Source organism: Pseudomonas sp. QC2 (genome assembly GCF_002859085.1).
Lineage (GTDB): Bacteria > Pseudomonadota > Gammaproteobacteria > Pseudomonadales > Pseudomonadaceae > Aquipseudomonas > Aquipseudomonas petroselini.
The window spans coordinates 1-54,204 of sequence record NZ_PKKS01000005.1 but is presented as its reverse complement, the minus strand read 5'-3'; the positions used below and the strand labels follow the sequence as shown (position 1 = coordinate 54,204).

Sequence of the window (54,204 nt, the reverse complement as noted above, 5' to 3'; positions counted from 1 at the left end):
TGCTCGGGCCGCGCAACGGGCGCTACCGCGAGGGACGCCTGGTGGCGTTCGCGCCGTCGAGTATTCCGTTCCTGGCGCTGGGCTCGTGGATCCTGATCGTCGGCTGGTTCGGCTTTAACGTGATGAGCGCGCAAACCCTCAATGGCGTGAGTGGACTGGTGGCGGTCAATTCGTTGATGGCGATGGTCGGCGGCACGGTCGCGGCGTTGATCATTGGCCGCAACGACCCGGGCTTCCTGCACAATGGCCCGCTGGCCGGGCTGGTAGCGATCTGCGCCGGTTCCGACCTGATGCATCCGGTCGGCGCGCTGGTCACGGGCGCCGTCGCCGGTGGCCTGTTTGTGTGGTGTTTCATCGCCGCCCAGGATCGCTGGAAGATCGACGACGTATTGGGTGTGTGGCCGCTGCACGGTTTGTGCGGTGTGTGGGGCGGCATCGCTTGCGGCATCTTTGGCCAGACTGCGCTGGGTGGCCTGGGCGGCGTCAGCCTGGTCAGCCAGTTGATCGGCACCGCCCTCGGTGTGATCGTGGCGCTGGTCGGCGGCTTGCTGGTGTACGGCGTGATCAAGCGCGTCACCGGGCTGCGCCTGAGCCAGGAAGAGGAGTATTACGGCGCGGACCTGTCGATCCACAAGATCGGCGCGGTCAGTCAGGATTGATCGGCGCCTCGTCTTCGTTGTTCGGCTGCGCATAAAAACCGTGCAGCAGGCGGTAGCGGTTCTGCCGCACCTCATCGACCCGCGCCTGCACCTGTTGGTCCGGCAGGCCCAGCAGGACCAAGGCGTGGGAGGCGAGCATCAGGCTCGACTCCAATAGCTCGGGCACCACTTCGCTGGCGCCTGCAGCTTTCAGTTCGGCGAGCTGGCTGTCGTCGCGGGTGCGCACCAGGATCGGCACGTCCGGGTTGATCCGACGTGCTTCCTTCAGCACCACCAAGGCGACGTCACTGTTGTCCACGGCGATCACCACCAGCCGCGCGCGCTCCAGGCCCACGGCACTGAGCAGGGCGCCACGCCGGCAATCCCCATAGTGCACGCTGCTGTCTTCAGTGGCGGTTTCCTGTACCCGTTCCGGGTCGTCATCCAGGGCGATAAACGCCTGTTGCTCCTTGCGCAGGAAACGCCCGATGGACTGGCCGACGCGGCCATAACCGCAGATCACCGCGTGCCCGTGCAACTGAGCATTAAGTGCAGTGATTGCCTCCAGTTGCACTTGCTGGTTGGGCTTGCGGTGCAAGCGCAGGGCAATGCTCGGTGCCGCGCGCAGCAGCAGCGGGGTCAGCAGCATCGAGCAGAACGTGGCGGCGAGCAGCAAGCCGTTGAACTCATCGGGGATTAATCGGCTTTGCTGCATCTGCGCCATCAAGGCAAAACAGAACTCGCCGCCTTGGGCCAGGGCCAGGCCACTGCGCCAGGCGGTCTCACCGTCGCTGCCGCGCAGCTTGACCAGCGCAGCGACCACGCAGCCTTTGATCAGCATCAGGGCGAGGGTGAGGCCGAGGATCAGCAGGCTATGGCTGACGAACAGTTGCAGGTCGATGAGCATGCCGATGCTGACGAAAAACAGCCCCAGCAGAATGTCGCGAAACGGGCGGATATCCGCTTCGATTTGATGGCGGTAGTGGCTTTCTCCCAGCAACATCCCGGCCAGGAAAGCCCCGAGAGCAGGGGAGAGCCCCAGCAGGTGGGTGAGCCAGGCGGTCAGCAAAACGATCACCAGCGCCAGCAGCACAAACAGCTCCGCCGAATGGGAGGCGGCGACTTCATGAAACAAACGCGGCAGTAACCAACGACTGGCAAGCAACAGGCCGACAAACAACACCACGGTCTTGCCCAGGGTCAACGGCAGCGCCCAATACCAGGCTTGCTCGCCGGTACCGGCAAACACCGGGACCAGGGTCAACAGCAACACCGCCACCACATCTTGGAACAGCAGCACGCCAATCGCGTTCTGGCCATGGCTGCTGAAGATTTCACCGAGGCTGGTCAGCTCCTTGCTGACGATGGCGGTGGAGGACAACGCCAGCCCTGCACCGAGCAACAAGGCGATACCCGGCGCTACACCAAAGCCCATCAACAAGACCGCCAGCAGCGTCCCGCAACCCAGCACCTGCAAACTGCCCAGGCCAAACACCACGCGGCGCAGGGCGAGCATCTTGGTCAGGGAGAACTCCAGGCCCAGCGAAAACAGCAGGAACACCACGCCCAGTTCGGCGAGATCGGGCAATTCTTCGCTGTCATTCACCCAGTCCAGCGCAGTGGGCCCCACGGCCAGGCCGACGCACAGGTAGCCCAGCACGGGCGGCAATTGCAGTCGGCGAAACAGCGCAATCACCACCAGGGATGAGGCCAGAATGATCAGCAGGTTGGCAAACACACGCATCTCCGTTGCAAGGGGGCAGGCAAAAAGCCGCGAGAATCGCTGAATCAGTTATAGGCCATGGTGACCTGGGTCAGGGTTTTTGTGGTGGTGGGCTTCATGCCGTCAGCGGGCTTAGAATGTTGGCCTACTTCCTGATCAGGACCCTTCGTCATGCTTCCTGAATGCCAGTTGTTCGGCACCCTGGGTTGCCATCTTTGTGAAATTGCCGAGGCCGAAATCATGCCGTTGGTCGAACACGGGTTGCTGGTGGAACTGGTGGATATCACCGATCCCGACGATCTGACCGACGTCTATGGCCTGCGGATTCCGGTGCTTCGCCGGGTGGACACCGGGGCGGAACTGGATTGGCCTTTTGACTCACAACAGGTGGTGGCCTTCCTTCGCTGAGTGTCATCCGATGGCGGGTTTCTAAATATTGCGTTACTGTATGTTTGTACAGCGATTGAAATAGAGGGAACGCCCGTGGTGAATGTCGAACAACTGAAAAGCAGCGTCAATCGCATGTCCGCCGACGTCGTGCGCGATGCGGTGAACGAGCTGCGCCTCGATGGCCTGGTCACGGAAGGCAAGACGCCGTTCAACAAAGTGCATTTCAATACCTGTTTTGCCGAGATCGAAGCGCTGTTCCAGCGTGCCGGTTACCACAAGCAGCTGGACGTGGTGGGTTACCAAGGCTTGTTATACGCGCTGTATGACCCCGGCCGCTGGGAGGCGGTGGACGTGCTGCGCTGGCTCAAGGAATTCACCGACGCCGCGAGTGCCTCACCGCTCCTGCGCGCGGAGTTGGTCAAGGCCTGAGATCGGCCCTAGGCTCAATCCCGCTCGATGCGGGATAATGCCCGCGTGTTTTTCCAGGCTTTGAGCATTTCATGTCCACATCCGGTTTTTCCGCGTCCCAGCACCAAGCCAGCACCTTGTACCTCCCGCCCGGCCCCTGGGCGACAGTGCTCGATTGCCTGTGCGAGCACTTCCCGGCGATCGCCCGTGAACACTGGCTGGACCGCATCGCCAGGGGCCGGGTGCTGGACATCAACGGCAGCCCGATCAGCCTGGACCTGGCCTACAAGGAAGGCCTGTGCATCTACTACTTCCGGGAAGTGCCCAACGAGAAGGTGATCCCGGTGCAGGAAACCATCCTGTATGCCGACGAGCACTTGGTGGTCGCCGACAAACCGCATTTTTTGCCGGTGACCCCGGCCGGTGAATACGTCGAGCAAACCCTGTTGCGCCGTCTGATTCGCCGCCTCGACAACCCGGCGCTGGTGCCCTTGCACCGTATCGACCGGCATACGGCCGGCTTGGTGCTGTTCTCGGCCAACCCGGCCAGCCGCTCGGCCTATCAGCAACTGTTTCCCACACGCCAGATCGATAAATTTTACGAAGCCATCGCGCCAGCCCTGCCGAACCTGACGTTCCCCAGGGTGCATAAAAGCCGCCTGGTAGAGGGCGAGCCGTTCTTTCGCATGCAAGAAGGCCCTGGTGCAAGCAACACCGAGACGGCCGTGGAAGTGCGCGAAAAAAAGGCTGATCTATGGCGCTACGGCCTGTTCCCCGTGACCGGCAAGAAGCATCAACTGCGCGTGCACATGACTGCCCTCGGCGCGAGTATCTGCAACGACCCGTTCTACCCTGACGTCATCAAGGATGCCGTGGACGACTACGCCAACCCGCTCAAGCTGCTGGCCCAGGGCGTACGGTTTATCGACCCTGTGACGGGCGAGGAGCGCCACTTTCGCAGCCGGATCACTCTCGACTGGTAACCGCCAGAAACGACAAGGCCCGCGCGAGGCGGGCCTTGTTGGCAAACGCTAAGACTTACAGGTCTTTAACGGTGCGAACCTGATCTTTGTTGATGCGGGTGCGCTTGCCGTCAAGTTGTTCGAATTCGTAGAAACCCGAATCTTCGTTGTATTTCGGGGTGTCGACGGCCTGGATTTCGCGACCGTCATTCAGGGTGATCACTGTAGGCGAAGCGCAACCGGCGAGGGTGGCGAGGCCCAGTGCAAGCATGAGAGCGGCGATGGTCCGTTGAGTCATGAGATTGTCTCCGAGAGAATACTTTTTAATAGCTGACCTTGTGACGCGCGGGGCGCCGACAAAGTTCCTTAAGCGAGGTTCATTCTGACACGCCCGACGGCGTCTGTAACAGCTGCGGTGTATTAAGGTTGGCCAGGCGCGGGTCATCCGCCGGGCATTCCAGGCCCACACCGCCCAGTTGCAGGAAGATCTTGCGCGGGCTGCGCTCACCGGCATGCCAGGCGTCTTCCACCGCGGCCCGCAGGCGGGTCGGGATGATGCAGATCAGCGGTTCCCAGAACTCTCCATGGCGCACCATCACCGGCAGCAGCGGGTTGCGCCGTGCCGTCTCACGCAGGTCGGCGAGCAATGGGGCGTCGATATGCGGCACATCGCACGGCAATATCAGCAAGTGCTCATGACGTGCGGCGGCGAGTCCCGCCCGGATACCCGCGAGCGGGCCGGGGAAGTCCGGGCTGTCGTCGTTCACCAACTGGTCGGCATAGTCGGCGTAGCGCTCCGGGTTGCGGTTGCACGAGATGATCAGGTCATCCGTGAGCGGTCGCGCCAGCATCTGTAAATGCGCGATCAACGGTTGGCCACGCCATTCCAGCAGGCCCTTGTCCTGGCCGCCCATGCGTTGGCCGCGCCCTCCGGACAGCAGCAACACCGAACAGGGCAGAGGGGATGAATCGATAGGCATGGCGGTTCCGCAGCGGCAGCAAAAGGGGGGCCTGTGATATAACATCGGGCTGTTCCTTCGACAACCGGACCGTGCCATGAACGCCAAGGCAGATGCGCCCTTCGTACCCCTGAACATCGCTGTATTGACCGTCAGCGACACCCGCACCCTCGAAACCGATACCTCCGGCCAGGTCTTCGTCGACCGCCTCACCGCCGCTGGCCACGCCCTGGCCGAGCGCGTGCTGCTCAAGGACGACCTCTACAAGATCCGCGCCCAGGTCGCTCACTGGATCGCCGAAGACGTGGTGCAAGTCGTGCTGATCACCGGCGGCACCGGCTTCACCGGCCGTGACAGCACCCCCGAGGCCGTCAGTTGCCTGCTCGACAAACAGGTCGATGGCTTTGGCGAGCTGTTCCGGCAGATATCCGTCGCCGACATCGGCACCTCCACCGTGCAGTCCCGCGCCCTGGCCGGCCTGGCCAATGGCACGTTGGTGTGCTGCTTGCCGGGTTCCACCAATGCGGTGCGCACCGGCTGGGACGGCATCCTCGCCGAGCAGTTGGACAACCGCCACCGCCCGTGCAATTTCGTGCCGCACCTGAAACAGGCCGAGCCTTGTGAATCCCGTGGGTAAGCCTGGCAAGACCGGCACCCTGATGCCGGTAGAACAAGCACTGCAACAGCTGCTGGCGATGGCCGAGGCCGCGCCGATCCGCGAGCGCAATACCTTGCCCCTGGCCGACTGCGACGGTCGCGTATTGGCCCAAGACCTGGTCTCCACCCTTGACCTGCCGCCGTGGCCGAACAGTGCCATGGACGGTTACGCCGTGCGCCTGTCGGACTGGACCGGTGAGCCCTTGGTGGTCAGCCAGCGCATTTTTGCGGGCCAGGCGCCGGAACCTCTGGCCGCCGGTACCTGCGCGCGCATCTTCACCGGCGCACCGGTACCTGAAGGGGCTGACTGTGTGGAAATGCAGGAAAACGCGGTGGTCCACGCCGACGAGCGCGTGAGCTTCACCGAGCCCCTGCACGTCGACCAGAACATCCGCCCCCGAGGGCAGGAAACCACCGCAGGCGAGTTGGTCTTGACCGCCGGCACGCGCCTGGGCCCGATTGAACTCGGCCTGGCGGCGTCCCTCGGGCATGACCGTCTTGACGTTATTCGCCGGCCGCGCGTGGCCGTGCTGTCCACCGGTGACGAGTTGATCGAACCCGGTTTGCCGCTGGGGCCGGGCCAGATCTACAACAGCAACCGACGGGTGCTGTGTTCCTGGCTTACGCGCCTGGGCTGTGAAGTGATTGACACCGGCATCCTGCCTGACGACCTGGAACAGACCCGCACCCGCCTGGCGAGCCTGGGCGCGGTCGACCTGATCCTGTCCACGGGCGGTGTGTCGGTGGGCGAGGCGGATTTCCTTGGCATCGCCCTGCGTGAAGAGGGTGAGCTGGCGTTGTGGAAACTGGCGATCAAACCGGGCAAGCCGCTGACGTTCGGCCACTTCCGTGGCGTGCCGGTGATCGGTCTGCCGGGCAACCCGGCCTCGACGCTGGTGACGTTCGCGCTGCTGGCGCGCCCGTACCTGTTGCGCCGTCAAGGTGTGCAAGACATCGAGCCGCTGCGCTTTGAAGTACCGGTGGGGTTCACTTGGCCAAAAGCCGGCAACCGCCGCGAATACCTGCGCGGGCGTATCGAGCAAGGCAAGGCGATCATCTACCGCAACCAGAGCTCCGGCGTACTGCGCAGTGCGGCGTGGGCGGAGGGGTTTGTGGAGGTGTTGGAGGGCACGACGCTGGAGAGGGGTGACCGGGTCAATTTCATCCCGCTAAGCGAAGTCCTGAACTGACCGCTGATCCCAATGTGGGAGGCAGCAAGCTCCCTCGCCACAGGTACGGTGCTCACCCTCAGCTGACTGGCATTAGGGCTTGCCCCCTCCCACATTGAGGTCTTCATAGGCCTCAGTAATCGTCGCCGCGCTCGGTGATGTCGCGCTCCACCGGCCCTGCATCCGGGTCATACCCCACCGGAAACTTGCCCTTCAGCGTCCATGCAAACGCAATGATCTCGGCAATTGTGCGGTACAACTCCTCCGGAATGCTGTCCCCCAGTTCCATCCGCGCCAGCAGCTTCACCAGCTCGGCGTTTTCATAGATGGGCACTTCATTTTCCCGCGCCAGCTTCAGGATGGCTTCGGCCAGGGCATCGTCGCCCTTGGCCGTCAGGGTCGGCGCCTGCTGGCCGTCGTACTTGAGGGCAATTGCCTGGCGCGGTGGGTTGGCGTTCTTCATGCGGTCTCATCCACCCAGCGTTGCTCCAATCCGGTTTTTGGCCCGCGTGGCGGGGTGCCGAGGTGGCAGTCGAGGTCGCCGACGTTAAGGCCCGACGTCACCAGGCGCTCGCGCAGGGCGCCCAGGTGGCTTTCGATCAGGCTGGCGGTAAACGGCCGCGTCGCCCACAGCTGGCTGGACAGTTTGCCCTGCGTCAGTTGCGCCTGGACCTGCAACGGCCCCAGCGGCTCCATGTCGAAGGCCAGTTCGACGCGCCAGAGCATCTGCTTGGCGTCCTTCTTGTCCTTGCGTTCGGGCTGGTCCTTATCCGGCGGCGGTTCCTCGCGCTGGAACTTGACTTGCAGCGGCACGATGTCTTGCAACGTGCGCATCGGGATTTCCAACTGCCAGGTGCTTTGCAGGCGGCCGTCGGCGGTGGTGCCGGTCTGCTCCAGGCTCGACAGCTGATGGCTCTGCAACCGTGAGATCGCCCCGGCGGCCAGGCGCAGCAGGTTTTCCAGGTCACCTTCGCCTTCCAGTTTCGCCATCAACCGCTCGGGCAACGGGAAACCGGCGGGTATCTGCCGGGCGCTGACCTGGCCGAGGGTGTTCAGGGGGCTGCGCACGAAGTTGGGCAGCACCTGGGCCAGGGTGTTGGCGGCGAGGATGGCATTCATATTGGTGCTGGCGGGCAGGGCGGGCAGTAAGTCGGCGACCAGGCGCAGCAGCGCGCCTTTCATGTCCAGCGGTGGGATCTGTGGGTTTTGCCCGGCAAGCAGTTTGGCTTCAAGAAACGCGCCGCTGTTCTGGATGACTTGCGCCAGTACCTTGGGATTGCTCACTTGCGCCAAGTCCGGCAAAGCGGCCAACAGACGGTCGGCGGCGGCGCGCAGGTCGGCGGAGGTGCTGTCGCCACGGGGCAGGTTCTGCAGCGCGGTGAATACCGCATCCAGCGAGCCTTGGCGGCTTTGCTGGGTCGACAATTGCTGGGTGACGGCCAATTGATCCTTGAGCCCGCTCAGCGGCACAAAACTCAGGGTCTGTGCGTTCTGCACCACGGCGCTGAGCAAGCTGCCGACGCGCAGGGGTTGCGGGCTTTCCACGGTCAAGGTCGCGCCCGCCAGGGCGTTGTTGAGCACGGTGACCAGCGAGCGGTAGATCGCCGGTTGCGCCGTGCCCTGGGGCAACATCTGGGTGGTCAGCACCTTGGCCTGCAACAGCGTGCCCACCGGCATCTGGTTAGTGTCGATACGGGTGAGGGCAGCGACATTGGCGCTCAAGGCCTGCTGCAGGCTGAGGGTCAGGTTGCCAGTAGACGTCTGGCTCACCGCCACATTGCTGCCCAGTGGCAGCGGCTGGGGGCTGGTCGCCTGCACCAGGGTCTGGCGGCCGCCTTCAAGGGTCAGTTTGAGCAGCAACTGGAAGGCTTCACCGCCTTGTTTAAGGGCGATGACTTCGGCGTTCGCGGTTTTTCCAGGGTCGATCAGGCCGATCTGCGGCTCCAGCAGTTTCAGCAACTCGCCGGTTGCAGGCGCAGGGCCGGGCCCGGCCGCCGGGGCGGGTGGAAGCGTAGGAAGGTTGATCTCACCGGTCATCGCGCGCGTCGTCTCTGGGGAAATTGCCCTCTTTAGAGTAGGGCATCACATGTATAATGCCGCCCGTCTGCAAAGAGAGCGCTAAAAACCTCACAACTATTTGATCCAGCTCTCTAAAATCGGTCGCCAAAGCCGTTATTGTGCATTTCTCTTTAACGGCCGCTGCACCGCCGACTTGAACCGTAAAGGCCCGCGATCTTTTGACCAGCCCTCTTCTTGAAGCCATAGCGCTTGCCTGTGAACGCGACCTGCGCCTGCTGTTCGAGCACCTCGAACTGCGCCTGGCCGGCGGCGACATGGTGCAGGTCAGCGGCCCCAACGGCAGCGGCAAGACCAGTTTGCTGCGCCTGCTGGCCGGGTTGATGCAGCCGACGGCGGGTGAAGTTCGGTTAAACGGCAAGCCCCTCAACGCACAACGCACTGAACTGGCGCGCAACCTTGTCTGGATCGGCCACGCCGCCGGCATCAAGGACGTGCTCACCGCTGAAGAAAACCTCAGCTGGCTCACCGCCCTGCATCATCCTGCTTCCCGCGACGCTATCTGGCAGGCCCTGGCCGCCGTCGGCCTCAAGGGTTTTGAAGACATTCCCTGCCATACCCTGTCCGCCGGCCAACAGCGCCGCGTGGCGCTGGCGCGTCTGTACCTGCCGGGCCCGCCGCTGTGGATTCTTGACGAACCCTTCACCGCCCTCGACAAGCAAGGCGTCGCCCAATTGGAAGAACACCTGGCCCAGCATTGCGAACAGGGTGGCCTGGTTGTCCTCACCACCCATCACACGCTCAATCGCAAGCCCATCGGTTACCGTGATCTGGACCTGGGGCGGTGGTCAGCATGAGCGTGTTTGCCCTGCTGGTCGCCCGCGAAGCACGGTTGTTGTGCCGTCGTCCGGCCGAATTGGCCAACCCGCTGGTGTTCTTCGCGATTGTGATCGCGCTGTTCCCGTTGGCGGTGGGCCCAGAGACTAAACTGTTGCAAACCTTGTCCCCAGGACTGGTGTGGGTGGCGGCGCTTTTATCAGTGCTGCTCTCGCTGGACGGGCTGTTTCGCAGTGATTTCGAAGACGGTTCCCTCGAACAGTGGGTCCTTTCGCCGCACCCTTTGCCACTTCTGGTACTGGCCAAGGTGCTGGCACACTGGGCTTTTTCCGGCCTGGCGCTGGTGCTGCTCTCACCGTTGCTGGCGATGATGCTAGGGTTGCCCACCGAGTGCCTGCCGGTGTTGCTCCTGTCTTTGTTGCTCGGCACGCCAACCCTCAGCCTGTTGGGCGCGGTGGGCGCGGCGTTGACCGTGGGTTTGAAGCGCGGCGGCCTATTGCTGGCCCTGCTGATTCTGCCGTTGTACATCCCGGTGTTGATCCTGGGCAGCGGCGCCTTGCAAGCCGCGCTCATGGGCATGCCGGCGACCGGTTACCTCTTGTGGCTGGGTAGCCTGACCGCCCTGGCCGTAACCCTGACACCCTTTGCTATAGCGGCCGGCCTGAAGATCAGCGTCGGCGAATAATGAGGTCTGACCAAGACGTTATGTTTTAGTCAGTAAAGACCCTACGCTTCTTGCAACGACAAGAAGCAACCGTGATGGAAACAGCAATGAACTGGACCTGGTTTCACAAGCTCGGCTCGCCCAAATGGTTCTATGGCATCAGTGGCAAACTGCTGCCGTGGTTGAGCATCGCCGCCGTGTTGCTGATCGGCATCGGCCTGGTCTGGGGCCTGGCCTTCGCGCCGCCGGACTACCAGCAAGGCAACAGTTTTCGCATCATTTATATCCATGTTCCTACCGCGATGCTGGCGCAGTCCTGCTACGTGATGCTGGCGGTGTGCGGCATCGTCGGCCTGGTGTGGAAGATGAAACTCGCCGATGTGGCCCTGCAATGCGCTGCGCCCATCGGTGCGTGGATGACCGCCGTGGCGCTGGTCACCGGCGCGATCTGGGGCAAGCCGACCTGGGGCTCGTGGTGGGTGTGGGATGCACGACTGACGTCCATGTTGATCCTGCTGTTCCTGTACTTCGGTCTGATTGCCCTGGGCAACGCGATCAGCAACCGTGACAGTGCCGCCAAGGCCTGCGCGGTGCTGGCCATCGTCGGCGTCATCAACATCCCGATCATCAAATACTCGGTGGAGTGGTGGAACACCCTGCACCAGGGCGCCACCTTCACCCTCACTGAAAAACCGGCGATGCCCGTGGAAATGTGGGCGCCGCTGCTGCTGATGGTGCTGGGTTTCTACTGTTTCTTCGGCGCTGTGTTGCTGCTGCGCATGCGCCTCGAAGTGCTCAAACGTGAAGCCCGCACCAGTTGGGTCAAGGCCGAAGTGCAAAACAGCCTGGGAGCGCGCGGATGAGTTTTGCTTCTTTCAGTGATTTTCTCGCCATGGGCCACCACGGCCTGTATGTGTGGACGGCCTATGGCATCTGCCTGGCGGTGCTGGCCCTCAACGTCGCCGCGCCGATCCTGGCCCGCAAGCGTTACCTGCAACAAGAGGCGCGACGTCTGCGCCGGGAGACCGAAAAGTGAATCCGCTGCGTAGAAAGCGTCTGTTGATCATCCTTGCGATTCTGGTGGGCGTCGGCATTGCCGTCGGCCTGGCCTTGAGCGCCTTGCAGCAGAACATCAACCTGTTTTACACGCCCACGCAGATCGCTAATGGCGAAGCGCCGATCGACACGCGCATCCGTGCCGGCGGCATGGTGGAGAAGGGCTCGCTCAAACGCTCCGGCGACTCCCTCGACGTGACCTTCGTCGTCACCGACTTCAACAAAGCCGTGACCATTACTTATCGCGGCATCCTCCCGGACCTGTTCCGCGAAGGCCAGGGCATCGTCGCCCTGGGCAAGCTCAACGCTGACGGTGTGGTGGTGGCCGACGAAGTGCTGGCCAAGCACGATGAAAAGTACATGCCACCGGAAGTGACCAAGGCCCTGAAAGACAGCGGCCAATCCGCGCCAACGCCTGCCAAGGAGGGCTAAGCCATGACGTCCGCACTGTTTATTCCAGAGCTGGGCCAGTTGGCGATGATCCTCGCCCTGTGCTTTGCCATCGTTCAGGCCGTGGTGCCGTTGCTCGGTGCCTGGCGCGGCGACCGCTTGTGGATGAGCCTGGCGCAGCCGGCCGCCTGGGGCCAATGTGTCTTCCTGGTGTTCGCGTTCGGTTGCCTGACCTACGCCTTCATGACCGACGACTTTTCCGTCGCCTATGTGGCGAATAACTCCAACAGCGCGTTGCCCTGGTACTACAAGTTCAGCGCCGTGTGGGGCGCCCACGAAGGTTCGTTGCTGCTGTGGGCGCTGATCCTCGGCGGCTGGACCTTCGCGGTGTCGGTGTTCTCGCGCCAGCTGCCGCAAGTGATGCTGGCCCGCGTACTGGCAGTGATGGGCATGATCAGCATCGGCTTCCTGCTGTTCCTGATCATGACCTCCAACCCGTTCACCCGCATCCTGCCGCAGATCCCGGTGGACGGGCACGACCTCAACCCGCTGCTGCAGGACATCGGCCTGATCGTGCACCCGCCGATGCTCTACATGGGCTATGTCGGTTTCTCCGTGGCCTTCGCCTTCGCCATCGCCGCCTTGCTCGGCGGGCGCCTTGATGCCGCCTGGGCGCGCTGGTCGCGGCCGTGGACCATTGTCGCCTGGGCCTTCCTCGGGATTGGTATCACCCTCGGCTCCTGGTGGGCCTATTACGAGCTCGGCTGGGGCGGCTGGTGGTTCTGGGACCCGGTGGAAAACGCCTCGTTCATGCCTTGGCTGGTCGGCACTGCGCTGATTCACTCGTTGGCGGTCACCGAAAAGCGCGGTGTGTTCAAGAGCTGGACCGTGCTGCTGGCCATCGCGGCATTTTCCCTCAGCCTGCTCGGCACCTTCCTCGTGCGTTCGGGCGTGCTGACCTCGGTGCATGCGTTCGCGTCCGACCCGGAGCGCGGCGTGTTCATCCTGATCTTCCTGCTGTTTGTGGTCGGCGGCTCCCTGACGTTGTTTGCGTTGCGCGCGCCAGTGGTCAAGAGCCAGGTCGGCTTTAACCTGTGGTCGCGGGAAACCCTGTTGCTGGGCAATAACCTGGTGCTGGTGGTGGCCGCTTCGATGATCCTGCTCGGCACCCTGTACCCGTTGGTGCTGGACGCCTTGAGCGGCGCCAAGCTGTCCGTTGGCCCGCCGTATTTCAACGCGTTGTTTATCCCGTTGATGGGCCTGTTGATGGTGGTGATGGCGGTGGGCATGCTGGTGCGCTGGAAAGACACCCCGGTGAAATGGCTGGCCGGCATGCTGATGCCGGTGTTGCTCGGCAGCGTGGCCTTGGCGGTGATCGCCGGGTTTGCCTATGGCGACTTCAACTGGGCGGTGCTCGCGACCTTCCTGCTCGCCGCCTGGGTGTTGCTGGCCGGCGTACGCGACATCTTCGACAAGACCCGTCACAAAGGCCTGGTCAAAGGCCTGCCGACCCTGACCCGCAGCTACTGGGGCATGCAGATCGCCCACATTGGCATCGCCGTGTGCGCCCTTGGCGTGGTGCTCTCCAGCCAGAACAGCGCCGAGCGCGACTTGCGCCTGGCGCCGGGCGAGTCCATGGACCTGGCCGGTTACCACTTCATCTTCGAAGGCGCCAAGCACTTCGAAGGGCCGAACTTTACGTCAGACAAAGGCACGGTGCGTGTCGTGCGCAATGGCAAGGAAATCGCCGTGTTGCACCCGGAAAAACGCCTGTACACCGTGCAGAGTTCGATGATGACCGAAGCCGGCATCGACGCCGGTTTCACCCGTGACCTGTATGTGGCGCTGGGTGAACCGTTGGGCGAGGGCGCCTGGGCGGTGCGGGTGCATGTGAAACCGTTTGTGCGCTGGATCTGGTTCGGCGGCTTGCTTACCGGCTTTGGTGGTTTGCTGGCCGCGCTGGACCGACGGTATCGGGTCAAGGTCAAGAGCCGGGTGCGTGAAGCCCTCGGCCTGCAAGGAGCGGCGGTATGAAGCGTTGGTTGATGGTCGTACCGCTGGCGATGTTTCTGGTGGTGGCGGTGTTCCTGTATCGCGGCCTTTATCTGGACCCGGCCGAGCTGCCGTCGGCCATGATCGGCAAGCCGTTCCCGGCGTTCAGCCTGCCAACGGTGCAGGGCGACAAGACCCTGACCCAGGCCGACCTGCTGGGCAAACCGGCACTGGTCAACGTGTGGGGCACCTGGTGCATTTCCTGCCGCGTCGAGCACCCGGTGCTGAACACGCTGGCCGAGAAGGGCGTGGTGATCTACGGCATCAACTACAAGGACGACAATGCCGCGGCCTTGAAGTGGTTGGCCGAGTTCCACAACCCGTACCAACTGGATATCCGCGATGAAGACGGCAACCTCGGTCTGAACCTGGGCGTCTACGGTGCCCCGGAAACCTTCTTCATCGACGCCAAGGGCGTGATCCGCGACAAGTACGTCGGCGTGATCGACGAAGTGGTGTGGCGCGAGCAACTGGCCGCCAAGTACCAGGCACTGGTCGATGAGGCCAAGCCATGAAACGTCTGTTAGCCGCTGCGGTGCTGGCGCTGGGACTGGCCGGCGTGGCCCACGCCGCCATCGACACCTATGAATTCGCCAAGGACGGGGACCGCGAGCGTTTCCGCGAACTGACCAAGGAACTGCGCTGCCCCAAGTGCCAGAACCAGGACATCGCCGACTCCAACGCACCCATCGCCGCCGACCTGCGCAAAGAGATCTTCCGCATGCTGGGGGAGGGCAAGGACAACCAGCAGATCATCGACTTCATGGTCGACCGCTACGGTGATTTCGTGCGCTACAAACCGGCCCTCACCGGCAAGACCGCGCTGCTGTGGTTCGGCCCCGCCGGGCTGCTGCTGGCGGGCGTGGTGGTGATGGCGGTGATCGTGCGCCGTCGCCGTGCTGCGCCGACCGATGGTTCCGACGCGCTGTCCCCTGAAGAGCGCAAACGCCTCGACCAATTGCTGGACACCAAGACTGATGATTGATTTCTGGCTCGCAGCTGGCTTGCTGCTTCTGATTGCCCTGAGTTTCCTGTTGATCCCTGTCCTGCGCGGCCGCCGCGCCCAGCGTGAAGAGGATCGCACCGCGCTGAACGTGGCGCTCTACCAAGAACGCGTGGCCGAGCTGCAAGTGCAGCAGGACGAAGGCGTACTGAATGCCGCGCAACTCGACACCGGCCGCGCCGAAGCGGCACGTGAATTGTTGGCTGACACCGAAGGCGTGGAAAAACCCCGTGAATCGCGCCTGGGCAAGCCACTGCCATTTCTGGCGGCGTTCTTGGTGCCGGTCCTGGGGGTTGCGCTGTACCTGCATTACGGGGCCAGCGACAAGGTTGAACTGACCCGCGAATTCTCCCAGCCGCCGGTGTCCATGGAAGACATGACCCACCGCCTGGAACGCGCCGCCGCTGCCCAACCGGACTCGCCGGAAGGCTTGTACTTCCTCGGTCGCGCCTACATGGCCCAGGACCGTTCCGCCGATGCCGCCAAGGTGTTCGAACGCACCGTGGCGCTGGCCGGGCGCCAGCCGGAACTGCTCGGCCAGTGGGCCCAGGCGCAGTATTTTGCTGACAACAAACAGTGGTCGCCCAAGGTGCAGGCGCTCACCGACGAGGCGTTGAAGCTCGATCCAAAGGAAGTCACCAGCCTCGGCCTGTTGGGTATCGCTGCCTTTGAAGGCCAGCGTTATCAAGAGGCTATCGACTACTGGAATCGTCTGTTGGCCCAGCTGCCGCTGCAAGACAACTCCCGCGCAGCGCTGCAAGGTGGCATTGATCGCGCTGCCGAGAAGCTTAAAGAGAGTGGCGGCACCGTTGCTCCTCAAAAAACCGTGATGAATGTCCGCGTGGACCTGTCCGCCGACGTGAAAGCCAAGGCCCTGCCCACCGACAGCGTATTTATCTTTGCCCGTGCCGTGAAAGGCCCGCCGGCACCGCTGGCCGCCAAGCGCGTCACCGTCGCCGAGCTGCCCATCACCGTCGAACTCGGCGACGCCGACGCGATGATGCCGCAGTTGAAACTGTCCAACTTCCCTGAAGTCCAACTGGTTGCGCGCATATCCCGGGCCGGTCAACCGACCACTGGCGAATGGATCGGCCGCAGCCAACCCCTGGCCAGCACCACCACTGCCTTGCAGCAGCTGACCATCGACAGTCCGGACAAGTAACTCGAGGAAACGCCTATGACCGCATTTGCACGCATCACCTTGCTCAGCCTGGTACTGGGCCTGAGCGCCTGTGCGGTCCACCGCCCACCTCCCGGGCCCACCGGCCCGACCATCCCACCGTCAGGCCCATCGACCCAGCCGAGCACCAAACCCTCCGGCCCGGTTACCCCGCCGCCGAAACCCGTGCCGACCAAATCGCCGACCTTCGCCCCACCACCGGGCGCGGCCAGCCACTGGGACGGCAAGATGCAGGTGTACGTGCTGGAAGACCAGCCCGACACCTTCTACCGCCAGCGCACCTACTACCGCTGGAGCAACGGTTGGAGCCGGTCGATCAGCCCGAACGGGCCGTGGGAAGAGACCGACGTGCAGGGCGTGCCACCGGGGCTAAGCAAGCAGTACGCGCAATGACAAAAGGCGACCTTCGGGTCGCCTTTTTCTTGCCAGTGAAACGCTTTCTCCAAGCCAATGAAGATCAACTGTGGGAGCCGGGCTTGCCCGCGATGGCGGCGTGTCAGGCACCGAATCAATTGCAGCTAAACCGCCATCGCAGAGGTGCGGCGATCCGACAAGCCAATTCCCACAGGAGACCTCATCGGCTGTCAGGCCACCGGACACTCCCGATTCAGCGCTTGATCCACCAACAACTGCGCAATCTCAATCATCTGCACCACCGCCAGCACCTGCTTGCGGCCCGATCCATCCAGATGCTCGGCACAGTCATAGGCACACACGGTTGCCGACTCCAGCATTTCGCTGGCATTGCTTAAGGCAGCTTCAGTGCTTAGGCCGGGGCGGACGGTGAAGATGAGGTTGGGTGGCGTTTGAGGCGTGTCATCCGAGGAGGATGGCGGGGGATCAGGCGTGATTTTTTCCATGACGAAGCTCCTATGAATGAGCACCTCCATCTCGCTACCACACGATGTAAGGAGGCGACTGTACACGGGGTGGTAGACCGGTCATAGAAACCCGGCAGGCCGAAGCCTCCCATGCACAGCCGCCACAAAGCAGCCCGCACAAAAAAACGCCCGTAAGCGTTTTGGGGATCTATGAAAGAACCGGGCTACCACACCCGTTCGCTGATTTTGCAGCGACCCGCGAAGGTTAACGGCGAGGTTGATCGGACGCAACCCGAAATCTGTGTAGGGGCTGTCCTAGGAAACGTTGAAAAAGGTGAGCCGTACGCAGGTGGTCGACCGGGGAGTGGATACCTGGAAGGGCAGGGCCTCCTGCGTACAGCTCGCTCCACATATTGATTACCTGGGGAGCGCTGAGGTGTAGGGATAGTCCGGTATTTGCGTGTGTGTCCGGTCCTACCTAGCTGTTCGGTCAGTATTTAATCCACACCTGATTTGCTAGGTTGAATAACTGAAAAAAAAGGTGTGCCGTCGTGCTGAAGCAGGGCATTTTCATCGGATTAACATTTTGCTTATTGAGCGCCGCGTTCGACGTATACGTAGCATTCGTCACGCAAACCCTCAGTACGGTGGTGGTCATTTTCTACTGCTTTATGTCCTCAGCAGTACTTTTTCTGGCATGTGCGATCCATCGAAATTCGGCGTCCTTGAGTTTAAAAATCAAGGTTGATTGGAAGAGCATCATCGTTGTGAATGTTTCGGTGCTACTTAACTGGGGCGGACTGTTCTACGCCCTCCGTTATCTCGAGCCCGCAGTCGTCGGAGTCGCATCGGTGGCCTGTGGCCCTGCACTCACTTTGCTTATTTCTCTGCTCGATAAACGTGGTGCCAGGATTGCTTTGGAGGACGCATTGGTCTCGGGCCTGGTGCTCTTCTCAGTTGGAGTTATGTTGTTCAACTCCTTTGCCGGGGAGAGCGGTATATCCACTACCTCCGTAGGCCAGCGGTCACTGGGGATCTTCAGCGTTATCGTTTGCGCCCTGGGCACTGTCATGTACACAGTATTTTCAAAGAAAATGTTTGCTCGGCAGTGGGCCATTTATGAAATCCTGGCCGTCAGAAACATCGCCATGATCGCTGTTTGTGTCATCGCAATTCCTGTGGCGGGGGGAAGTTTTTCCATTAATCGAGAGTTAATTCTGCCCATGTTGATCCTGGTGGTGATCGGCCATTTATTGCCGATTTACTTGATCCAGAAAACCATCTATTACCTCACTCCGATCCACGTATCTCTGGTGTTGCTGACCCTTCCGGTATTTGTCCTGTTACTCCAGTACCTGGATGCCCGAGTGGCGTTTTCCGTGGCGAGTGTCGCGGCCGTCAGCATCATTGTGCTTTTGCTGTTGGGGCGGGCCTTGTACGCAATGAGGAGGGCGGTACCATGATTAAAGTAGTGGTGGTCGACGGATTTTCATCCGGTAAATTTGTCGCGAAACGACTGAACGAAGAGGGGTGCTTGCTGATGCATGTGGCCTCATCCGGCAGTTTGGATCGTTACTATTACAAGGGCTTCGACCAAACGCTGTATGACCAGATGATCGTCAATATCGATCTCGCAGCGACGGTGGCGAGTGTCGAGTATTTCGAGCCTCAGTTCATCATCGCCGGTGCCGAAACCGGTGTGCTGCTCGCCGACCAGTTGAACGAGCGACTGCAGCTGCCGTATCGCAATGATTTCGACAAAACCCATGCCCGTCGAAACAAGTACGAGATGATCCAGTGCATTACCCAGGCGCAATTACCCGCCGCACGACAGTTCCTCGCCAGTACCTGGGACCTCGCACAAGGCTGGATCAACACCCACGGGCGTTTTCCTGTGGTAATCAAACCCCTTGAGAGTGCAGGAGCGGATGGGGTGTTTGTTTGCGAGGACATGGACGCTTGTGAGATCGCCGTGAAAAAGTTGTTGGGGACGACAAACCGATTGAGTATCCCAAACACCCAGGTCTTGATTCAGGAGTACCTGGCCGGGTTGGAGTATGTGGTGAATATGGTCTCCCTGGACGGCCAGCAGCTCGTCACTGAAGTCGTGCGCTATCAAAAGCAGCGCACGCAGGGGGGCGGCATCCTCTATGACATTGACGAGTTAATCGGGCCCGACTCGGCGGTCTATTCGGTATTGGTGGATTACACTCGGGCCGTAGTGCGATGCTTGGGTATCCACAATGGACCCAGCCACGCGGAGGTCATGTTCACCGAGGACGGGCCGAAATTGGTGGAAATTGCAGCCCGTACCGATGGCATTCTTCTCCCGGGCGTATCCAGGCAAACCACTGGTCTTGGGCAGATTGATGCGGTGGTGTTATCCATCGTCGAACCTGAACATTTTACGCAGCGGCTGGTTAAAGGAGAGCATTATCAACTGTTGCAACATACCTACAATGTTGGCCTGATCAACCGCTTGGAAGGCTATTTCTATAAGGACCAGTTCTTGAGCGAGCTGCGCAAGCTGGATTCTTTTTATGAAGCGGCTTTTTACGTTGAGAACGGTGAGCACATAGGCGCGACCCATGACGTTTTCAGTCAGCCAGGGACTGTCTATCTGGTTCATGCGGACCGTGCAGTTATCGCAGCAGATTACCGCAGAGTGCGCGCACTTGAGTTGCAGGGAAGCTATATAGGGAGGCGTTGAAGTTTGCGCCGTTGTTCATTTTCTCATTCCGCTTTCAACGAGACGGACCTCATGCATCTCCACGTCATACGCCACGGCGAAACCTGGGCCAACGCCGAGCACCGCTACCTCGGCGCACTCGATCCGGAATTGACCGAGCGGGGCAGGGAACAGGCCGCCTCTCTGAGCAAGAACCTGCCCTGCGGCATCGAAGTGTTGATCGTCTCTCCACGCCTGCGAGCCCAGCAAACGGCGCAGATTCTTAATCAGGCGTTGAACCTTGAACCCGTGACGATGGACAGCTTCCGCGAGCGCGATGTGGGTGTTTTCGAGGGTTTGACCCAGGCACAAGCCAAAGCCTTGCACCCAGCGCTTTGGGCGCAGAACATCACGCGGCAATGGGCGATCGGGCCAACGGGCGGTGAGTCGATTGCCGAGGTGGTCACGCGAGTGCACCAAGGCCTTGCCGAACTGGCGGCACTCTATCCAACCCAGTCGGTTTTGCTGGTGGCGCATGGTTTTTTGGCCAAGGTAATCCGGGCGTTGGCCATCGGGGACTTTTCGGATTTTTACACCTGGCAGCTTTCCAATGGAGCAATGCTGGTCCTCGAGGATTTTGAACTGAAGAGGCTTCCGACTGTTTCGCCCTTCGAATCTCAGTGAAACACCTCCACCCCTGTGGATAGGGAGCTTGCTCCCTCGCCACAGAGGGTTGCGGTGACATTCCAACCTTTCACAAAACCTTCATCCAGCCGACCCCCTCCAGTCATGTGCAAGTAATAGCACTGACACCTCCCGCGCCTACTGTCGTTTGAACTCAACCGCAGCCATCCCCTGGCTGTTCAAACAAGACAGAGAAGCCCATGACGCACGCTATCCATGTCGATCACTTGAACAAGACCTTTGCGAAGAAGCCCGCGTTGGTCGACCTCGAACTCACCGTTGCCGCTGGTGAGATGGTCGCGCTGATTGGCGCTTCCGGTTCCGGCAAGTCCACGTTGTTGCGCCATTTGGCGGGCCTGGCCTGTTGCGACAAGAGCAACGGCGGCAGCGTCAAGGTGCTGGGCCGGGAGGTGCAGGCCAGCGGACGCTTGAATGGCAAGGTGCGGCGGTTGCGGGCGGACATCGGCTACATCTTCCAGCAGTTCAACCTGGTCAATCGCCTGAGCGTGCTCGACAACGTGCTGCTCGGGTGCCTGGGCCGCATGCCGCGCTGGCGAGGCAACCTGGGGCTGTTCAATGCCGAGGAGAAGGCGTTTGCCATGGCGTCGCTGGCGCGCGTCGGCCTGGCCGATCTGGCTGCGCAACGGGCTTCGACCTTGTCCGGCGGCCAGCAGCAGCGCGTGGCGATTGCCCGTGCGTTGACTCAGCGGGCCGAAGTGATCCTGGCCGACGAACCGATCGCGTCCCTCGACCCAGAGTCGGCGCGCAAGGTCATGGAGATCCTCGCCGACATCAACCGCCGCGACGGCAAGACCGTGGTGGTGACCCTGCATCAAGTCGATTACGCCATGCGTTACTGCCCGCGTGCCGTGGCTCTGAAAGGCGGGCGCATTCATTTCGACGGGCAGGGCAGTTCGATGAGCAGCCAGTTTCTCAACGATTTATACGGTGCCGACGTCGACACCAGCCTGATGTGTTCCGACCAAACCCGCCGTGCCGAAGCGCCCCCTCGGCTGGCCCTGGCGCGCGCTTGAAACCCTACTCACGACCCACAGGAGTCCCGTCCATGTTGAACCGTATCGGCCATGTGTTTTTGTCTGCCGTGTTGCTGGCCAGTGTCGCGCTGGGCAACGCCCACGCCGCTGACAAGGTGATCAATTTCGGCATCATGTCCACCGAGTCTTCGCAGAACCTCAAGAGCATCTGGCAGCCGTTCCTGGATGACATGCACAAGAAGACCGGCCTGACCATCAACGCCACCTTCGCCTCCGACTACGCCGGCCTGATCCAGGGCATGCGCTTCAACAAGGTCGACGTGGCCTGGCTGGGCAACAAGGCCGCGATGGAAGCGGTGGACCGTTCCAACGGCGAGATCTTCGCCCAGACCGCTGCCGCCAACGGCGCCGCCGGTTACTGGAGCGTGCTGATCGTGCGCAAGGACAGCCCGATCAACAACGTCGACGACATGCTCAAGAATGCCAAGAACCTGACCTTCGGCAACGGTGACCCGAACTCCACCTCGGGCTACCTGGTGCCGGGCTACTACGTGTTCGCCAAGAACAACGTGGACGCCGCCACGGCGTTCAAACGCACGCTGAACTCCAGCCATGAAGTCAACGCCTTGAGCGTGGCCAAGGGGCAGTTGGACGTGGCCACCTTCAACACCGAAAGCTGGGACCGCCTGGAAGTCACCCAGCCCGACAAAGCCGCGATGCTCAAGGTGATCTGGAAATCGCCGCTGATCCCGGCCGACCCAATGGTGTGGAGCAAGGCGCTGAGCGACAGCGAGAAAACCAAGATCCGCGATTTCTTTGCCAACTATGGCGACACCGATGAAGAGAAGGCGGTGCTGAAGAACATGCAGCTGGGCAAGTTCCTCGCCTCCAACGACGACCAACTGTTGCCGATCCGCCAGCTGGAGCTGTTCAAGCAGCGCACCACGATCAGCGCTGACAGCAAGCTGGACGCGGCCGACAAGGCCAAGAAACTCGCCGACATCGACGCCGACCTGGCGAAGCTGCAACAGCGCATCTCCGAGCTGGACAAGAAAACTGCGGTCAACGGCTAATCCCCCGCCTGTATGCGGAGTGCTTTTGGGGTGAGGGGGCTTGTCCCCCTCCGGGTTCACAGCAGAGCCATTGGGGCTGCTGCGCAGCCCAGCGCGGGGCAAGCCCGCTCACCACAGAAGCCAGGCTCACCACAGAAAGCCCACTCATACACATTGATCGAGAGTGACCCATGACTACCTTGCACGCTGAAGCCGTCGGCAAACGTACTTGGCCGCAATACCTCGGCTGGGGCCTGTTCCTGGTCTTGCTCGCCTGGGCCTGGCACGGCGCGGAAATGAACCCGCTGGCGCTGTACCGCGACTCCGGAAACATGGCGACCTTCGCCGCCGACTTCTTCCCGCCGGACTTCCACGAGTGGCGCTCCTACCTCAAGGAGATGATCGTCACCGTACAAATCGCCCTCTGGGGCACGGTGTTGGCCATCGTCTGCTCGGTGCCGCTGGGCATCTTGTGCGCCGACAACATCACCCCCTGGTGGGTGCACCAACCCCTGCGCCGGGTGATGGACGCCTTCCGCTCCATCAATGAAATGGTCTTCGCGATGTTGTTCGTGGTCGCCGTCGGCCTCGGCCCTTTCGCCGGTGTATTGGCCCTGTGGATCAGCACCACCGGCGTGCTCGCCAAGTTGTTTGCCGAAGCCGTCGAAGCCATCGACCCAGGCCCGGTGGAAGGCGTACGTGCCACCGGCGCGAGCGCCCTGCAGGAAGTGATCTACGGCGTGATCCCCCAGGTGATGCCGCTGTGGGTGAGCTACGCGCTGTACCGCTTCGAAGCCAACGTCCGTTCAGCGACGGTGGTGGGCATGGTCGGTGCGGGCGGGATCGGCGTGATCCTCTGGGAAAACATCCGCGCCTTCCAGTTCGTACAAACCTGCGCGGTGTTGCTGGTGATCATCGTGGTGGTGAGCGCTATCGACGTGTTGTCCCAACGCCTGCGCAAGCAGTTCATCTGACGTCGGAGGGGTGCCCACGCGGCGCTTTTTTTAAACATGCAGTTGTCTAGACAAGATGAGCCGGTGTACCGCGAACTCGCGGATATCCTGCGCCGTGAACTGAGCAGCTATCAGGCCGGCGACTTCCTGCCCGGCGAGGTGCACATGGCCGAGCGCTTTGGCGTCAACCGCCACACCCTGCGCCGGGCCATCGACGAGCTGGTGTTCGAAGGCAGCCTGTTACGCCGCCAGGGCAAGGGCACCCAGGTGCTCGACCGCCCGCTCATCTACCCGATGGGCGCCGAGACCTCCTACAGCCAATCGTTGTCGGCCCAGGGCGTAGGGGTGGAAGCGCTGTTGCTCAAGCGCCGCTACTGCTACGCCAGCCGTGAAGAGGCGCAGCACTTAGGCATCGCCGAGATGGCGCCAATGATTGAACTGCAAACCCTGCGCAAGCTCGACCACCAGCCCGTCAGCCTGATCCGCCATCGCTACTGCGCCAGCCGCGCGCCGTTGCTGGCCGACTACACCGGCGGGTCCTTGCGCCACTACCTGCGCGAGCGTGACCTGCCGCTGACCCGCACCCACAGCCTGATCGGTGCGCGTTTGCCCAACCGTGACGAAGCCGCGCTGCTGATGATGCCCCGGCACTTGCCGGCGCTCACCGTATTCACCCTTTCCCGCGATCGCGATGGCCACCCGGTGGAGCTGGCGCAGTCCACCAGCCGTTCGGATCGCTTCCAGTACCAGGTGATGACTTGATGGAGCCTTTGATGAGCCTGTCCCCGCGTCAACACTGGATCGGCGTGCTTGCTCGCGCCCAGCTCAGTGAACTGCAGCCCCACGAAGCCGCGTTGAAGGACGCCGAATACCAACTGATCCGCGCCCCGGAAATCGGCATGACCCTGGTGCGTGGCCGCATGGGCGGCAATGGCGCGCCGTTCAACGTCGGCGAAATGAGCGTGACCCGCTGTGTGGTGCGCCTGGCCGATGGCCGCACCGGCTACAGCTACCTGGCCGGGCGCGACAAGGTCCATGCCGAGTTGGCCGCCTTGGCCGATGCCCATCTGCAAGGCACGCAACCGAGCCGCTGGCTCAGCGATTTGATCACCGCGCTGGCCAATGCCCAGGCCGCCCGCCGTGCGCAAAAAGAAGCCGATACCGCCGCCACCAAGGTCGAGTTCTTCACGCTCGTACGAGGAGAAAACTGATGAGTGCGCCACTGTTGCAGCCGGCGTTTGTTGACCCGGTCCTTGATGCCCAGCGCGGTTTTCGTGCCGCACTCAAGGCCCTCGCCGAGCCCGGTTTGATCCAGCACCTGCCGTGCGCGCCACGCCTCGACGGCCTGGCGCCCGCCACCTACGCCTTGTGCCTGGCGCTATTGGATACCGACACGCCGCTATGGCTGGCGCCGAGCTTCGACACGCCGCTGATCCGCGCCAACCTGGCCTTCCATTGCGGCTGCCCGTTGACGTCGAAGCGCGAAGACGCGGTCTTCGCGCTGCTCGGCGAACAGGACCTGCTCGACCTCAGTGGCTTCGACCACGGCAATGACCGCTACCCCGATCAGTCCTGCACCCTGCTCGTGCAGCTCACCGACCTGGAAGGCGGTCGCGGCCTGCTGTGGCGCGGCCCCGGCATCAAGGCCCAGCGCCAGGTGCACCTGCCGGTGCCCCAAGGCTTCTGGCACGAACGTCAGCGCCGCGAAGCCTTTCCCCGCGGGCTGGACGTTGTGTTCGCTGCCGGCCACCACTTGATCGGCCTGCCACGCAGCAGCCGCATTGCACAGGAGCACGCCTGATGTACGTAGCCGTCAAAGGTGGCGAACAGGCCATCGACAATGCCCACCGCCTGCTGGCGAAAAAACGCCGTGGCGATACCGCGATTCCGGAACTGAGCGTGACGCAAATCCGCGAGCAACTGCCGTTGGCCGTGGCACGGGTGATGACGGAAGGTTCGCTGTTCGACGAAGAACTCGCCGCGTTGGCGATCAAGCAAGCGGCGGGGGATCTGGTGGAAGCAATCTTCCTGCTGCGCGCCTACCGCACCACGCTGCCGCGCTTCAGCCCGAGCCTGCCGATCGACACCGCGCACATGTCGCTGAGCCGGCGTTTGTCGGCCACGTTCAAGGACGTGCCGGGCGGTCAATTGCTCGGCCCGACCTTCGATTACACCCATCGCCTGCTGGATTTTGCGCTGCTGGCCGAAGGTGAATATCCAGGGCCGCAGACCACGCCGGAGGCGACGTTGGAAGCCTGCCCACGCGTCCTCGGCCTGCTCGCCAAAGAAGGCCTGATCAAGCCCGAAGTCGACGACAACGCCACGGTCGCCGACATCACTCGCGACCCGCTGGAATACCCCGCCAGCCGTGCCGAACGCCTGCAGGCCCTGGCCCGTGGCGATGAAGGCTTCCTGTTGGCGCTGGGCTACTCGACCCAACGTGGCTACGGCCGCAATCACCCGTTTGCCGGCGAGATTCGCATCGGCGATGTGGACGTTTGGATCGATCCGCAAGAGCTGGGCTTCCCCATTTGCCTGGGCAGCATCGAAGTGACCGAGTGCGAGATGGTCAACCAGTTCGTTGGCTCGGCCACTGAGCTGGCGCAGTTCACGCGCGGGTATGGCCTGGCGTTCGGGCATGCCGAGCGCAAGGCCATGGGGATGGCGTTGGTCGACCGCTCGTTGCGCGCCGGGGAATACAACGAAGAGATCGTCTCGCCGGCCCAGCGCGAGGAGTTCGTGCTGGCGCACTGCGACAACGTCGAGGCCGCCGGTTTTGTCTCGCACCTCAAGCTACCGCACTACGTGGACTTCCAGTCCGAGCTGGAGCTGATCCGCAAACTGCGCCAATCCGCCGAGGGCTCCCGCCATGAATGACACGGCCTACAACTTCGCCTACCTCGACGAACAGACCAAACGCATGATCCGCCGCGCGTTGCTCAAGGCGGTGGCGATCCCCGGTTACCAGGTACCGTTCGGTGGCCGCGAAATGCCATTGCCGTATGGCTGGGGCACGGGCGGCATGCAACTGACCGCCGCGATCCTCGGCGCGGATGACGTGCTCAAGGTCATCGACCAGGGCGCCGATGACACCACCAACGCCGTGTCGATCCGCCGCTTTTTCGCGCGCACTGCGGGCATCGCCACCACCGAAGCCACGCCGGACGCCACGCTGATCCAGACCCGCCACCGCATCCCGGAAACACCGTTGCAGGCTGGGCAGATCATGGTTTACCAAGTGCCGATCCCCGAGCCGTTGCGCTTCATCGAACCGTCGGAAACCGAGACCCGCACCATGCACGCCCTGAATGATTACGGGGTGATGCACGTAAAGCTCTACGAAGACATCGCCACCTTCGGCCATATCGCCACCAGCTACGCCTACCCGGTGATGGTCGACGAGCGCTACGTGATGGACCCGTCGCCGATCCCCAAATTCGACAACCCGAAACTCGACATGAGCCCGGCGCTGATGCTGTTCGGCGCCGGTCGCGAAAAGCGCCTGTACGCGGTGCCGCCGTATACGCAGGTCACCAGCCTCGACTTTGAAGACCACCCGTTCGCCGTGCAGCAGTGGGAGCACAACTGCGCGATCTGTGGCAGCCATGAGTCGTTCCTCGATGAGCTGATTCTGGATGACGCCGGGACCCAGCGTTTCGTGTGCTCCGACACCTGGTATTGCGCCCAACGGGTTCTGGAGAACAACCAATGAGCCAGGTTCTTTTGAAGCAAAAAGCCGACGCACCGCTACTGCAAGTGCGCGACCTGTCCCTGCTGTACGGCCCGGAGAAGGGCTGCCAGGACGTCAGCTTCGATCTGTACCCCGGCGAAGTGCTGGGCATCGTCGGCGAGTCCGGCTCGGGTAAATCCACCTTGCTCTCGTTGTTGAGCGGGCGTCTGCCACCGCAAGCGGGCAGCATTGGCTATCGCAGCAAGGACGGCGAATGGCTGGACCTCTACAGCGCCAGCGAAGCCGAGCGCCGCACCTTGCTGCGGACCGAATGGGGCTTCGTCGAGCAGAACCCTCGCGACGGCCTGCGCATGGGCGTGTCGGCGGGCGCCAATATCGGTGAGCGTCTGATGGCCCAAGGCGTGCGCAACTATGAGCAACTGCGCGGCGCCGGGTTGGACTGGTTGAGCCAGGTGGAAATCGACCCCCAGCGTATCGACGACTTGCCGCGCACCTTCTCCGGCGGCATGCAGCAGCGCCTGCAAATCGCCCGCAACCTGGTCTCCAGCCCACGCCTGGTGTTTATGGATGAGCCCACCGGCGGCCTGGATGTGTCGGTGCAAGCGCGCCTGCTCGACCTGTTGCGCGGCCTGGTGCGTGAGCTGGACCTGGCGGTGGTGATCGTCACCCACGACCTGGCCGTGGCGCGGCTGCTGGCCGACCGCCTGATGGTCATGCGCCGCTCGCGGGTGGTGGAAACCGGGCTCACCGACCAGATCCTCGACGATCCACAGCACCCTTACTCTCAACTGCTGGTGTCTTCGGTATTGCAGCCATGACAAATGCCTTGATCGAGGTCCGTGACCTTTCGAAAACCTTCACCCTGCACCAGCAGAACGGCGTGGTGCTCAACGTGTTGCGCGGCGTGGAATTCAGCGTGCAGGGCGGTGAGTGCCTGGTGCTGCATGGCGAGTCCGGTGCGGGTAAAAGCACCTTGCTGCGCACCTTGTACGGCAATTATCTAGCGGCGGGCGGCAGCATCCGCGTGCGCCATGCTGGCGAATGGCTGGAACTGGTCGGCGCCGAGCCGCGTGACATTCTCCAGGTGCGTCAACAGACCCTTGGATATGTCAGCCAATTCCTACGGGTGATCCCGCGTGTGGCTTGCCTGGATGTGGTGATGGAGCCGGCCCTGGCGCGCGGCTGGTCCAAGGCGAATGCGCAGTCCCGCGCCGAGCACCTGCTGACCCGCCTGAACATCCCGCAGCGTCTGTGGCAGCTGGCACCCGGTACGTTCTCCGGTGGCGAGCAACAGCGCGTCAACATCGCCCGCGGTTTCATGGTGGCCTGGCCGGTGATGCTGCTGGACGAACCCACCGCGTCTTTGGACGACAACAACCGCCAGGTGGTGCTGGAACTGATGAACGAAGCCAAGGCTGAGGGCGCCGCGCTGATCGGCATCTTCCACGACCGTGCTGCCCGTGAAGCGGTCGCCGACCGCCATTTCGACATGACCCCCACGTCCGTCGCCACAGAGGAATACGCCCATGCCCGCTGAACAAATCCTCAGTAATGCCCAGATTGTCATGGCTGATCGCATGTTCCTGGGCTCGGTGGTGCTGCGCGACGGCACTATCGTCGACCTCGCCGAGGGCCGCAGCCAGCTGCCCCAGGCCCAGGACCTCGGCGGTGATTGCCTGTTGCCGGGCCTGGTGGAGTTGCACACCGACAACCTGGAAAAACACATGACCCCGCGCCCCGGCGTGGACTGGCCGTCGACCTCCGCGGTGCTCAGCCATGATGCGCAGATCATCGCGGCGGGCATCACCACGGTGTTCGACGCGGTGTCCATCGGCGACGTGAACCCCAAGGGCAACCGCATGAAAAAGCTGCCGGCGATGCTCGAGGCCATTGCCCAGGCGGAAGGTGCCGGCCTGACTCGCGCCGAGCACCACCTGCACCTGCGTTGCGAGCTGTGCCACCCGGATACCCTCAGCGTGTTCCGCGACCTGGTGGAAAACCCGTTGGTGCGGCTGGTGTCGGTGATGGACCATTCGCCGGGCCAGCGCCAGTTCGTGCTCGAATCCAAATACCGTGAGTACTACATGGGCAAGTACCACCTGAACGACGAGACCATGGACGCGTTCATCGTGCTGCAAAAAGCCAACTCCCTGGCCTACAGCGATCGCTATCGCGCGGCCATCGTCGAGCATTGCCTGGCGCGTGGCCTGTCGGTGGCCAGCCACGACGACGCGACACTGGCCCACGTGGAAGAGTCGGCGCGCTACGGCATGACCATCGCCGAATTCCCCACCACCCTGGAAGCCGCGAAGGGCTGCCAGGCGCTGAACATGAAAGTCTTGATGGGCGCGCCGAACGTGGTGCGCGGTGGGTCGCACTCGGGTAATGTGGCCGCGGCGGGCCTGGCGGCCGAGGGGTTGCTGGATATACTTTCCAGTGACTACTACCCGGCGAGCCTGTTGCAGGCTGCGTTTGTGCTGGCTGACCAGCAGGACGGTGGCGACCTGTCGCGGGCGGTCAAGATGATCAGCCTGGCGCCCGCGCAAGCGGCAGGCCTGAAGGATCGCGGTGAAATTGCCATTGGCCTGCGCGCCGACCTGGTCCAAGCCCGCAGCCGCCAAGGGCTTCCTGTAGTGCAACAAGTATGGCGACAAGCGAAGAGGGTGTTTTGATGGCAGGCAGGTTGATCTATCTCATCGGGCCCTCCGGCTCGGGCAAGGACAGCCTGCTGGATACCGCACGCCCCCGTTTGGCCGAGCGCGGTTGCCGCATCGTGCGCCGCGTTATCACCCGCTCGGCGGAAGCGGTGGGTGAAGCGGCGCAGGGGGTGAGCCCGGAGCAGTTTGCCACGATGCAGGCCGAGGGCGCGTTTGCCCTCAGCTGGCAGGCGAATGGCTTGTCCTACGGCATTCCCAGGGAAATCGACGACTGGCTGGCGGCGGGTGACGACGTGCTGGTCAACGGCTCCCGCGCGCACCTGGCGCAGACGCGCGAACGTTACCCGACGTTGCTGGTGTTGCTGCTGACGGTTGACCAGGCCGTGTTACGCCAACGCTTGATCGCACGAGGGCGTGAGGCGTTGGCGGACATTGAAGCGCGCCTGGCGCGCAATGCGCGCTTCACGGCCGACTTGATCGCCGGTCATGGCGCGGGGTTGTTTGTCCTGGACAATTCCGGGCCGCTGGCACATACCGTCGAACGCCTGCTGTGCTGCCTGGACCACGGGCACTCGGCATGCGCCTGACCTTGCTTGGCACCGGTGACGCGCGGCAAGTCCCGGTGTATGGCTGCGAGTGCCCCGCGTGCGGTTTGGCGCGCAGCGATGCCAGCCTGCGCCGCCGACCTTGCAGTGCGCTGATCGAATGCGGCGACCAGCGCTGGCTGATCGACAGCGGCTTGTCCGACCTCACCGAACGCTTCCCGCCGCGCAGTTTCAGCGGGATTCTGCAAACCCACTACCACGCCGATCATGCCCAGGGCCTGCTGCACCTGCGCTGGGGCCAAGGGCTGGTGATCCCGGTGCATGGGCCTGCGGATCCTGAGGGTTTATCCGACCTCTACAAGCATCCGGGTATCCTGGATTTCAGCCAGCCATTCAGCGAATTCGAAACCCGGCAGTTTGGCCCACTCAGCGTCACCGCGTTGCCGTTGCAGCATTCCAAGCCGACCCTGGGTTACCTGCTGGAAGGCGAGGGGCGGCGCATCGCCTACCTCACCGACACCGTCGGCCTGCCACCGGCGACCCTGGCCTGGCTGCAACGTGAACCGCTGGACGTGCTGGTACTGGATTGCTCCATGCCGCCGCAACCGCAGGCACCGCGCAATCACAATGACCTGACGCTGGCGTTGCAGAGCATCGAGGACACAGGGGCTCAGTTGGGTGTGTTGACCCATGTGGGGCATACGCTGGATGCGTGGTTGCTGGAGCACCGCCGGGAGTTGCCGCGGCATGTTTCCATTGGTTGGGATGGGCGCGTGCTTTGAGGTGGAACTGGCTTCTACCTCTGATCCAAATTGTCAGGGCGATGGGGTTTCAGCCAGCAACTGCTCTACATACTCCACAAACGCCCGTGCCTTGGCACTCGCCATTCTGCCCGTGGCGTACACGGCCCATAAATCCCGCGCGGGTAACGTCCAATCGGCCAGCACGGTCTTCACTTCGCCACTGGCCAGCTCCGGCGCGAACATCCAGGTAGACGACAACGTCAGCCCCAAATGGCTCAACACCGCCGCACGTACACCCTCAGCCGCGGTGACGCGCACGCGCCCATGGGCGACGATGGGGTATTCCTGGTCGCCTTGGGTAAAGCACCAGTGCGAGCCTTCGCCACGGGTGTAGATGATGGCTTGGTGTTGCAGCACATCCGCCGGTGTGGCGGGCTCGCCGAAGCGTTCGAAGTAGGCCGGGGTGCCCAGGATGACGCAGGGCGATTCACCGATCTTGCGCGCCGTTAGGCTTGAGTCATTCAGGTTGCCCATGCGCAGGGCGACATCGATGCCTTCTTCGACCAGGTTGAGGCTACGGTCGTCGAGCACAACGTCCACATTCAACTCGGGGAACTGCGTCAGGAAGGGGCCCAGGTGAGGAATGATGTGCATCCGGGCGAAGGTTACCGGAGCGCTGATGCGCAAGGTGCCGGTGAGCCCCGCCCCCGCGCCGCGTGCAGCGTCGTCAGCGGCGTTGGCTTCATCAATGGCGCGCTTGGCCTTCTCGAAAAACACCAGGCCTGCTTCGGTGGGCGTCAGGCCCCGCGTGGAGCGCAGCACCAACCGCACGGCCAGGCGCGTTTCCAATTGCGCAATGCTTTTGGAGACGGCGGGCTGACCGATGCCCAGGCGTTTGGCGGCAGCGGAGAAGGAGCCCGTTTCGATCACGTGGACGAAGGTTTCCATAGCGGTGAGACGGTCCATCGGCTGTTCCTGCTTGGCGTGGCGGCGCTCAAGCCTAAGGCGATGGACGACGGCTGTCATGCGTTTCCCGCCCTGAGCAGGCGGGTTTTCAATATTCAGTAAAACAGCCGTCAGTCAGGGATGGGTATTTTGTGCTTGAGTAAAGATAACTCTAGGGTTACTTTTTTTCAGGCCAAGCCAAGGAGGCTGGGGTGCAAAGCAGGTTATGGATCAAGGAACTGCAAGAGGCAGGTTGGGTATTGGATCGGGTCACCGGCAGTCATCATATTTTTACCCATCGCTATAACCCGTACACCCTTCCGGTGTCGCATCCCAAGAAGGACCTGCCGCTGGGCACCGTCAGAAGCATCAGGAAACGCGCCGGTTTGTTTCAGTTTTAAGGAGAGCATTCATGCAATACCCAATCTGTATCGAATGGGGCGATGACTTCACCGCCACCGGTATCCAGATCCCCGATATCCCAGGCGCAGTCACCGCCGGGGACAGTTTTGAAGAGGCCTACAACGCCGCCGTGGAAGTCGCACACATCATGCTGCAAGAGATCGCCGCAGAGGGCGGGGTGATTCCGATGCCAACGTCGGTGGCCCATCATCACGCGAACGAAGACTACGCCGAAATGGGCTGGGGCATGTTGGAGCTGGACGTCACGCCCTACTTGGGCAAGACCGAGAAGATCAATGTGACCTTGCCCGGTTATGTCATCCAGCGTATTGACCGTTATGTGCGCGAGCACAAGGTCAAAAGCCGTTCTTCATTCCTGGCCGATGCCGCGCTTGAGAAATTGGTGCGGTCCTGACGGGGGCGCCCACTGCGGCCACCGGCGCCGTTTTGGATGCCTTGAAGAACGTTGAACAGATATGTCCTCACCCTTCGGAAAACCGCGTACTTGAACAACACCTGTTTTTTTAGATCTTGTTTTTTTCCTGCAAAAACAACGTGATGCCGTTCAGGTTGTTGTGTTGTCGAGTGTTTAAATTGCAAATGAATGCTTAGTTATATCGCCGCGTATGTCGAACCGCGCAAGTGTTGCGGTTAGAACCACATCTACGTTGGTGTCCAGTTTTTCAGCGTGCGAGCGTATCTCTAGAACGGCGGATCAACGGTCGGTTGGCCGGCGTTCTGGGTTACTCGAACGCCGAATTGGCTTGATTCGGCTCTTTTTATTCACACTGAAGGCGCCGCACAATGAATAACTATGACCTGCGCAGTATGAGTCCTCTTAATAACCTGCCGGTATCGGACCCCGGCCCGTTTGGTGCGGGGGCTGGAAATAAGCCCGCCTACACAACGGACCAGGCAGCCAAACAACTCTCGCGGGAAAACCTGCGCTTTCATGACCGTAATGATGATTCGACCGTCGATGTGCATTACACGGTAGACAACAGTTTCACTCAACCGCAGCAGCAACGCGTCCGCCAGGCGCTGCAGTCTTGGCAGGATGTTGCCAATATCAACTTTCGCGAGCAGTCAGGCGGCTCGGACGGCACGCTCAACGTGCGCAACAATCCACGCAGCGATCGTGGTGTCGCGACCTCTCCGAACCGTACCACTTCTCACACCACGGCCACGCTTGGCACACAGGGCGGGAACAGCTCAGCCGCATTGGGCAGTCACTTTTCGCTGACTGCCATTCATGAGATAGGCCACGCCATCGGTCTGCATCATCCGGGTGACTACAACGGCGGTAACCCCAATTACCAGACTGGCGCGACCTACGCAGGGGATACGCATGCGCGCACTGTCATGAGTTACTTTTCGGAGAAAAATCAGAAGGGCCATGACTTCAAGAACCAGAGCCCGTCCGCGCCGATGATGGACGATATCGCCGCAGCACAACGCCTGTACGGTGCCAACCATCAAACCCGTAACACCGACACCACCTATGGCTTCAATTCCAATACCGAAAGGGAGGCGTTTAGCCTCAAAAGCGCCACGGACAAACCGGTCTTCTGTGTGTGGGACGGTGGGGGTGTCGACACGATGGATTTCTCCGGGTTTGCCCAGGACCAGAACATCGACCTGAACGCCGAATCGTTTTCCGATGTGGGCGGGTTGAAGGGCAATGTGTCGATTGCCAAGGGCTGCACGATTGAAAACGCAATGGGCGGCGCCGGCCGGGACACGCTCTCGGGGAATGATGCCGCTAATCGGCTCAAGGGCGGTGGAGGGGCTGATACCCTGAGAGGCGGGGGTGGCGCGGATACCTTTGTCTACGACAAGGCCAGTGACTCCACGCCGGACCAGCCTGACATGATCGAGGATTTCACCAGCGGTACCGATAGAATCGACGTGTCGGGTGCGTTGAAGGACGCGGGTGTCCGTGGCCTGGTATTTACCGATCGGTTCACTGGTCGAGCGGGTGAAGCAGTGCTTAAGCAGGATGCCAGTACGGGCCAGTCAAGCCTGGCCATTGACCTGAAAGGAACGGGCACTGCGGACTTGTTGGTCAAGAGTAAGGGCGAGATCAAGCCGGCCGATGTGCGGTGGGGCGGTCAGGCACCGGAGGTCTCACCCTTGCCCAAGCCGGCGCCTGCTCCCACACCGGCGCCTGTCCCGGCGCCTGCCCCCACTCCCGCGCCCTTGCCGGATAAAAAGCAGGACAGTACCGCTGGCGTGATCCACATCTTTGTCGTCACATTGCTAGCGATCTTCTCGCAGTTGCTGAGCCTGCTAACGTCGTCGTCCGGCCAGGCATCCGCTGGAAAAAAACAGCCCTGATTCCACCACTCAAGCGGTGGCGGCCGTGCCCTGGCGCGAAGCACTCAGGAACCGCAGCAACGCCACCAACGGGAATGCACTGCCCACCAGCATCACGCCCAGCCAGCCGCCGTGTTCATACACGCTGCTGGCAATGGCTGAGCCGAAGGCGCCGCCGATGAAGATGCTGGTCATGTACAGCGCATTCAAGCGGCTGCGGCTGTTAGCGTCGAGGGCGTAGATGGCACGCTGGCCGAGCACCATGTTCATCTGCACGCAGAAATCCAGGACCACACCGGTCACGGCCAAGCCGATCACGCTGTACAGCGGGTGCACGAAGGCCGGCAGGAAACTCAACGCGGCGAACAGCATGGCCAACAGCGACGCGCGGTGGGTATGGCCGGCATCGGCCAGGCGCCCGGCGATAGGCGCGGCGATGGCACCCAGTGCACCGACCAAGGCAAACAGCGCGATCTCGCTTTGGCTCAGGCCGTGATTGCGCGCCAGTTCCAGTGGGGCGGCGGTCCAGAACAGGCTGAAGGTGGCGAACATGCAACCCTGGTAAAACGCGCGTTGGCGCAGTACCGGTTGCTCACGCAGCAAGGTGCCGAGGGAGCGCAGCAGTTGGCCGTAGCTGGCGCTGTGGTCGGGTTGGCGCTTGGGGATGGTGATCAGCAGCACCACGCTGATAAACGCCATCAACGCCGCCGCCGCCATGAACATCGCGCGCCAGCCGAAGTGGTCCGCCACTACGCTGGACACCGGCCGAGCCAGCAGGATACCGAGCAACAGGCCGCCCATGATGCTGCCGACCACCCGGCCACGGGACTCGGCGGGTGCCAGGTGCGCGGCCAGTGGAATCAGGATTTGCACCGACACCGAACTGAAACCGATCAACAGCGACACCAGCAGGAACAGGTTCGGCTGCTCGGTGACCGCTGCCCCCAACAGGCTGGCGATAGCGAGTACGGTGGTGGCGATCATCAGCTTGCGGTTTTCCAGCAGATCACCCAACGGCACCAGGAAAAACAGGCCCAGGGCGTAGCCGATTTGCGTCAGCGAGACGATCAGGCTGGCCATGGCGGGCGTGAGGCCGATGTCCGGTGCGATCAGCTCGATGATCGGTTGCGCGTAGTAGATGTTGGCGACGATCGCGCCGCAGCAAAACGCAAACAGCATCACCATGCTCCGGGTCATGGTGGTTGTAGCGTGAGAAGTAGCGTTCATGGTGTTCTCATAAAAGCGAAGGAAAGTGGGGCGAGCCTAAAGACAACACCGTAGCCGGGGTAGGCCGTCGGCAGTGATAACACTCATGCCCGGTAATGATGAGTGAATCGTTAACTTTCTGCGCGAGGCCTGATGATACATTCAGGCACAACTGCCGAAACAGGAAATTGACTGTCATGAAAATCACGTTGAACAAGATGCTCCTGGCTTCCACGCTTGCCGCCGCCATGGCCGTTGGCCTCGCCCAGGCTGCGGACGCCCCACGAGTGGGTGTGCGCGGCGCCATTACGGCGATGGAGGGCGATGCGATGCACGTCAAGGTCAACAGCGGCGAGGACGTCATCGTGCACCTCACCCCGGCCACCCAGGTGCGCGCGGTCACCCTGGCCAAAATCGATGAGATCAAGCCCGGCAGCTACATTGGCTCCGCCGCCATGCCCAATGCCGACGGCAGCCTGACCGCGCTGGAAGTGCACGTGTTCCCCCCGGCCATGGCCGGTACGGGCGACGGGCATCGCGCGTTTGATCTGAAAGAAGGCAGCAGCATGACCAACGGCACCGTCGGCGACCTGGTGGTCAGCAACGGGCGGACGTTGACCGTGAAATACAAAGGCGGCGAACAGAAGATCGTCGTGCCGGAGGATGTGCCGATCGTCAACCTGGAACCGGGGGATCGCAGTTTGCTCAAGGCGGGCGTGAAGGTGGTGTTGTTTGCGGCGCAGGGGGCGGATGGGACTATCACGGCCCAAGCCATCTCAGCCGGCAAAGACGGCGTGACACCGCCGATGTAACGGCCAAACACGGAGCCAAATGTGGGAGGGGGCTTGCCCCCGATAGCAGTGTGTCAGCCAACGGATAAACCAGCTGATATACCGCCATCGGGGGCAAGCCCCCTCCCACATTTATCAATTACTGGCCGCTGTAGATCTGGTCGAAAACGCCGCCATCATTGAAGTGAGTCTTCTGCACCGTGCGCCAGTCACCAAAGGTCTTCTCCACCGACAGGAAGTCGACTTTCGGGAAGCGGTCGGTGTACTTGGCCAGTACTTTCGGATCACGCGGACGCAGGTAGTTGTTGGCGGCGATTTCCTGGCCTTCCGGCGACCACAGGTACTTCAGGTAGTCTTCGGCGGCCACGCGGGTGCCTTTCTTCTCGACCACTTTGTCGACCACCGACACCGGCGGCTCGGCTTCGGCGGAGACGCTTGGGTAGATCACTTCGAACTGATCACGCCCGAATTCACGGGCGATCATCTCGGCTTCGTTCTCGAAGGTCACCAGCACGTCGCCGATCTGGTTGGTCATGAAGGTCGTGGTAGCGGCACGGCCACCGGTGTCCAGCACAGGGGCCTGTTTGAACAGTTTGCCGACAAACGCCTTGGCTTTGTTTTCGTCGCCGCCGTTCTTGAGCACATAGCCCCAGGCCGACAGGTAGGTGTAGCGGCCGTTACCCGAGGTTTTCGGGTTGGGCACGATCACCTGCACGCCATCCTTGAGCAGGTCCGGCCAGTCTTTCAGGGCTTTGGGGTTGCCTTTGCGCACGATAAACACGGTGGCCGAGGTGAACGGCGCGCTGTTGTTCGGCAGGCGGGTGACCCAGTTGTCCGGCACCAGTTTGCCGTTGTCGACCAGGGCATTGATGTCGGTGGCCATGTTCATGGTGATCACGTCAGCCGGCAGGCCGTCGATCACCGAGCGCGCTTGTTTGCTGGAGCCGCCGAAGGACATCTGCAGGGTCAGCTTGTCGTTCGGGTGCTCGGCTTCCCAGTGTTTCTGGAAGGCGGCGTTGTAGTCCTTGTAGAAGTCGCGCATTACGTCATACGAGACGTTGAGCAGTGTGACGGGGGCAGCCTGGACGGCGCCCGCCAGGGCAAGGCCGGCGGCCAGGAGAGAGGCGCTAACGAGTTTTTTCACTGCTCATTCCTTGTTGTTCGAGAAGGTTGTCGATTGAGTGAGGGCAATTTGCCAGCGACTATAGCTGGCGCCGCATAGACGTTTAAAGATTAAAACGCACTTTGCTTATTCCTCTTTCTTAAAAAGCGCATTGCCACAGCGCGAGCAAAAGGCCGCATTAGGCTCATGGCTGTTTTTCTTGCACACCGGGCAGTCGGTTTGCAGTTGTTCACCGCGCATGGCACTGGCCAGTTCGGCGGTGAAAATACCGGTGGGCACGGCAATGATCGAATAACCGGTGATCATCACCAGCGACGAAATCACCTGGCCCAGCGGCGTCTTCGGCACGATATCGCCAAAGCCCACGGTGGTCAGCGTGACGATGGCCCAGTAGATGCCTTTCGGGATGCTGGTAAAGCCGTGTTCCGGGCCTTCGATCACGTACATCAAGGTGCCGAACACCGTGACCAAGGTGCACACGCTGACCAGGAACACCACGATCTTCTGCTTGCTGCCGCGCAGCGCCGCCATCAGGTAATTGGCTTGCTTGAGGTAGGGGCTGAGCTTGAGCACGCGGAAGATCCGCAGCATGCGGATGATGCGGATGATCAGCAGGTACTGCGCGTCGCTGTAATACAGCGCAAGGATGCCGGGCACGATCGCCAGCAAATCCACCAACCCATAAAAGCTGAAGGCATAGCGCAACGGCTTGGGCGAGCAATACAGGCGCAACCCATACTCGATCAGGAAGATCAGCGTGAAGCCCCACTCGATGTAGGCCAGCACATCGGCATAGTTCTGGTGTATCTGGTCGATGCTGTCGAGCATCACGATCACCAGGCTGGCGAGGATGATCAACAGCAGGATGCCGTCAAAGCGCCGCCCGGCGACCGTGTCACTTTGAAAAACCATGACGTAGAGCCGCTGGCGCCAGTCGTTGTTGCTGTCCATAAATCCCGCCCGAATCGAATATCGAGCAAGCCTAGGGGGATTCGAAGGGCCTGTCCATGCGGGGTTTGCGCAGCACTCGGGCGCCTGCGCGCACCAGCCAGCAGGCGAGGATGAACGGTGCGGTCAGCGCGGGCAGGTGCAGGGCGGCAAAGCCTGGCGTGAGGAGGATCGCCAGCAGGATGCCGAGCAGCGGCAGCCAGGGTTGGCGACGCACTTGGCTCAGTGCCACGGCGGCCAACGCCGGGTTATAGCCGTGCAGGCCGAGGAGGGCGCTGGCGGGTTCCTGCAGCCACAGCGCGATCAGCATGCCGGCACTGGCGCCGATCAGGGCCCATACGCAGGCGCGGCGGTTGGCCAGCCACAGGCCCAGTGCAATGGAGGCACCGGCCACCGGCTGATCCAGCAGCATGATTTGCGCCAGGCCGGTGAAGGGCGCGGTGAGCAGGGCCAGGGTGTCCGACTCGGTCACGGCAAACGTGCTCGGCGGTACCGTGCCCAGCAGTAACCAGCCAAGGCCGACAAAAGGTGCGGTATAGGCCGGCAAGTCATCGGGCTGGCTGGCGTGTTTCAACCAGTGCCGCGTCAGGATCGCACTCAAGCCGCCGCACGCCAGGATCAGCGGCGGCAACAACGCCGACCAGACGAAGTGCTGGCTGAGCAACACACCCAGCAGCACACCGTTATAGCTATAAAGCCCGGCCTGGCGTTCAACCTTGGGATAGCCCCGGCGCTGGGCCGTGAGCAAGCCCGCCACGCCACCGAGCAGCGCCCCGCCCAGCAGGGCCGGTGCGCCGATCAGGATGGCGAGCAGGCACAGCAGGCCACACAGGGGATGGCGTTGCAGGAAGATCTGGCTGAAGCCGTTGAGCAGGGCTTCGGCCCAGTCGGGGCAGGTTTGGTTGTGCATGGGTCGAGTTTCTAAGGGGGATCGCCACAGAGGATTAGAGTAGGGTTTCGATCCGCAGTGAATTGGTCGACCCCGGCTGCCCGAACGGCACCCCCGCCGTAATCACCAACGTGTCCCCACGCTGCGCCATGCCCTGCGCCTGCGCGATCTCCAGCGCGGTGGAACACACTTCATCCACTTGGCGCAGGCGGTCGTTGACCACCGAATGCACGCCCCAGGCCACGCTCAAGCGCCGTGCCGTGGACAGGTTCGGCGTGAGGTTGAGGATCGGCGCCACCGGCCGTTCCCGCGCCGCGCGCAGGCTGGAGCTGCCCGACTCGCTGTAGTTCACCAATACCGCCACCGGCAGGATGCTGCTGATGCGGCGGATCGCGCAGCTGATGGCGTCCGACACTGTGGCATCCGCCTTGGGCCGGCTGACATCCAGCTGGGCCTGGTAGTCCGGGCCGTTTTCCACTTGGCGGATGATCTTGCTCATCATCTGCACGGCCTCCAGCGGGTACTCACCGGAGGCGGTTTCCGCCGACAGCATCACCGCGTCCGCGCCTTCGGCCACGGCATTGGCGACATCGGTAACTTCGGCACGGGTCGGCGCCGGGGAGAAACGCATGGACTCCAGCATCTGCGTGGCCACCACCACCGGTTTGCCCAGCTGGCGGCAGGTGCTGATGATGTCTTTCTGGATCTGCGGCACACTCTCGGCCGGCACTTCCACGCCCAGGTCGCCTCTGGCCACCATGATTGCGTCGCTCAGTTCGGCGATTTCCCGCAGGCGCTGCACGGCCGAGGGTTTCTCGATCTTGGCCATCAGGAAGGCTCTGTCGCCGATCAGCTCACGGGCTTCGCGGATATCCTCCGGGCGCTGCACGAACGACAGCGCCACCCAGTCCACACCCAGTTCCAGGCCGAAGCTCAGGTCGCGCCGGTCCTTGGCGGTCAGTGGGCTGAGTTCCAGCAAAGCTTGTGGGACGTTCACGCCTTTGCGGTCAGACAATTCGCCGCCGTTCAGCACCGTGGTGTCGATGGCGTCGGCGTGTTTGGTGATCACCCGCAGGCGCAACTTACCGTCGTCCAGCAGCAGGTCCATGCCGGGCTCAAGGGCCTGGATGATTTCCGGGTGAGGCAGGTTGACCCGGCGTTGGTCACCGGGTGTTTCGTCGAGGTCCAGGCGCAGGGCCTGGCCGCGTACCAACTGCACCTTGCCCTCGGCAAACCGCCCGACCCGCAGCTTCGGCCCTTGCAGGTCCATGAGGATGCCCAGCGGGTAATTCAGCTGGCGCTCCACCTGGCGAATCCACTGGTAGCGCTGGGCGTGGTCGGCATGGTCGCCGTGGCTGAAATTGAGCCGGAAGATATTCACGCCGGCTTCCACCAGCTCGCGGATGTCATCGATACCGTCAGTGGCCGGGCCCAGGGTGGCGAGGATTTTGACCTTCTTGTCAGGCGTCATGTTTGGCAGTCTCAAGGATCAGGATGGCGCGGAAGTCGTTGACGTTGGTGCGCGTCGGCTCGGTGACGATCAAACCGTCGAGGGCGGCGAAATAGCCGTAGCCGTCGTTGTTATCCAACGCGTCGCTGGCCGACAGGCCGAGCGCTTCGGCGCGGCGGTAACTGCACGGCGTCATGATCGCGCCGGCGTTGTCTTCCGAGCCGTCGATGCCGTCGGTATCACCGGCCAGGGCGTAGACGCCGGGCAGACCTTTGAGGCTGTCGGTGAGGCTCAGCAGGAATTCCGCATTGCGCCCGCCACGGCCATCGCCGCGCACGGTCACGGTGGTTTCGCCGCCGGAGAGGATCACGCACGGCGCCGCCAGCGGCTGGCCGTGCTGGACGATCTGCCGGGCTATGCCGGCGTGCACCTTGGCCACGTCCCGTGCTTCGCCTTCAAGGTCGCCCAGGATCAACGGGCTGAACCCGGCCTGGCGCACTTTTACCGCCACCGCTTCCAGGGATTGCTGGGGGCGGGCGATCAATTGGAAGTGGCTGCGGGCAAGCACCGGGTCGCCGGGCTTGACGGTTTCCGAGGCCGGGTTCTGCAACCAGCTGCGCACTGAAGCCGGGGCGTCGATGTGGTAGCGCTTGAGAATCGCCAAGGCCTGTTGCGAGGTGCTCGGGTCGCCGACCGTGGGGCCGGAGGCGATCACCGTGGCCTGGTCGCCGGGCACATCGGAAATCGCATAGGTGTACACCGTCGCCGGCCAGGCCGCTTTCGCCAGGCGGCCACCCTTGATCGCCGAGAGGTGCTTGCGCACGCAATTCATCTCGCCAATGGTCGCCCCGGATTTGAGCAGGGCTTTGTTGATCGCCTGTTTGTCGGCCAGGGTGATGCCTTCGGCGGGCAGGGCCAGCAGGGCAGAGCCGCCGCCGGACAGCAGGAAAATCACACGGTCGTCTTCGCCGAGGTTGCTGATCAGCGCCAGCACGCGCTGGGCCACCGCCAGGCCGGCGGCGTCGGGCACGGGGTGGGCAGCTTCGACCACTTCGATTTTCTGGCAGGGCGCGCCGTGGCCGTAACGGGTGACCACCAAGCCGGTGACTTCGCCCTGCCAGACGTTCTCCACGACCAAGGCCATGGCGGCGGCGGCCTTGCCGGCGCCGATCACGATCACACGGCCGCTGCGGTCGGCGGGCAGGTAGGGTTCGAGGACTTGCCGGGGGTGGGCGGCGTCGATGGCTGTGGCAAACAGCTCGCGAAGCAGGTGTTGCGGATCGACCGACATAAGCGGGCTCCCGGGGGATTCTTGTTATTAGAGGTGAGGCTTGGAATGCGATCAAAGTGTGGGAGGGGGCAAGCCCCCTCCCACACTTTGATTGCATTTCATCAGGGGCTATTTATCGCGAATCGAAAAATTCGCCATATGCTCCAGCCCCTTGATCAGCGCCGAATGGTCCCAGTTACCGCCGCCAATCGCCGTGCACGTGCTGAACACCTGTTGGGTGCCGGCGGTGTTCGGCAGGTTGATCCCCAGCTCCTTGGCGCCGGCCAGGGCCAGGTTGAGGTCCTTCTGGTGCAGGTTGATACGGAAGCCCGGATCGAAGGTGCCCTTGATCATGCGTTCGCCATGCACTTCGAGGATTTTCGACGAAGCAAAGCCGCCCATCAGCGCTTCACGCACCTTGGCAGGGTCGGCGCCGTTCTTGGCGGCGAACAACAACGCTTCGGCCACCGCCTGGATGTTCAGCGCGACGATGATCTGGTTGGCAACCTTGGCGGTCTGGCCATCGCCATTGCCGCCCACCAGCGTGATGTTCTTGCCCATGGCCTGGAACAGCGGCAAGGCGCGTTCGAAGGTCTGCGGCTCACCACCGATCATGATGCTCAGGGTGCCGGCCTTGGCGCCGACTTCACCACCGGACACCGGTGCATCCAGGTACTGCGCGCCGGTCTCGTTGATCTTCGCCGCGAACGCCTTGGTGGCGGTGGGGGAGATCGAGCTCATGTCGATCACCACTTTGTTCGGCGACAGGCCTGCAGCCACGCCGTCTTTGCGGAACAACACGTCATCGACCTGCGGGGTGTCCGGCACCATGACGATGATGAACTCGGCTTCCTGCGCCACTTGCTGCGGGTTGGCCAGGGCCACGGCACCCGCGTCGAGCAGCGCTTGCGGGGCCTTGCCGTGATGCTCGGAGAGGAACAGTTGGTGACCTGCTTTCTGCAGGTTGGCGGCCATGGGTTGGCCCATGATGCCGGTGCCGATGAATCCGATTTTAGCCATGACGAAAATCCTCTTGTTATTACACCGCAGGTCCCCTGTGGGAGGGGGCTTGCCCCCGATGACGGTGTGTCAGGTAAAACAGTACTGACAGACCCGCCGCTATCGGGGGCAAGCCCCCTCCCACATTGGTGTTGCGTCGTGTTGGTTAGATGGCGTTATGGGTCTTGAGCCAACCCAGCCCCGCTTCGGTGGTGGTCAACGGCTTGTACTCGCAGCCGACCCAACCCGGGTACCCGATGCGGTCCAGGTGTTCGAACAGGAAGCGGTAGTTGATCTCCCCGGTCCCCGGCTCGTTGCGCCCTGGGTTATCCGCCAGCTGGATGTGGTTGATCTCTTCCAAGTGGGCGGCCATGGTGCGGGCCAGGTCGCCTTCCATGATTTGCATGTGATAGATGTCGTATTGCAGGAACAGATTGTCGCTGCCGACCTGCTCGCGAATCGACAGGGCCTGCGCCGTGTTGTTCAAGTAGAAGCCTGGAATGTCGCGGGTGTTGATCGCTTCCATCACCAGCTTGATGCCCACCGCTTGCAGCTTTTCGGCGGCGTATTTGAGGTTGGCGACGAAGGTTTTTTCCAGGGTCTTGTCATCAATGCCTTGTGGTCGAATGCCCGCCAGGCAGTTGATCTGGGTGTTGCCCAACACCTCGGCGTAGGCAATCGCCAGCTTGACCCCAGCACGGAATTCCTCGATCCGGTCAGGGTGGCACGCCAGGCCGCGTTCGCCCTTGGCCCAGTCGCCGGCCGGCAGGTTGAACAGCACCTGGGTCAGGCCGTGGGCGTCCAGTTGTGCCTTGATTTCGGCGGAGCTGAATTCATACGGGAACAGGTACTCGACACCTTCGAAGCCGGCATCGGCGGCCGCTTTGAAACGGGCAAGGAAGTCCTGTTCGGTAAACAGCATGGACAGGTTGGCGGCGAAACGCGGCATAAGGTTCTCCTTAATCGAGCAGGGAAATGGCAGTCGGCGCATCGTTGCCGACCAGTGCCAGGTCTTCGAATTCGTTGACGGCGTTGATCTCGGTGCCCATGGAAATGTTGGTCACACGTTCCAGAATAATTTCAACGATCACCGGCACCTTGAATTCTTCGATCATTGCCTCGGCACGGCGCAGTGCCGGTGCGATCTGGCCGGGTTCGAACACGCGCAGGGCCTTGCAACCCAGGCCTTCGGCGACGGCGACGTGGTCCACGCCATAGCCGTTGAGTTCCGGGGCGTTGAGGTTGTCGAAGGACAGCTGCACGCAGTAGTCCATTTCAAACCCGCGCTGGGCCTGGCGGATCAAACCCAGGTAGGAGTTGTTCACCACCACGTGGATGTACGGCAGCTTGAACTGCGCGCCCACGGCCAGTTCTTCGATCATGAACTGGAAGTCATAGTCGCCCGACAGTGCCACCACCTTGCGGCTCGGGTCGGCCTTGACCACGCCGAGAGCGGCGGGGATGGTCCAACCCAGCGGGCCGGCCTGGCCGCAGTTGATCCAGTGGCGTGGCTTGTACACGTGCAGGAATTGCGCGCCGGCAATCTGCGACAGGCCGATGGTGCTGACGTAGCAGGTGTCTTTGCCGAACACCTGGTTCATTTCTTCATACACACGCTGTGGCTTGACCGGCACGTTGTCGAAGTGAGTCTTGCGGTGCAGGGTGGCTTTGCGTTGCTGACAGTCGTGCAGCCAGGCACTGCGGTCCTTGAGCTTGCCGGCGGCTTTCCATTCGCGGGCGACTTCGATAAACATCGTCAGTGCGGAACCGGCGTCGGACACGATGCCCAGGTCCGGGGTGAAGACGCGGCCAATCTGCGTCGGCTCGATGTCGACGTGAATGAACGTGCGGCCCTCGGTGTAGACCTCGACCGAACCGGTGTGGCGGTTGGCCCAGCGGTTACCGATGCCCAGCACCACGTCCGACTTGAGCAGGGTCGCGTTGCCGTAGCGGTGGGAGGTTTGCAGGCCGACCATGCCCACCATCTGTGGGTGATCGTCCGGGATGGTGCCCCAGCCCATCAGCGTCGGGATCACCGGGATGCCGGTGAGTTCAGCGAACTCAACCAGTAAGTCGCTGGCGTCGGCGTTGATCACGCCGCCACCGCTGACCAGCAGTGGTCGCTCGGCCTGGTCCAGCAGGGCCAGGGCTTTCTCGACCTGGATGCGGGTTGCCAACGGCTTGGCCAGGGGCAGTGGCTGGTAGGCGTCGATGTCGAATTCGATCTCGGCCATTTGCACGTCGAACGGCAGGTCGATCAACACCGGGCCGGGGCGGCCGGAGCGCATTTCGTAGAAGGCTTTCTGAAAGGCGTACGGCACTTGGCCCGGCTCCAGGACAGTGGTCGCCCACTTGGTCACCGGTTTGACGATGCTGGTGATGTCCACGGCCTGGAAGTCTTCCTTGTGCATACGGGCGCGGGGGGCCTGGCCGGTAATGCACAGGATCGGGATCGAGTCGGCCGAGGCGCTGTACAGCCCGGTGACCATGTCGGTGCCCGCCGGGCCCGAGGTGCCGATGCATACGCCGATATTGCCGGCCTTGGTCCGGGTGTAACCCTCGGCCATGTGGGAGGCGCCTTCAACGTGGCGAGCAAGGACGTGATCGATGCCACCCACCTTCTGCAAGGCCGAGTACAGCGGGTTGATCGCGGCGCCTGGGATACCGAAGGCGGTGTCCACGCCTTCACGGCGCATCACCAGGACGGCGGCTTCGATTGCTCTCATTTTGCTCATGATTTTGGTGCCTCTTGCGTTTTGTAATTGTATACAAGTGGTGTCTGGCCAAAGTGTATTCACGGCGAGCGGCATAGGTCAATGCATTTTATAGACTGGCCTTTGCGTTCGTCGGAACGGGTTTTTTCGACGTATGGAGCCTTTGTGCGAAAATATTGTATACAAAATTAAAAGCCATTGTGTTCTATTTGTTTGATCAAGCATCTGATCATTCAGACCGCCACGGCATTCCCAATAACAAAAGAAGGACGGCACCATGAGCGCTTTAACCTTGAAACTCGCCACCCAACTGGCCAGCCAGGCCCTCACTGCAGGGCGCACCCTGTCGGCAGCGCCGCTGACCATTGCGGTGCTCGACAGCGGCGGGCACCTGATCACCCTGCAGCGCGAAGACGGCGCCAGCCTGCTGCGCCCGCAGATCGCCATCGGCAAGGCCTGGGGCGCGATTGCCCTGGGCAAGGGCTCACGCCTGCTGGCACTGGACGCACAGCAACGCCCGGCGTTTATCGCCGCGCTGAACAGCCTGGGGCAGGGCAGCGTGGTGCCGGCGCCGGGTGGGGTGTTGATTCGGAATCAGGAAGGCGTGGTGCTGGGCGCGATCGGGATCAGCGGGGATACGTCGGATATTGATGAGCAGTGTGCGATCACGGCGATCGAGGGGGTGGGGTTGATGGCGGATGCGGGGGTGTCTGCTTGATTTTTCGTTGACTGTTAGGGCCTCATCGGGAGCAAGTCGAATCGTCGCACCGCCCCTCCCACACTTGAATTGTGAACACCGTCAAATGTGGGAGGGGCGGTGCGACGATTCGACTTGCCCCCGATTGGCACAGACGCCACGGTCTATCAGTCCGGCTCACATCCCTTGAGCACCAACCGGATAATTGTCTGCGCCGCCGCTTCGTAATCCGCTTCATCCAACTTGGCCTTGCCGGTCACCGCCGAGATCTGCCAGTCGAAGTCCGCATACGTCTGCGTGGCCGCCCAGATGCTGAACATCAAGTGATTGGGGTCAATCGCCGCGATCAGGCCGCGATCGACCCAATGCTGGATGCACGCGATGTTGTGCTTGGCTTGGGCGTTCAACTGTTCGACCTGGTCGGCACTGAGGTGCGGGGCGCCGTGCATGATTTCGCTGGCGAATACCTTGGAGGCAAACGGCAGGTCGCGGGAGATGCGGATTTTTGAGCGGATGTAGTTGCTCAGCACCACCGAAGGCTCACCGTCCGGATTGAACGGCGTGGAAGCGGCCAGGATCGGCTCGATAATGCTCTCGAGCACCTCGCGGTAGAGGTTGTCCTTGGACTTGAAGTAGTAATAGACGTTGGGCTTTGGCAGCCCGGCCTTGGCGGCGATGTCGCTGGTTTTAGTCGCGGCGAAGCCTTTGTCGGCAAACTCCTCGCTGGCCGCCCGCAGGATTTTTTCTTTGTTGCGCTCGCGAATGGTGCTCATAAACCAGAGGTTTCCTTGCCAGGACAGGCGGTTGCGCATGGTAGCACCGGCCATCCGCGAGCCTCAACAATGTGCCCGTAAAGCGTTGCACCGCGCTATGCTCGGCCCCTCCCTCTCTAATGGAAGCCCGATTCATGGCAGGAAGCAGTTTGTTGGTGTTGATCGACGATATCGCCGCGGTACTCGATGACGTTGCCCTGATGACAAAAGTGGCGGCGAAGAAGACCGCCGGCGTGCTCGGCGATGACTTGGCGCTCAATGCCCAGCAGGTCTCCGGGGTGCGCGCAGAGCGGGAAATTCCTGTGGTGTGGGCGGTGGCGAAAGGGTCGTTCGTCAACAAGTTGATCCTGGTGCCGGCCGCTTTGCTGATCAGTGCATTCGCGCCGTGGGCGGTGACGCCGTTGCTGATGCTCGGGGGTGCCTACCTGTGTTTTGAAGGTTTCGAGAAGCTCGCGCATAAATTCCTGCACAGCAAGACCGAAGACCAGGCTGAACGTGCGCAGTTGGTCGAGGCCGTGGCCGACCCGGCCACCGATCTGGTGGCCTTTGAAAAGGACAAGATCAAAGGCGCTATCCGCACCGACTTCATCCTCTCGGCCGAAATCATCGCCATCACCCTCGGCACTGTGGCTGACGCGCCGTTGATGCAGCAGGTGGTCGTGTTATCCGGCATTGCCATTGTCATGACCATCGGCGTCTACGGGCTGGTGGCTGGCATCGTCAAGCTGGATGACCTGGGCCTGTGGCTCACCCAGAAGCCTGGCCAAGTGGCACGCAGTATCGGCGGCGCGATCCTGCGGGCGGCGCCTTACATGATGAAGAGCCTCTCCGTGATCGGTACAGCGGCGATGTTCCTGGTGGGCGGCGGCATTCTCACCCATGGCGTGCCGGTGGTGCATCACTGGATCGAGACGGTCAGCCAGGGCGCGGGCGGGGCGGCGTGGCTGGTGCCGACGTTGCTGAACGGTGTAGCGGGGATCATTGCCGGCGCGGTGGTGCTGGCGGTGGTCAGCGTGGTCGGCAAGGCGTGGAAAGCGCTGAAGGCCTGATACGGGCGGCAATAAAAAAGGCCATTCAATTGAATGGCCTTTTTTGTGAGCGTTTACTCCGCAATCTGCAACTTGCGTGATTCCGTATAGATGTACCGCACCTTCTCATACTCGAACGGCGAGTTCATCTGACCATAACGGAAGCTGGTCTGGTAGCGCTTGTCGACCGCGCGCAGGGCCCAGACTTCCGGGTGGTTGGAGCTGACTTCGGCCACGTTGAGGAAGTTGATCTGGGTTTCGGCGGTGTAATCGACCAGCAAACCGCCGGTGTCGCGCAGGTTCGATGGGCCGAAGATCGGCAGCACCAGGTAGGCGCCGCCGGGCACGCCGTAGAAGCCTAGGGTCTGGCCGAAGTCTTCGCTCTGGCGCGGCAGGCCCATGGCGGTGGCTGGGTCCCACAGGCCGGCGATGCCGATAGTGGTGTTGACCAGCAGGCGCCCGGTGGTTTCCAGGGAGCGGTGGCCCTTGAGCTGAAGCAGGCTGTTCAACAGGTTGGGCACATCGCCCAGGTTGTTGAAGAAGTTGCTCACGCCGGTGCGCAGGAAGCTGGGCGTCACATAGGTGTAACCGTTGACCACCGGCAGGAACACCCACTGGTCGAAGCGGTAGTTGAAGTGGTACACGCGACGGTTCCACGATTCCAGTGGGTCGTACACGTTGAGTGCGGTCAGCGACGAACGCTCGAACTCGCGCTGGTCCAGGCCCGGGTTGAACTTGAGCTTGGTCAGCGGTTCCTTGAACCCGTCGGCACCCACGTTGACCGGCTCATGGGCCTTGCTGTTGTCGGCATTGGCCACGCCTGCGCACATCAAGGCGGCAAGCAGCAGAAGATATTTAGCCACGGAAGAACTCCAGCATGGCGTCGGCGTTGACGCGGTAATTAAGGTTGCCGCAGTGGCCGCCCAGCGGGTAGACGGTCAAGCGATCGCCGAAGGTTTTACGCAGGAAACCGAGGTCGCCAGGGCCGAGGATTACGTCGTCGGCGTTGTGCATGACGGCGATCTTCGGGTTGGTGTGCAGGTAGTCCTTAAGGGCGTACAGGCTGACCTGGTCGACCAGTTGCAAGAGGCTGCCGCCGTCGGAACGGGCTCGCCACATCGGGATCACCTGTTCGGTGAGGTAACAATCGAAATCACATTGCAGCGCACGCTTGAGGAACGGCGTGAGGCTGGTGCCTTCGGTGATCGGGTACTTCGGCGGGATGATCAAGCCACGGCGGTTGATCAAGTCCGAGGTAAAGGCGATGTCGGCCGCCGAGAAGCGGAACGAGGTGCCGATCAGCATGGCCATCTGTTCGTTGGTCAGGTGCTGCTTGGATTGCTGGAAGTCGTAGAGCAGGGCGTCATTGAGGTCAATGTAGCCCTTTTGCTGGAAGTAACGGGTCAGCTTGTTCAGCACCAGCTCGTAGAAGGTGGTGGTGTTGTTGATGCCCTTCACTTCGGTTTGAACAAGCTTGTCGAGGTTGGTGATCGAGGTGTAGAGGTTGACCGGCGGGTTCAGCAGCAGCACTTTCTTGAAGTTGAAGCTGCGACGGGTCTCGTCGAGCTTGCTGACAAACGCCGCATCCAGGGCGCCGAGGCTGTAGCCGGTGAGGTAGAAGTCGGTCACCGGCAGCGAGGCGTTCTGCGCCCGCACGGCCTGCATCACGCGGTACATGTCTTCGGCGTCTTCCTGGGTGATCCCCGGAGTCGCGAAGCGCGAGGCGGCGCTGATGAAGTCGAAGCTGGTGGGCGACGACAGTTGCACCACGTGGTAGCCGGCCTGGTAATAGAGCTTTTTCAGGTATTCGTTGATGCTGCTGTCAAACCTTGCCCCGGTGCCCGCGATCAGAAAGATCAGCGGCGCGGCGCGATCCTGCTTGGCGATGCGGTAGGTGAGCTTCTTCACCGCCCAGAAGTTGTCCGGCAGGCTGAACTCGCGCTCGGGGCGCATGTTCAAGGTGTAGTCGGATTGGTTGATCTCGTCATCGTTCGGCAATTTGGGCCGAAGGTCGGGCGGTGTGGTGGCGATAGTCGCTTCAAATGGGTTGGTCAAAGGGTAGCCATAGCTGGCTTGGTCGATATCGACGGCCAGTGCTGACGCACTCAGAAAAAGGCTGCCCAGTAAGGCAGCACAGCGCAAGGAACGGAGCATGACTTAATCCCTAGGAGGAAACGTGCTTAATGAAGTTCGCAGGCTATGACCGCCGTCCTATCGCCGAAGTGCCATCACTCGGCACGAAATGTCGGAAAAAAACGTCGGAATCGGGGTAATAGTAGCCAGACGATACACTTTGACACGTGTAGGTGAACACTAATTGTGTATATGCGCCTTGCTAATGGCCGGCGGGGCATTAAGCTGAGCGCCGTTTTTGCCTATCGGAGTGCCTCATGTCCCGTCGTTTGCCGCTGATTTTGCTGCTTGTTGCACTGCCGCTATGGCTGGCCGCCAGTTACGGTGCGCGCTATGGCTTTATGGAAGATGGCCAGTGGGTCGGCATCTGTGCGGACGAAGCCAGCCGTTGGGAATGCCAGTTGCGTTCGAACCTGGGGTTGATGATCCACTTCAAGGTGCTGGGCTGGGCGGCGCTGATCACGTCGGTGCTGGCGTTTTTCGTGCCGGGTCGTGCCGGGTGGGGTTTGGCGGTGCTGGGGATGGTCTTCGGTTTGCCGGCGCTGGCGTTGTACAACACCACGTTTGCGGTGTTTGCGGTGGTGATTGCGGGGTTGCGGTTGGTCAGGAAGCCCCGCATCGCCTGATAGGGCCTCATCGGGGCAAGCCCCTCCCACAGGGGAATGCATTCCAACTGTGGGAGGGGGCTTGCCCCCGATAGCGGTTTTAGAGCTTGCGCACCCGCAAGCAGCGCCACAAGGCTGCAACCATGAGCAGGCTAACCATCGCCCAACCCCACGCCTGCTGGTTCAACAACCCTTCACGGTACAACTGCGGCGCAATGCCCGCACCGATGATAAAGGTCAGCAGCGCAATCTCCCGACGCGGTCCGGTCACCGGCCGCACCAGGTACACCAAGGCCGGCACTACCAGCGCCGCCGTCGGGAAGCTGCGATAGCGCGGGTCAAACACCAACGCCAGCATCATCACCGCGCCAGCGAATCCGGCAATCGCCACCAGCCAGCCCGCGCGCTGTTCCAGCCAGTTGAAGGCCCGTGCGCGCCAACCTTCCCGGGCGCTCAGGGCCAGTGCCGCGTGAGCCAGCACCAGCAGGTTCAACACCACCAGCAAGCCTGCCCACACCCATTCATCATTGAAACGCGCGGTAACGCGGGTCAGTTCAGCCCAGGTGCCGATGGCGCATGCGGCAACGGCGCCCAGCAGCGGCAGGGCGATAGCGGCACGCACACTGCGTACACGACCACCCAGCACCAAGGCGCCCAGCAGGATGATCCCGCCCACCCCCAGCCACAGTGGCCAGTAAGGCACATTGGTCACGGGCCCGGCGAGAATGCCCTTGTCCTGGCGGTCGGCATCGAACAGGCCCCAGTAACCGCCCACGGCGCCTTCGCTGGCGCGCTTCCACGGCTGGTCAAAGGCTTCGATCAGGTTGTAACGCCAGCCATTGGCCTCGGCCATGGCCACGAAGCCGCGCATGAACTTGGCTTCGTTGACCCGGCTTGGCACGGCGGTTTCGCGCTGGCGGCCTTCGCTGGGCCAGCCGGTTTCACCGATCAGGATGTCCTTGGGCGCAAACTTGTTGCCAAAGGTCTGGCGCACGTCACCTACGTGCTTGAGGGCCTGGTCGATGCCGGACGGCTCATCTTCCCAGTACGGCAACAGGTGGATCGTGAGGAAGTCCACCGCCGGCGCGATTTCCGGGTGTTGCAGCCAGAATTCCCAGACATCCGCGTATGTCACCGGCTGCTTGATCTGGCTTTTGACGGTGTGGATCAGCGCCACCAGCTGTTTGGCGGTGACTTCCTTGCGCAGCAGCGCTTCGTTGCCGACGATCACTGAGGTCACGACGTCAGGGTTGGCGTTGGCCGCGGCGATCAATTCGTTGACTTCCTTGGCGGTCGCCACCGGGTCGCTGCTGACCCAGGCGCCGGCCATCACCTTAAGGCCATGCTTGCGTGCCATTTCCGGCAAGGCTTCCAGGCCGGTCATGGAGTAGGTGCGAATGCACTCGAAGCGGGTCGCCAGCAGGGCCAGGTCAGCGTCCATGCGCTCCGGACGCAGGGTGAACGGCTGGTCAAACGGCGATTGGTCCTTATCGAACGGCGTGTAGGACGCGCACTGCATCTTGTGCGTTGCGCTGGCGACGTCGGGCAGTACCACCGGCCGGCCGAGGCCATACCAGTAGCCGATCATGGCCAGCAGGCCAAGGATCAAGGCGAAGCAATAGGGGAGGGCAGGGAAGCGGGCGGTCGCGGGCATGGTTGGCTTATCTGGAGGAGCAAAGGCGCGCATCTTACCCGGATTTAGCCCTTCCCAGTGGGGCAGCATAATTTTGACATGCAAAGTTCGGGCGGGATTCTGGCGTCAAATCCTACAAAGCGTCCTACTGGCTATGTGATGTCGTTTCCTGCTTGCACAAGGTCGCTGACAGAGCAGGTCGAAGGTCTCGGCAGGTTGATGATCGAAGCGTCAGTACTCCGCTGACGGCGCACTACCGTGATCGATGCGCGTGAAGGGGGCGCGGTGCACCACATAACAACAGGTTGACGTCGCTCGGCATCCGCCGGGCGCAGCACTTTCGGGGAAGTACGATGAAGATGCGACGACTCTTGGGCGCAGCTGCCACTCTGGTAGTTGCGATGAGCTCCACACTGGCCAGCGCCGACAGCAAAACCCTGAGCATCGGCTATGTGGATGGCTGGTCTGACAGCGTTGCCACCACGCACGTGGCGGCTGAGGTGATCAAGCAAAAGCTCGGTTATGACGTGAAACTGCAAGCGGTCGCCACCGGGATCATGTGGCAGGGTGTCGCCACCGGCAAACTCGATGCCATGCTCTCCGCCTGGCTGCCCGTGACGCACGGTGAGTATTGGGCGAAGAACAAGGACAAGGTGGTCGACTACGGCCCTAACTTCAAGGACGCGAAGATCGGCCTGATCGTGCCGGAGTACGTCAAGGCCAAGTCCATCGAAGACCTCAAGACCGATACCACCTTCAAGAACAAGATCGTCGGCATCGACGCCGGTTCAGGCGTGATGCTCAAGACCGACGAAGCCATCAAGCAATACGGCCTTGATTACAAGCTGCAAGCCAGCTCGGGCGCGGCGATGATCGCCGAGTTGACCCGTGCCGAAGACAAACAGGAATCCATTGCGGTCACCGGTTGGGTGCCACACTGGATGTTCGCCAAATGGAAGCTGCGCTTCCTGGACGATCCAAAAGGGATTTATGGTGCTGCTGAAACCGTCAACAGCATCGGCAGCAAGGGCCTGGAGAAGAAAGCGCCGGAAGTCGCGGCCTTCCTGAAGAAATTCCAGTGGGCCTCCAAGGACGAAATCGGCGAAGTCATGCTCGCTATCCAAGAGGGCGCCAAGCCGGATGCCGCGGCCAAGGATTGGGTGGCCAAGCACCCTGAGCGTGTGGCCGAGTGGATCGGTAAGTAACTCCCCAATGCCTTGATACACCCCCTGTGGGAGGGGGCTTGCACCGGTACAAACCGGGGACATCGTTTACATTTCTAACCGGGGACATGGTTTACAGGTTAATACGCATGATCAGGAGGTAACTGATCATGCCCTGGAACCAAGAGTCCCCCATGAACCAACGA

60 protein-coding genes (1 of these 60 only partly in view) are annotated in these 54,204 nt (G+C 62.0%); 40 read left to right on the top strand and 20 right to left on the bottom strand.

All coding sequences use genetic code 11. From position 1 onward, the window contains the following. A protein-coding gene (locus QCBJ_RS05745; RefSeq protein WP_046036490.1) for an ammonium transporter crosses the window boundary here: on the top strand, positions 1 to 659 show its 3' portion. The gene continues 550 nt to the left of window position 1, outside the view; the window shows 659 of its 1,209 coding nt (coding positions 551–1,209); its start codon lies off the left edge, out of view; it ends in the stop codon at positions 657 to 659. On the opposite strand, the gene QCBJ_RS05740 is transcribed toward QCBJ_RS05745, so the two are convergent. Next, entirely contained in the window at positions 646 to 2,382 is a 1,737-nt protein-coding gene (locus tag QCBJ_RS05740; RefSeq protein WP_102060287.1) for a monovalent cation:proton antiporter-2 (CPA2) family protein, read from the bottom strand. The two genes, QCBJ_RS05745 and QCBJ_RS05740, sit on opposite strands and share 14 nt — an antisense overlap. 150 nt (positions 2,383 to 2,532) lie before the next feature. On the opposite strand from QCBJ_RS05740, the gene QCBJ_RS05735 reads away from it, so the two are divergent. The 3 genes from QCBJ_RS05735 to QCBJ_RS05725 all read left to right on the top strand — a co-directional run bounded on the left by QCBJ_RS05735 (position 2,533) and on the right by QCBJ_RS05725 (position 4,142). Further along, entirely contained in the window at positions 2,533 to 2,769 is a 237-nt protein-coding gene (locus QCBJ_RS05735) for a glutaredoxin family protein (RefSeq protein WP_093546085.1), read from the top strand. 75 nt (positions 2,770 to 2,844) lie between these two features. Further along, positions 2,845 to 3,180, top strand: coding sequence for a hypothetical protein (locus tag QCBJ_RS05730; RefSeq protein WP_043205014.1), 336 nt, complete (start codon positions 2,845 to 2,847; stop codon positions 3,178 to 3,180). Between the two features lie 71 nt (positions 3,181 to 3,251). Further along, positions 3,252 to 4,142, top strand: a complete 891-nt coding sequence (locus QCBJ_RS05725; protein WP_093546088.1) for a pseudouridine synthase — start codon at positions 3,252 to 3,254, stop codon at positions 4,140 to 4,142. Positions 4,143 to 4,197: 55 nt separating this feature from the next. Here QCBJ_RS05725 and QCBJ_RS05720 read toward each other — a convergent pair whose 3' ends face one another. Then, a complete protein-coding gene (locus tag QCBJ_RS05720; protein WP_010211805.1) occupies positions 4,198 to 4,419 on the bottom strand; it encodes a YgdI/YgdR family lipoprotein in 222 nt (73 codons plus the stop codon). Positions 4,420 to 4,498: 79 nt separating this feature from the next. Continuing rightward, a complete protein-coding gene (gene mobA, locus QCBJ_RS05715; protein WP_046036480.1) occupies positions 4,499 to 5,101 on the bottom strand; it encodes a molybdenum cofactor guanylyltransferase MobA in 603 nt (200 codons plus the stop codon). Positions 5,102 to 5,177: 76 nt separating this feature from the next. On the opposite strand from mobA, the gene moaB reads away from it, so the two are divergent. Both moaB and glp read left to right on the top strand, forming a co-directional pair. Next, a complete protein-coding gene (gene moaB, locus QCBJ_RS05710; RefSeq protein ID WP_012723028.1) occupies positions 5,178 to 5,717 on the top strand; it encodes a molybdenum cofactor biosynthesis protein B in 540 nt (179 codons plus the stop codon). After that, the gene (gene glp, locus QCBJ_RS05705) at positions 5,701 to 6,927 is read left to right on the top strand and encodes a gephyrin-like molybdotransferase Glp (RefSeq protein ID WP_102060286.1); all 1,227 of its coding nucleotides are present in this window, start codon (positions 5,701 to 5,703) and stop codon (positions 6,925 to 6,927) included. The genes moaB and glp overlap by 17 nt, the downstream gene beginning before the upstream one ends. 112 nt (positions 6,928 to 7,039) lie before the next feature. On the opposite strand, the gene QCBJ_RS05700 is transcribed toward glp, so the two are convergent. Then, positions 7,040 to 7,369: an EscU/YscU/HrcU family type III secretion system export apparatus switch protein gene (locus QCBJ_RS05700; protein WP_046035741.1), complete on the bottom strand. Its 330-nt coding sequence runs from the start codon at positions 7,367 to 7,369 to the stop codon at positions 7,040 to 7,042. Beyond that, positions 7,366 to 8,943 carry a flagellar hook-length control protein FliK gene (locus QCBJ_RS05695; RefSeq protein ID WP_093546094.1) on the bottom strand — a complete coding sequence of 526 codons (1,578 nt, stop codon included), beginning with the start codon at positions 8,941 to 8,943 and terminating at the stop codon, positions 7,366 to 7,368. Before QCBJ_RS05695 ends, QCBJ_RS05700 begins: the two co-directional genes overlap by 4 nt. Before the next feature lie 200 nt (positions 8,944 to 9,143). Between QCBJ_RS05695 and ccmA the strand changes: the two genes are divergently transcribed. From ccmA to QCBJ_RS05645, 10 genes are all read left to right on the top strand, one after another. Further along, a complete protein-coding gene (gene ccmA, locus QCBJ_RS05690; protein WP_102060285.1) occupies positions 9,144 to 9,779 on the top strand; it encodes a cytochrome c biogenesis heme-transporting ATPase CcmA in 636 nt (211 codons plus the stop codon). Beyond that, a complete protein-coding gene (ccmB, locus tag QCBJ_RS05685; RefSeq protein ID WP_012723033.1) occupies positions 9,776 to 10,444 on the top strand; it encodes a heme exporter protein CcmB in 669 nt (222 codons plus the stop codon). The genes ccmA and ccmB overlap by 4 nt, the downstream gene beginning before the upstream one ends. A gap of 86 nt (positions 10,445 to 10,530) precedes the next feature. Further along, on the top strand, positions 10,531 to 11,286 hold the full coding sequence (locus tag QCBJ_RS05680) for a heme ABC transporter permease (RefSeq protein ID WP_093546100.1): 756 nt from the start codon (positions 10,531 to 10,533) through the stop codon (positions 11,284 to 11,286). Further along, complete coding sequence (ccmD, locus tag QCBJ_RS05675) at positions 11,283 to 11,459, top strand: heme exporter protein CcmD (RefSeq protein WP_003172771.1); 177 nt, start codon at positions 11,283 to 11,285, stop codon at positions 11,457 to 11,459. Before QCBJ_RS05680 ends, ccmD begins: the two co-directional genes overlap by 4 nt. Then, positions 11,456 to 11,911, top strand: a complete 456-nt coding sequence (gene ccmE, locus QCBJ_RS05670; RefSeq protein WP_012723035.1) for a cytochrome c maturation protein CcmE — start codon at positions 11,456 to 11,458, stop codon at positions 11,909 to 11,911. The genes ccmD and ccmE overlap by 4 nt, the downstream gene beginning before the upstream one ends. 3 nt (positions 11,912 to 11,914) lie before the next feature. After that, entirely contained in the window at positions 11,915 to 13,903 is a 1,989-nt protein-coding gene (locus QCBJ_RS05665; protein WP_102060284.1) for a heme lyase CcmF/NrfE family subunit, read from the top strand. Further along, a complete protein-coding gene (locus tag QCBJ_RS05660) occupies positions 13,900 to 14,436 on the top strand; it encodes a DsbE family thiol:disulfide interchange protein (protein ID WP_046035737.1) in 537 nt (178 codons plus the stop codon). Before QCBJ_RS05665 ends, QCBJ_RS05660 begins: the two co-directional genes overlap by 4 nt. Beyond that, positions 14,433 to 14,906, top strand: a complete 474-nt coding sequence (locus tag QCBJ_RS05655; protein WP_065901641.1) for a cytochrome c-type biogenesis protein — start codon at positions 14,433 to 14,435, stop codon at positions 14,904 to 14,906. Before QCBJ_RS05660 ends, QCBJ_RS05655 begins: the two co-directional genes overlap by 4 nt. Continuing rightward, positions 14,899 to 16,086 carry a c-type cytochrome biogenesis protein CcmI gene (gene ccmI, locus QCBJ_RS05650; RefSeq protein ID WP_102060283.1) on the top strand — a complete coding sequence of 396 codons (1,188 nt, stop codon included), beginning with the start codon at positions 14,899 to 14,901 and terminating at the stop codon, positions 16,084 to 16,086. The genes QCBJ_RS05655 and ccmI overlap by 8 nt, the downstream gene beginning before the upstream one ends. 15 nt (positions 16,087 to 16,101) lie before the next feature. Further along, a complete protein-coding gene (locus tag QCBJ_RS05645) occupies positions 16,102 to 16,497 on the top strand; it encodes a hypothetical protein (RefSeq protein WP_064052909.1) in 396 nt (131 codons plus the stop codon). A gap of 191 nt (positions 16,498 to 16,688) precedes the next feature. On the opposite strand, the gene QCBJ_RS05640 is transcribed toward QCBJ_RS05645, so the two are convergent. Further along, complete coding sequence (locus QCBJ_RS05640; protein ID WP_102060282.1) at positions 16,689 to 16,964, bottom strand: DUF6124 family protein; 276 nt, start codon at positions 16,962 to 16,964, stop codon at positions 16,689 to 16,691. 512 nt (positions 16,965 to 17,476) lie between these two features. Here QCBJ_RS05640 and QCBJ_RS05635 point away from each other — a divergent pair. The 16 genes from QCBJ_RS05635 (at position 17,477) to phnP (ending at position 30,952) form a co-directional block, all read left to right on the top strand. Beyond that, positions 17,477 to 18,388 (top strand): DMT family transporter, encoded by a 912-nt coding sequence (locus QCBJ_RS05635; protein WP_093546104.1) that lies wholly within the window; start codon positions 17,477 to 17,479, stop codon positions 18,386 to 18,388. Continuing rightward, positions 18,385 to 19,635 (top strand): ATP-grasp domain-containing protein, encoded by a 1,251-nt coding sequence (locus QCBJ_RS05630; RefSeq protein WP_102060281.1) that lies wholly within the window; start codon positions 18,385 to 18,387, stop codon positions 19,633 to 19,635. Before QCBJ_RS05635 ends, QCBJ_RS05630 begins: the two co-directional genes overlap by 4 nt. Positions 19,636 to 19,686: 51 nt before the next feature. After that, positions 19,687 to 20,277 (top strand): histidine phosphatase family protein, encoded by a 591-nt coding sequence (locus tag QCBJ_RS05625; protein ID WP_102060280.1) that lies wholly within the window; start codon positions 19,687 to 19,689, stop codon positions 20,275 to 20,277. A gap of 200 nt (positions 20,278 to 20,477) precedes the next feature. Beyond that, entirely contained in the window at positions 20,478 to 21,311 is an 834-nt protein-coding gene (gene phnC / locus QCBJ_RS05620) for a phosphonate ABC transporter ATP-binding protein (RefSeq protein WP_102060279.1), read from the top strand. Positions 21,312 to 21,343: 32 nt separating this feature from the next. After that, a complete protein-coding gene (gene phnD, locus QCBJ_RS05615; protein WP_012723050.1) occupies positions 21,344 to 22,345 on the top strand; it encodes a phosphonate ABC transporter substrate-binding protein in 1,002 nt (333 codons plus the stop codon). 170 nt (positions 22,346 to 22,515) lie between these two features. Further along, positions 22,516 to 23,298 carry a phosphonate ABC transporter, permease protein PhnE gene (gene phnE, locus QCBJ_RS05610; protein WP_012723051.1) on the top strand — a complete coding sequence of 261 codons (783 nt, stop codon included), beginning with the start codon at positions 22,516 to 22,518 and terminating at the stop codon, positions 23,296 to 23,298. A gap of 36 nt (positions 23,299 to 23,334) precedes the next feature. Next, the gene (phnF, locus tag QCBJ_RS05605) at positions 23,335 to 24,039 is read left to right on the top strand and encodes a phosphonate metabolism transcriptional regulator PhnF (protein WP_012723052.1); all 705 of its coding nucleotides are present in this window, start codon (positions 23,335 to 23,337) and stop codon (positions 24,037 to 24,039) included. 11 nt (positions 24,040 to 24,050) lie between these two features. After that, on the top strand, positions 24,051 to 24,488 hold the full coding sequence (phnG, locus tag QCBJ_RS05600) for a phosphonate C-P lyase system protein PhnG (RefSeq protein WP_043205020.1): 438 nt from the start codon (positions 24,051 to 24,053) through the stop codon (positions 24,486 to 24,488). Continuing rightward, positions 24,488 to 25,078 (top strand): phosphonate C-P lyase system protein PhnH, encoded by a 591-nt coding sequence (gene phnH / locus QCBJ_RS05595; protein WP_102060278.1) that lies wholly within the window; start codon positions 24,488 to 24,490, stop codon positions 25,076 to 25,078. Before phnG ends, phnH begins: the two co-directional genes overlap by 1 nt. Continuing rightward, complete coding sequence (locus QCBJ_RS05590; protein WP_064052906.1) at positions 25,078 to 26,154, top strand: carbon-phosphorus lyase complex subunit PhnI; 1,077 nt, start codon at positions 25,078 to 25,080, stop codon at positions 26,152 to 26,154. The genes phnH and QCBJ_RS05590 overlap by 1 nt, the downstream gene beginning before the upstream one ends. Further along, a complete protein-coding gene (locus QCBJ_RS05585) occupies positions 26,147 to 26,989 on the top strand; it encodes an alpha-D-ribose 1-methylphosphonate 5-phosphate C-P-lyase PhnJ (protein ID WP_012723056.1) in 843 nt (280 codons plus the stop codon). The genes QCBJ_RS05590 and QCBJ_RS05585 overlap by 8 nt, the downstream gene beginning before the upstream one ends. Beyond that, positions 26,986 to 27,786 (top strand): phosphonate C-P lyase system protein PhnK, encoded by an 801-nt coding sequence (gene phnK, locus QCBJ_RS05580; RefSeq protein ID WP_046035728.1) that lies wholly within the window; start codon positions 26,986 to 26,988, stop codon positions 27,784 to 27,786. Before QCBJ_RS05585 ends, phnK begins: the two co-directional genes overlap by 4 nt. Beyond that, a complete protein-coding gene (gene phnL / locus QCBJ_RS05575; RefSeq protein WP_064052904.1) occupies positions 27,783 to 28,505 on the top strand; it encodes a phosphonate C-P lyase system protein PhnL in 723 nt (240 codons plus the stop codon). Before phnK ends, phnL begins: the two co-directional genes overlap by 4 nt. Further along, on the top strand, positions 28,495 to 29,640 hold the full coding sequence (locus QCBJ_RS05570) for an alpha-D-ribose 1-methylphosphonate 5-triphosphate diphosphatase (protein WP_046035727.1): 1,146 nt from the start codon (positions 28,495 to 28,497) through the stop codon (positions 29,638 to 29,640). The genes phnL and QCBJ_RS05570 overlap by 11 nt, the downstream gene beginning before the upstream one ends. Continuing rightward, positions 29,640 to 30,212, top strand: coding sequence for a phosphonate metabolism protein/1,5-bisphosphokinase (PRPP-forming) PhnN (gene phnN / locus QCBJ_RS05565; protein WP_102060277.1), 573 nt, complete (start codon positions 29,640 to 29,642; stop codon positions 30,210 to 30,212). Before QCBJ_RS05570 ends, phnN begins: the two co-directional genes overlap by 1 nt. Further along, complete coding sequence (gene phnP / locus QCBJ_RS05560) at positions 30,203 to 30,952, top strand: phosphonate metabolism protein PhnP (protein ID WP_102060276.1); 750 nt, start codon at positions 30,203 to 30,205, stop codon at positions 30,950 to 30,952. Before phnN ends, phnP begins: the two co-directional genes overlap by 10 nt. 33 nt (positions 30,953 to 30,985) lie before the next feature. On the opposite strand, the gene QCBJ_RS05555 is transcribed toward phnP, so the two are convergent. Then, positions 30,986 to 31,879, bottom strand: a complete 894-nt coding sequence (locus tag QCBJ_RS05555; protein ID WP_102060275.1) for a LysR family transcriptional regulator — start codon at positions 31,877 to 31,879, stop codon at positions 30,986 to 30,988. Between the two features lie 191 nt (positions 31,880 to 32,070). On the opposite strand from QCBJ_RS05555, the gene QCBJ_RS05550 reads away from it, so the two are divergent. The 3 genes from QCBJ_RS05550 to QCBJ_RS05540 all read left to right on the top strand — a co-directional run bounded on the left by QCBJ_RS05550 (position 32,071) and on the right by QCBJ_RS05540 (position 34,597). Next, on the top strand, positions 32,071 to 32,259 hold the full coding sequence (locus QCBJ_RS05550; protein WP_102060274.1) for a type II toxin-antitoxin system HicA family toxin: 189 nt from the start codon (positions 32,071 to 32,073) through the stop codon (positions 32,257 to 32,259). Positions 32,260 to 32,270: 11 nt separating this feature from the next. Further along, positions 32,271 to 32,675, top strand: coding sequence for a type II toxin-antitoxin system HicB family antitoxin (locus tag QCBJ_RS05545; protein ID WP_102060273.1), 405 nt, complete (start codon positions 32,271 to 32,273; stop codon positions 32,673 to 32,675). A gap of 389 nt (positions 32,676 to 33,064) precedes the next feature. Beyond that, on the top strand, positions 33,065 to 34,597 hold the full coding sequence (locus tag QCBJ_RS05540; RefSeq protein WP_102060272.1) for a M10 family metallopeptidase C-terminal domain-containing protein: 1,533 nt from the start codon (positions 33,065 to 33,067) through the stop codon (positions 34,595 to 34,597). Between the two features lie 9 nt (positions 34,598 to 34,606). Here QCBJ_RS05540 and QCBJ_RS05535 read toward each other — a convergent pair whose 3' ends face one another. Further along, positions 34,607 to 35,803, bottom strand: coding sequence for an MFS transporter (locus tag QCBJ_RS05535; protein WP_012723066.1), 1,197 nt, complete (start codon positions 35,801 to 35,803; stop codon positions 34,607 to 34,609). A gap of 176 nt (positions 35,804 to 35,979) precedes the next feature. On the opposite strand from QCBJ_RS05535, the gene QCBJ_RS05530 reads away from it, so the two are divergent. Beyond that, positions 35,980 to 36,594, top strand: a complete 615-nt coding sequence (locus tag QCBJ_RS05530) for a DUF5666 domain-containing protein (RefSeq protein ID WP_012723067.1) — start codon at positions 35,980 to 35,982, stop codon at positions 36,592 to 36,594. Positions 36,595 to 36,712: 118 nt separating this feature from the next. Here the strand turns inward: QCBJ_RS05530 and QCBJ_RS05525 are convergent, their stop codons facing one another. From QCBJ_RS05525 to gcl, 8 genes are all read right to left on the bottom strand, one after another. Further along, the gene (locus tag QCBJ_RS05525; protein ID WP_033897617.1) at positions 36,713 to 37,717 is read right to left on the bottom strand and encodes a sulfate ABC transporter substrate-binding protein; all 1,005 of its coding nucleotides are present in this window, start codon (positions 37,715 to 37,717) and stop codon (positions 36,713 to 36,715) included. 105 nt (positions 37,718 to 37,822) lie between these two features. After that, positions 37,823 to 38,647, bottom strand: a complete 825-nt coding sequence (locus QCBJ_RS05520) for an ion transporter (RefSeq protein WP_102060271.1) — start codon at positions 38,645 to 38,647, stop codon at positions 37,823 to 37,825. A gap of 31 nt (positions 38,648 to 38,678) precedes the next feature. Further along, a complete protein-coding gene (locus QCBJ_RS05515; RefSeq protein WP_102060270.1) occupies positions 38,679 to 39,554 on the bottom strand; it encodes an urea transporter in 876 nt (291 codons plus the stop codon). A 34-nt stretch (positions 39,555 to 39,588) separates the two neighbouring features. Then, a complete protein-coding gene (gene pyk / locus QCBJ_RS05510; RefSeq protein WP_046035720.1) occupies positions 39,589 to 41,004 on the bottom strand; it encodes a pyruvate kinase in 1,416 nt (471 codons plus the stop codon). Then, a complete protein-coding gene (locus QCBJ_RS05505; protein WP_012723072.1) occupies positions 40,994 to 42,274 on the bottom strand; it encodes a glycerate kinase in 1,281 nt (426 codons plus the stop codon). The genes pyk and QCBJ_RS05505 overlap by 11 nt, the downstream gene beginning before the upstream one ends. Before the next feature lie 108 nt (positions 42,275 to 42,382). Then, a complete protein-coding gene (locus QCBJ_RS05500) occupies positions 42,383 to 43,273 on the bottom strand; it encodes a 2-hydroxy-3-oxopropionate reductase (protein WP_012723073.1) in 891 nt (296 codons plus the stop codon). Between the two features lie 145 nt (positions 43,274 to 43,418). Further along, a complete protein-coding gene (gene hyi / locus QCBJ_RS05495; protein ID WP_012723074.1) occupies positions 43,419 to 44,201 on the bottom strand; it encodes a hydroxypyruvate isomerase in 783 nt (260 codons plus the stop codon). Positions 44,202 to 44,211: 10 nt separating this feature from the next. Next, positions 44,212 to 45,987, bottom strand: coding sequence for a glyoxylate carboligase (gene gcl, locus QCBJ_RS05490; RefSeq protein ID WP_012723075.1), 1,776 nt, complete (start codon positions 45,985 to 45,987; stop codon positions 44,212 to 44,214). 256 nt (positions 45,988 to 46,243) lie between these two features. On the opposite strand from gcl, the gene QCBJ_RS05485 reads away from it, so the two are divergent. After that, the gene (locus tag QCBJ_RS05485) at positions 46,244 to 46,684 is read left to right on the top strand and encodes a heme-binding protein (protein WP_012723076.1); all 441 of its coding nucleotides are present in this window, start codon (positions 46,244 to 46,246) and stop codon (positions 46,682 to 46,684) included. A gap of 146 nt (positions 46,685 to 46,830) precedes the next feature. Here the strand turns inward: QCBJ_RS05485 and QCBJ_RS05480 are convergent, their stop codons facing one another. Next, positions 46,831 to 47,436, bottom strand: coding sequence for a TetR/AcrR family transcriptional regulator (locus QCBJ_RS05480; RefSeq protein ID WP_012723077.1), 606 nt, complete (start codon positions 47,434 to 47,436; stop codon positions 46,831 to 46,833). 134 nt (positions 47,437 to 47,570) lie between these two features. Here QCBJ_RS05480 and QCBJ_RS05475 point away from each other — a divergent pair, with 134 nt between their 5' ends. Then, the gene (locus QCBJ_RS05475; protein ID WP_102060269.1) at positions 47,571 to 48,485 is read left to right on the top strand and encodes a DUF808 domain-containing protein; all 915 of its coding nucleotides are present in this window, start codon (positions 47,571 to 47,573) and stop codon (positions 48,483 to 48,485) included. Between the two features lie 53 nt (positions 48,486 to 48,538). Here QCBJ_RS05475 and QCBJ_RS05470 read toward each other — a convergent pair whose 3' ends face one another. After that, entirely contained in the window at positions 48,539 to 49,327 is a 789-nt protein-coding gene (locus QCBJ_RS05470) for a VacJ family lipoprotein (protein ID WP_012723080.1), read from the bottom strand. Continuing rightward, on the bottom strand, positions 49,320 to 50,618 hold the full coding sequence (locus QCBJ_RS05465; protein WP_046033851.1) for a serine/threonine protein kinase: 1,299 nt from the start codon (positions 50,616 to 50,618) through the stop codon (positions 49,320 to 49,322). The genes QCBJ_RS05470 and QCBJ_RS05465 overlap by 8 nt, the downstream gene beginning before the upstream one ends. 236 nt (positions 50,619 to 50,854) lie before the next feature. Between QCBJ_RS05465 and QCBJ_RS05460 the strand changes: the two genes are divergently transcribed. Then, positions 50,855 to 51,223: a hypothetical protein gene (locus QCBJ_RS05460; RefSeq protein ID WP_102060268.1), complete on the top strand. Its 369-nt coding sequence runs from the start codon at positions 50,855 to 50,857 to the stop codon at positions 51,221 to 51,223. A 79-nt stretch (positions 51,224 to 51,302) separates the two neighbouring features. On the opposite strand, the gene QCBJ_RS05455 is transcribed toward QCBJ_RS05460, so the two are convergent. Continuing rightward, complete coding sequence (locus tag QCBJ_RS05455; protein WP_093546151.1) at positions 51,303 to 52,856, bottom strand: glycosyl hydrolase family 17 protein; 1,554 nt, start codon at positions 52,854 to 52,856, stop codon at positions 51,303 to 51,305. Positions 52,857 to 53,188: 332 nt separating this feature from the next. On the opposite strand from QCBJ_RS05455, the gene QCBJ_RS05450 reads away from it, so the two are divergent. Beyond that, entirely contained in the window at positions 53,189 to 54,040 is an 852-nt protein-coding gene (locus QCBJ_RS05450; protein ID WP_012723084.1) for a glycine betaine ABC transporter substrate-binding protein, read from the top strand. The last annotated feature ends 164 nt before the right edge of the window (positions 54,041 to 54,204 follow it).

Coding starts and splice junctions, on each gene's coding strand:
- QCBJ_RS05500 (WP_012723073.1), bottom strand. CDS start 43,273: ATGGCTAAAATCGGATTCATCGGCACCGGCATCATGGGCCAACCCATG.
- phnC (WP_102060279.1), top strand. CDS start 20,478: ATGACGCACGCTATCCATGTCGATCACTTGAACAAGACCTTTGCGAAG.
- ccmB (WP_012723033.1), top strand. CDS start 9,776: ATGAGCGTGTTTGCCCTGCTGGTCGCCCGCGAAGCACGGTTGTTGTGC.
- ccmI (WP_102060283.1), top strand. CDS start 14,899: ATGATTGATTTCTGGCTCGCAGCTGGCTTGCTGCTTCTGATTGCCCTG.
- hyi (WP_012723074.1), bottom strand. CDS start 44,201: ATGCCGCGTTTCGCCGCCAACCTGTCCATGCTGTTTACCGAACAGGAC.
- phnK (WP_046035728.1), top strand. CDS start 26,986: ATGAGCCAGGTTCTTTTGAAGCAAAAAGCCGACGCACCGCTACTGCAA.
- QCBJ_RS05585 (WP_012723056.1), top strand. CDS start 26,147: ATGAATGACACGGCCTACAACTTCGCCTACCTCGACGAACAGACCAAA.
- ccmD (WP_003172771.1), top strand. CDS start 11,283: ATGAGTTTTGCTTCTTTCAGTGATTTTCTCGCCATGGGCCACCACGGC.
- QCBJ_RS05505 (WP_012723072.1), bottom strand. CDS start 42,274: ATGTCGGTCGATCCGCAACACCTGCTTCGCGAGCTGTTTGCCACAGCC.
- phnH (WP_102060278.1), top strand. CDS start 24,488: ATGAGTGCGCCACTGTTGCAGCCGGCGTTTGTTGACCCGGTCCTTGAT.
- moaB (WP_012723028.1), top strand. CDS start 5,178: ATGAACGCCAAGGCAGATGCGCCCTTCGTACCCCTGAACATCGCTGTA.
- QCBJ_RS05530 (WP_012723067.1), top strand. CDS start 35,980: ATGAAAATCACGTTGAACAAGATGCTCCTGGCTTCCACGCTTGCCGCC.
- QCBJ_RS05665 (WP_102060284.1), top strand. CDS start 11,915: ATGACGTCCGCACTGTTTATTCCAGAGCTGGGCCAGTTGGCGATGATC.
- QCBJ_RS05485 (WP_012723076.1), top strand. CDS start 46,244: ATGAGCGCTTTAACCTTGAAACTCGCCACCCAACTGGCCAGCCAGGCC.
- phnP (WP_102060276.1), top strand. CDS start 30,203: ATGCGCCTGACCTTGCTTGGCACCGGTGACGCGCGGCAAGTCCCGGTG.
- phnF (WP_012723052.1), top strand. CDS start 23,335: ATGCAGTTGTCTAGACAAGATGAGCCGGTGTACCGCGAACTCGCGGAT.
- QCBJ_RS05680 (WP_093546100.1), top strand. CDS start 10,531: ATGAACTGGACCTGGTTTCACAAGCTCGGCTCGCCCAAATGGTTCTAT.
- QCBJ_RS05540 (WP_102060272.1), top strand. CDS start 33,065: ATGAATAACTATGACCTGCGCAGTATGAGTCCTCTTAATAACCTGCCG.
- QCBJ_RS05630 (WP_102060281.1), top strand. CDS start 18,385: ATGATTAAAGTAGTGGTGGTCGACGGATTTTCATCCGGTAAATTTGTC.
- QCBJ_RS05695 (WP_093546094.1), bottom strand. CDS start 8,943: ATGACCGGTGAGATCAACCTTCCTACGCTTCCACCCGCCCCGGCGGCC.
- QCBJ_RS05700 (WP_046035741.1), bottom strand. CDS start 7,369: ATGAAGAACGCCAACCCACCGCGCCAGGCAATTGCCCTCAAGTACGAC.
- QCBJ_RS05590 (WP_064052906.1), top strand. CDS start 25,078: ATGTACGTAGCCGTCAAAGGTGGCGAACAGGCCATCGACAATGCCCAC.
- QCBJ_RS05480 (WP_012723077.1), bottom strand. CDS start 47,436: ATGAGCACCATTCGCGAGCGCAACAAAGAAAAAATCCTGCGGGCGGCC.
- QCBJ_RS05535 (WP_012723066.1), bottom strand. CDS start 35,803: ATGAACGCTACTTCTCACGCTACAACCACCATGACCCGGAGCATGGTG.
- phnE (WP_012723051.1), top strand. CDS start 22,516: ATGACTACCTTGCACGCTGAAGCCGTCGGCAAACGTACTTGGCCGCAA.
- QCBJ_RS05640 (WP_102060282.1), bottom strand. CDS start 16,964: ATGGAAAAAATCACGCCTGATCCCCCGCCATCCTCCTCGGATGACACG.
- phnG (WP_043205020.1), top strand. CDS start 24,051: ATGAGCCTGTCCCCGCGTCAACACTGGATCGGCGTGCTTGCTCGCGCC.
- QCBJ_RS05660 (WP_046035737.1), top strand. CDS start 13,900: ATGAAGCGTTGGTTGATGGTCGTACCGCTGGCGATGTTTCTGGTGGTG.
- QCBJ_RS05625 (WP_102060280.1), top strand. CDS start 19,687: ATGCATCTCCACGTCATACGCCACGGCGAAACCTGGGCCAACGCCGAG.
- QCBJ_RS05520 (WP_102060271.1), bottom strand. CDS start 38,647: ATGGACAGCAACAACGACTGGCGCCAGCGGCTCTACGTCATGGTTTTT.
- phnL (WP_064052904.1), top strand. CDS start 27,783: ATGACAAATGCCTTGATCGAGGTCCGTGACCTTTCGAAAACCTTCACC.
- phnD (WP_012723050.1), top strand. CDS start 21,344: ATGTTGAACCGTATCGGCCATGTGTTTTTGTCTGCCGTGTTGCTGGCC.
- QCBJ_RS05725 (WP_093546088.1), top strand. CDS start 3,252: ATGTCCACATCCGGTTTTTCCGCGTCCCAGCACCAAGCCAGCACCTTG.
- QCBJ_RS05515 (WP_102060270.1), bottom strand. CDS start 39,554: ATGCACAACCAAACCTGCCCCGACTGGGCCGAAGCCCTGCTCAACGGC.
- mobA (WP_046036480.1), bottom strand. CDS start 5,101: ATGCCTATCGATTCATCCCCTCTGCCCTGTTCGGTGTTGCTGCTGTCC.
- QCBJ_RS05475 (WP_102060269.1), top strand. CDS start 47,571: ATGGCAGGAAGCAGTTTGTTGGTGTTGATCGACGATATCGCCGCGGTA.
- QCBJ_RS05545 (WP_102060273.1), top strand. CDS start 32,271: ATGCAATACCCAATCTGTATCGAATGGGGCGATGACTTCACCGCCACC.
- phnN (WP_102060277.1), top strand. CDS start 29,640: ATGGCAGGCAGGTTGATCTATCTCATCGGGCCCTCCGGCTCGGGCAAG.
- gcl (WP_012723075.1), bottom strand. CDS start 45,987: ATGAGCAAAATGAGAGCAATCGAAGCCGCCGTCCTGGTGATGCGCCGT.
- QCBJ_RS05455 (WP_093546151.1), bottom strand. CDS start 52,856: ATGCCCGCGACCGCCCGCTTCCCTGCCCTCCCCTATTGCTTCGCCTTG.
- QCBJ_RS05570 (WP_046035727.1), top strand. CDS start 28,495: ATGCCCGCTGAACAAATCCTCAGTAATGCCCAGATTGTCATGGCTGAT.
- QCBJ_RS05555 (WP_102060275.1), bottom strand. CDS start 31,879: ATGGACCGTCTCACCGCTATGGAAACCTTCGTCCACGTGATCGAAACG.
- QCBJ_RS05740 (WP_102060287.1), bottom strand. CDS start 2,382: ATGCGTGTGTTTGCCAACCTGCTGATCATTCTGGCCTCATCCCTGGTG.
- QCBJ_RS05720 (WP_010211805.1), bottom strand. CDS start 4,419: ATGACTCAACGGACCATCGCCGCTCTCATGCTTGCACTGGGCCTCGCC.
- QCBJ_RS05735 (WP_093546085.1), top strand. CDS start 2,533: ATGCTTCCTGAATGCCAGTTGTTCGGCACCCTGGGTTGCCATCTTTGT.
- QCBJ_RS05460 (WP_102060268.1), top strand. CDS start 50,855: ATGTCCCGTCGTTTGCCGCTGATTTTGCTGCTTGTTGCACTGCCGCTA.
- QCBJ_RS05645 (WP_064052909.1), top strand. CDS start 16,102: ATGACCGCATTTGCACGCATCACCTTGCTCAGCCTGGTACTGGGCCTG.
- QCBJ_RS05655 (WP_065901641.1), top strand. CDS start 14,433: ATGAAACGTCTGTTAGCCGCTGCGGTGCTGGCGCTGGGACTGGCCGGC.
- QCBJ_RS05450 (WP_012723084.1), top strand. CDS start 53,189: ATGAAGATGCGACGACTCTTGGGCGCAGCTGCCACTCTGGTAGTTGCG.
- pyk (WP_046035720.1), bottom strand. CDS start 41,004: ATGACGCCTGACAAGAAGGTCAAAATCCTCGCCACCCTGGGCCCGGCC.
- QCBJ_RS05465 (WP_046033851.1), bottom strand. CDS start 50,618: ATGCTCCGTTCCTTGCGCTGTGCTGCCTTACTGGGCAGCCTTTTTCTG.